51 protein-coding genes and 3 tRNA genes (1 of these 54 only partly in view) are annotated in these 55,158 nt (G+C 67.3%); 28 read left to right on the top strand and 26 right to left on the bottom strand.

Annotated features, from left to right (window positions below; genetic code table 11):
- A protein-coding gene (locus L6Q21_RS16395) for a DUF1674 domain-containing protein (protein ID WP_237831827.1) crosses the window boundary here: on the bottom strand, positions 1–137 show its 5' portion. Its footprint begins 25 nt before the window's first position; the window shows 137 of its 162 coding nt (coding positions 1–137); its start codon is at positions 135–137; its stop codon lies off the left edge, out of view.
- A 52-nt stretch (positions 138–189) separates the two neighbouring features.
- Here L6Q21_RS16395 and L6Q21_RS16390 point away from each other — a divergent pair, with 52 nt between their 5' ends.
- Genes L6Q21_RS16390 through L6Q21_RS16380 form a run of 3 tightly spaced genes read left to right on the top strand, consistent with a single transcriptional unit; the run spans position 190 to position 3,249 of the window.
- On the top strand, positions 190–1,029 hold the full coding sequence (locus tag L6Q21_RS16390) for an SDR family NAD(P)-dependent oxidoreductase (RefSeq protein ID WP_237831826.1): 840 nt from the start codon (positions 190–192) through the stop codon (positions 1,027–1,029).
- A gap of 32 nt (positions 1,030–1,061) precedes the next feature.
- Positions 1,062–1,988, top strand: coding sequence for a zinc metalloprotease HtpX (htpX, locus tag L6Q21_RS16385; RefSeq protein ID WP_237831825.1), 927 nt, complete (start codon positions 1,062–1,064; stop codon positions 1,986–1,988).
- Between the two features lie 25 nt (positions 1,989–2,013).
- The gene (locus L6Q21_RS16380) at positions 2,014–3,249 is read left to right on the top strand and encodes an RsmB/NOP family class I SAM-dependent RNA methyltransferase (protein WP_237831824.1); all 1,236 of its coding nucleotides are present in this window, start codon (positions 2,014–2,016) and stop codon (positions 3,247–3,249) included.
- A 12-nt stretch (positions 3,250–3,261) separates the two neighbouring features.
- On the opposite strand, the gene L6Q21_RS16375 is transcribed toward L6Q21_RS16380, so the two are convergent.
- Positions 3,262–3,807: a glycine zipper 2TM domain-containing protein gene (locus L6Q21_RS16375; RefSeq protein WP_237831823.1), complete on the bottom strand. Its 546-nt coding sequence runs from the start codon at positions 3,805–3,807 to the stop codon at positions 3,262–3,264.
- Between the two features lie 340 nt (positions 3,808–4,147).
- On the opposite strand from L6Q21_RS16375, the gene L6Q21_RS16370 reads away from it, so the two are divergent.
- Positions 4,148–5,176, top strand: a complete 1,029-nt coding sequence (locus L6Q21_RS16370; protein WP_237831822.1) for an esterase-like activity of phytase family protein — start codon at positions 4,148–4,150, stop codon at positions 5,174–5,176.
- A gap of 108 nt (positions 5,177–5,284) precedes the next feature.
- On the opposite strand, the gene rpmB is transcribed toward L6Q21_RS16370, so the two are convergent.
- Both rpmB and L6Q21_RS16360 read right to left on the bottom strand, forming a co-directional pair.
- Positions 5,285–5,581: a 50S ribosomal protein L28 gene (rpmB, locus tag L6Q21_RS16365; protein ID WP_237831821.1), complete on the bottom strand. Its 297-nt coding sequence runs from the start codon at positions 5,579–5,581 to the stop codon at positions 5,285–5,287.
- Positions 5,582–5,746: 165 nt separating this feature from the next.
- On the bottom strand, positions 5,747–6,373 hold the full coding sequence (locus tag L6Q21_RS16360; RefSeq protein ID WP_237831820.1) for an FMN-binding negative transcriptional regulator: 627 nt from the start codon (positions 6,371–6,373) through the stop codon (positions 5,747–5,749).
- A 142-nt stretch (positions 6,374–6,515) separates the two neighbouring features.
- Here L6Q21_RS16360 and L6Q21_RS16355 point away from each other — a divergent pair, with 142 nt between their 5' ends.
- Positions 6,516–6,800, top strand: a complete 285-nt coding sequence (locus L6Q21_RS16355) for a YciI family protein (RefSeq protein ID WP_237831819.1) — start codon at positions 6,516–6,518, stop codon at positions 6,798–6,800.
- Between the two features lie 10 nt (positions 6,801–6,810).
- Here the strand turns inward: L6Q21_RS16355 and L6Q21_RS16350 are convergent, their stop codons facing one another.
- Positions 6,811–8,001, bottom strand: a complete 1,191-nt coding sequence (locus tag L6Q21_RS16350; protein ID WP_237831818.1) for a serine hydrolase domain-containing protein — start codon at positions 7,999–8,001, stop codon at positions 6,811–6,813.
- A gap of 75 nt (positions 8,002–8,076) precedes the next feature.
- On the opposite strand from L6Q21_RS16350, the gene L6Q21_RS16345 reads away from it, so the two are divergent.
- The 4 genes from L6Q21_RS16345 (at position 8,077) to L6Q21_RS16330 (ending at position 12,298) form a co-directional block, all read left to right on the top strand.
- Positions 8,077–8,151, top strand: a tRNA-Val gene (locus L6Q21_RS16345).
- A 288-nt stretch (positions 8,152–8,439) separates the two neighbouring features.
- Positions 8,440–11,730: a TonB-dependent receptor gene (locus L6Q21_RS16340; protein ID WP_237831817.1), complete on the top strand. Its 3,291-nt coding sequence runs from the start codon at positions 8,440–8,442 to the stop codon at positions 11,728–11,730.
- A 95-nt stretch (positions 11,731–11,825) separates the two neighbouring features.
- Positions 11,826–11,910 (top strand) — tRNA-Leu (locus L6Q21_RS16335).
- Between the two features lie 196 nt (positions 11,911–12,106).
- The gene (locus L6Q21_RS16330; protein ID WP_237831816.1) at positions 12,107–12,298 is read left to right on the top strand and encodes a DUF2061 domain-containing protein; all 192 of its coding nucleotides are present in this window, start codon (positions 12,107–12,109) and stop codon (positions 12,296–12,298) included.
- 6 nt (positions 12,299–12,304) lie between these two features.
- Here the strand turns inward: L6Q21_RS16330 and L6Q21_RS16325 are convergent, their stop codons facing one another.
- The 4 genes from L6Q21_RS16325 to L6Q21_RS16310 form a co-directional block, all read right to left on the bottom strand.
- Positions 12,305–12,838, bottom strand: coding sequence for a DUF2939 domain-containing protein (locus L6Q21_RS16325; RefSeq protein WP_237831815.1), 534 nt, complete (start codon positions 12,836–12,838; stop codon positions 12,305–12,307).
- Between the two features lie 116 nt (positions 12,839–12,954).
- Positions 12,955–13,380: an OsmC family protein gene (locus tag L6Q21_RS16320; RefSeq protein WP_237831814.1), complete on the bottom strand. Its 426-nt coding sequence runs from the start codon at positions 13,378–13,380 to the stop codon at positions 12,955–12,957.
- Positions 13,381–13,382: 2 nt separating this feature from the next.
- Complete coding sequence (locus tag L6Q21_RS16315; RefSeq protein WP_237831813.1) at positions 13,383–14,780, bottom strand: alanine/glycine:cation symporter family protein; 1,398 nt, start codon at positions 14,778–14,780, stop codon at positions 13,383–13,385.
- Positions 14,777–16,228: an alpha/beta hydrolase gene (locus L6Q21_RS16310; RefSeq protein ID WP_237831812.1), complete on the bottom strand. Its 1,452-nt coding sequence runs from the start codon at positions 16,226–16,228 to the stop codon at positions 14,777–14,779. Before L6Q21_RS16310 ends, L6Q21_RS16315 begins: the two co-directional genes overlap by 4 nt.
- 332 nt (positions 16,229–16,560) lie before the next feature.
- Here L6Q21_RS16310 and L6Q21_RS16305 point away from each other — a divergent pair, with 332 nt between their 5' ends.
- Entirely contained in the window at positions 16,561–18,099 is a 1,539-nt protein-coding gene (locus L6Q21_RS16305; protein ID WP_237831811.1) for a tetratricopeptide repeat protein, read from the top strand.
- Here L6Q21_RS16305 and L6Q21_RS16300 read toward each other — a convergent pair.
- Positions 18,087–18,950 (bottom strand): acyl-CoA thioesterase, encoded by an 864-nt coding sequence (locus L6Q21_RS16300; protein WP_237831810.1) that lies wholly within the window; start codon positions 18,948–18,950, stop codon positions 18,087–18,089. The genes L6Q21_RS16305 and L6Q21_RS16300 overlap by 13 nt on opposite strands.
- A gap of 112 nt (positions 18,951–19,062) precedes the next feature.
- Here L6Q21_RS16300 and L6Q21_RS16295 point away from each other — a divergent pair, with 112 nt between their 5' ends.
- Positions 19,063–19,617, top strand: a complete 555-nt coding sequence (locus L6Q21_RS16295; protein ID WP_237831809.1) for an NADPH-dependent FMN reductase — start codon at positions 19,063–19,065, stop codon at positions 19,615–19,617.
- Positions 19,618–19,619: 2 nt separating this feature from the next.
- On the opposite strand, the gene L6Q21_RS16290 is transcribed toward L6Q21_RS16295, so the two are convergent.
- From L6Q21_RS16290 to L6Q21_RS16275, 4 genes are all read right to left on the bottom strand, one after another.
- Positions 19,620–20,909 carry an adenylosuccinate synthase gene (locus L6Q21_RS16290; protein ID WP_237831808.1) on the bottom strand — a complete coding sequence of 430 codons (1,290 nt, stop codon included), beginning with the start codon at positions 20,907–20,909 and terminating at the stop codon, positions 19,620–19,622.
- A gap of 92 nt (positions 20,910–21,001) precedes the next feature.
- Positions 21,002–22,102, bottom strand: coding sequence for an ATP phosphoribosyltransferase regulatory subunit (locus L6Q21_RS16285; protein ID WP_237831807.1), 1,101 nt, complete (start codon positions 22,100–22,102; stop codon positions 21,002–21,004).
- On the bottom strand, positions 22,099–23,679 hold the full coding sequence (serA, locus tag L6Q21_RS16280; RefSeq protein ID WP_237831806.1) for a phosphoglycerate dehydrogenase: 1,581 nt from the start codon (positions 23,677–23,679) through the stop codon (positions 22,099–22,101). Before serA ends, L6Q21_RS16285 begins: the two co-directional genes overlap by 4 nt.
- Before the next feature lie 3 nt (positions 23,680–23,682).
- Complete coding sequence (locus L6Q21_RS16275) at positions 23,683–24,834, bottom strand: phosphoserine transaminase (protein WP_237831805.1); 1,152 nt, start codon at positions 24,832–24,834, stop codon at positions 23,683–23,685.
- A 337-nt stretch (positions 24,835–25,171) separates the two neighbouring features.
- Between L6Q21_RS16275 and L6Q21_RS16270 the strand changes: the two genes are divergently transcribed.
- Both L6Q21_RS16270 and L6Q21_RS16265 read left to right on the top strand, forming a co-directional pair.
- Positions 25,172–26,113 (top strand): PEPxxWA-CTERM sorting domain-containing protein, encoded by a 942-nt coding sequence (locus tag L6Q21_RS16270; protein WP_237831804.1) that lies wholly within the window; start codon positions 25,172–25,174, stop codon positions 26,111–26,113.
- Between the two features lie 120 nt (positions 26,114–26,233).
- Positions 26,234–27,106, top strand: coding sequence for an LOG family protein (locus tag L6Q21_RS16265; RefSeq protein WP_237831803.1), 873 nt, complete (start codon positions 26,234–26,236; stop codon positions 27,104–27,106).
- 60 nt (positions 27,107–27,166) lie between these two features.
- Here the strand turns inward: L6Q21_RS16265 and L6Q21_RS16260 are convergent, their stop codons facing one another.
- Positions 27,167–28,609 carry a S41 family peptidase gene (locus L6Q21_RS16260; RefSeq protein ID WP_237831802.1) on the bottom strand — a complete coding sequence of 481 codons (1,443 nt, stop codon included), beginning with the start codon at positions 28,607–28,609 and terminating at the stop codon, positions 27,167–27,169.
- Positions 28,610–28,725: 116 nt separating this feature from the next.
- Positions 28,726–29,394 (bottom strand): c-type cytochrome, encoded by a 669-nt coding sequence (locus L6Q21_RS16255; protein ID WP_237831801.1) that lies wholly within the window; start codon positions 29,392–29,394, stop codon positions 28,726–28,728.
- Positions 29,395–29,655: 261 nt separating this feature from the next.
- Here L6Q21_RS16255 and L6Q21_RS16250 point away from each other — a divergent pair, with 261 nt between their 5' ends.
- Complete coding sequence (locus L6Q21_RS16250; RefSeq protein WP_237831800.1) at positions 29,656–30,564, top strand: prephenate dehydratase; 909 nt, start codon at positions 29,656–29,658, stop codon at positions 30,562–30,564.
- Between the two features lie 90 nt (positions 30,565–30,654).
- Complete coding sequence (locus L6Q21_RS16245; protein ID WP_237831799.1) at positions 30,655–33,135, top strand: putative bifunctional diguanylate cyclase/phosphodiesterase; 2,481 nt, start codon at positions 30,655–30,657, stop codon at positions 33,133–33,135.
- Here the strand turns inward: L6Q21_RS16245 and nudC are convergent.
- On the bottom strand, positions 33,020–33,907 hold the full coding sequence (nudC, locus tag L6Q21_RS16240) for an NAD(+) diphosphatase (RefSeq protein WP_237831798.1): 888 nt from the start codon (positions 33,905–33,907) through the stop codon (positions 33,020–33,022). The two genes, L6Q21_RS16245 and nudC, sit on opposite strands and share 116 nt — an antisense overlap.
- The gene (locus tag L6Q21_RS16235) at positions 33,904–34,956 is read right to left on the bottom strand and encodes an A/G-specific adenine glycosylase (RefSeq protein WP_237831797.1); all 1,053 of its coding nucleotides are present in this window, start codon (positions 34,954–34,956) and stop codon (positions 33,904–33,906) included. Before L6Q21_RS16235 ends, nudC begins: the two co-directional genes overlap by 4 nt.
- A 27-nt stretch (positions 34,957–34,983) precedes the next feature.
- On the opposite strand from L6Q21_RS16235, the gene L6Q21_RS16230 reads away from it, so the two are divergent.
- Entirely contained in the window at positions 34,984–35,511 is a 528-nt protein-coding gene (locus tag L6Q21_RS16230) for a DUF721 domain-containing protein (protein ID WP_237831796.1), read from the top strand.
- 36 nt (positions 35,512–35,547) lie between these two features.
- On the opposite strand, the gene L6Q21_RS16225 is transcribed toward L6Q21_RS16230, so the two are convergent.
- Entirely contained in the window at positions 35,548–35,724 is a 177-nt protein-coding gene (locus L6Q21_RS16225; protein WP_237831795.1) for a YegP family protein, read from the bottom strand.
- Positions 35,725–35,894: 170 nt separating this feature from the next.
- On the opposite strand from L6Q21_RS16225, the gene L6Q21_RS16220 reads away from it, so the two are divergent.
- The 6 genes from L6Q21_RS16220 to L6Q21_RS16195 are packed head-to-tail and all read left to right on the top strand — an operon-like array spanning position 35,895 to position 39,042.
- Positions 35,895–36,221: a DUF1476 domain-containing protein gene (locus tag L6Q21_RS16220; RefSeq protein WP_237831794.1), complete on the top strand. Its 327-nt coding sequence runs from the start codon at positions 35,895–35,897 to the stop codon at positions 36,219–36,221.
- A 1-nt stretch (position 36,222) separates the two neighbouring features.
- Positions 36,223–36,477 (top strand): BolA/IbaG family iron-sulfur metabolism protein, encoded by a 255-nt coding sequence (locus L6Q21_RS16215; protein WP_237831793.1) that lies wholly within the window; start codon positions 36,223–36,225, stop codon positions 36,475–36,477.
- Complete coding sequence (gene grxD, locus L6Q21_RS16210; protein WP_237831792.1) at positions 36,474–36,803, top strand: Grx4 family monothiol glutaredoxin; 330 nt, start codon at positions 36,474–36,476, stop codon at positions 36,801–36,803. Before L6Q21_RS16215 ends, grxD begins: the two co-directional genes overlap by 4 nt.
- Positions 36,804–36,813: 10 nt before the next feature.
- Positions 36,814–37,599 (top strand): glycerophosphoryl diester phosphodiesterase membrane domain-containing protein, encoded by a 786-nt coding sequence (locus L6Q21_RS16205; RefSeq protein WP_237831791.1) that lies wholly within the window; start codon positions 36,814–36,816, stop codon positions 37,597–37,599.
- A complete protein-coding gene (locus L6Q21_RS16200) occupies positions 37,596–38,105 on the top strand; it encodes a dihydrofolate reductase (protein WP_237831790.1) in 510 nt (169 codons plus the stop codon). The genes L6Q21_RS16205 and L6Q21_RS16200 overlap by 4 nt, the downstream gene beginning before the upstream one ends.
- A 10-nt stretch (positions 38,106–38,115) precedes the next feature.
- Entirely contained in the window at positions 38,116–39,042 is a 927-nt protein-coding gene (locus tag L6Q21_RS16195; RefSeq protein ID WP_237831789.1) for a bifunctional riboflavin kinase/FAD synthetase, read from the top strand.
- Between the two features lie 45 nt (positions 39,043–39,087).
- On the opposite strand, the gene L6Q21_RS16190 is transcribed toward L6Q21_RS16195, so the two are convergent.
- On the bottom strand, positions 39,088–39,321 hold the full coding sequence (locus L6Q21_RS16190) for a (2Fe-2S)-binding protein (RefSeq protein WP_336246251.1): 234 nt from the start codon (positions 39,319–39,321) through the stop codon (positions 39,088–39,090).
- A gap of 287 nt (positions 39,322–39,608) precedes the next feature.
- On the opposite strand from L6Q21_RS16190, the gene wecB reads away from it, so the two are divergent.
- A complete protein-coding gene (gene wecB / locus L6Q21_RS16185; protein WP_336246250.1) occupies positions 39,609–40,778 on the top strand; it encodes a non-hydrolyzing UDP-N-acetylglucosamine 2-epimerase in 1,170 nt (389 codons plus the stop codon).
- A 3-nt stretch (positions 40,779–40,781) separates the two neighbouring features.
- On the opposite strand, the gene aroA is transcribed toward wecB, so the two are convergent.
- Positions 40,782–42,119, bottom strand: a complete 1,338-nt coding sequence (aroA, locus tag L6Q21_RS16180; protein WP_237831787.1) for a 3-phosphoshikimate 1-carboxyvinyltransferase — start codon at positions 42,117–42,119, stop codon at positions 40,782–40,784.
- 113 nt (positions 42,120–42,232) lie between these two features.
- Between aroA and L6Q21_RS16175 the strand changes: the two genes are divergently transcribed.
- From L6Q21_RS16175 to L6Q21_RS16165, 3 genes are all read left to right on the top strand, one after another.
- Entirely contained in the window at positions 42,233–42,559 is a 327-nt protein-coding gene (locus tag L6Q21_RS16175; RefSeq protein ID WP_237831786.1) for a TIGR02300 family protein, read from the top strand.
- Positions 42,560–42,710: 151 nt separating this feature from the next.
- Positions 42,711–42,786: transfer RNA gene (locus L6Q21_RS16170), tRNA-Ala, on the top strand.
- Between the two features lie 216 nt (positions 42,787–43,002).
- Positions 43,003–45,930 (top strand): TonB-dependent receptor plug domain-containing protein, encoded by a 2,928-nt coding sequence (locus L6Q21_RS16165; protein ID WP_237831785.1) that lies wholly within the window; start codon positions 43,003–43,005, stop codon positions 45,928–45,930.
- A 39-nt stretch (positions 45,931–45,969) separates the two neighbouring features.
- On the opposite strand, the gene L6Q21_RS16160 is transcribed toward L6Q21_RS16165, so the two are convergent.
- The 5 genes from L6Q21_RS16160 to fahA all read right to left on the bottom strand — a co-directional run bounded on the left by L6Q21_RS16160 (position 45,970) and on the right by fahA (position 49,701).
- Positions 45,970–46,290 (bottom strand): hypothetical protein, encoded by a 321-nt coding sequence (locus L6Q21_RS16160; protein ID WP_237831784.1) that lies wholly within the window; start codon positions 46,288–46,290, stop codon positions 45,970–45,972.
- A 1-nt stretch (position 46,291) separates the two neighbouring features.
- The gene (locus tag L6Q21_RS16155) at positions 46,292–46,744 is read right to left on the bottom strand and encodes a DUF6325 family protein (protein WP_237831783.1); all 453 of its coding nucleotides are present in this window, start codon (positions 46,742–46,744) and stop codon (positions 46,292–46,294) included.
- A 58-nt stretch (positions 46,745–46,802) separates the two neighbouring features.
- Positions 46,803–47,624: a universal stress protein gene (locus L6Q21_RS16150; RefSeq protein WP_237831782.1), complete on the bottom strand. Its 822-nt coding sequence runs from the start codon at positions 47,622–47,624 to the stop codon at positions 46,803–46,805.
- Positions 47,625–47,685: 61 nt separating this feature from the next.
- On the bottom strand, positions 47,686–48,327 hold the full coding sequence (locus L6Q21_RS16145) for a carbonic anhydrase family protein (RefSeq protein ID WP_237831781.1): 642 nt from the start codon (positions 48,325–48,327) through the stop codon (positions 47,686–47,688).
- Between the two features lie 81 nt (positions 48,328–48,408).
- A complete protein-coding gene (fahA, locus tag L6Q21_RS16140) occupies positions 48,409–49,701 on the bottom strand; it encodes a fumarylacetoacetase (protein ID WP_237831833.1) in 1,293 nt (430 codons plus the stop codon).
- Positions 49,702–49,972: 271 nt separating this feature from the next.
- Here fahA and L6Q21_RS16135 point away from each other — a divergent pair, with 271 nt between their 5' ends.
- Both L6Q21_RS16135 and L6Q21_RS16130 read left to right on the top strand, forming a co-directional pair.
- On the top strand, positions 49,973–53,599 hold the full coding sequence (locus L6Q21_RS16135; protein ID WP_237831780.1) for a S8 family serine peptidase: 3,627 nt from the start codon (positions 49,973–49,975) through the stop codon (positions 53,597–53,599).
- Positions 53,599–55,059 carry a ComEC/Rec2 family competence protein gene (locus tag L6Q21_RS16130; protein ID WP_237831779.1) on the top strand — a complete coding sequence of 487 codons (1,461 nt, stop codon included), beginning with the start codon at positions 53,599–53,601 and terminating at the stop codon, positions 55,057–55,059. The genes L6Q21_RS16135 and L6Q21_RS16130 overlap by 1 nt, the downstream gene beginning before the upstream one ends.
- Positions 55,060–55,158: the final 99 nt, after the last annotated feature.

Below are 55,158 nucleotides of genomic sequence, written 5' to 3'. Positions count from 1 at the left end.
TTTTCCCAATCGCCGTAGCGGGTCGGCTCCGGGCCGTCGCGTCCGCCGATTTCGGGCGGCAGCGGCTTCGGCTTGCCGGGCGTTGCTTGCGGCACATCCTGTGCCTCTTGCTTTTGGGGGGTGTCTTTATCGCGCATGGCACAGCCCTTAGCATGCGTTCGGACAGGATAAGAAGGGGTGGGACGCGGCATGAGCGAACTGCAGGGAAAAGTGATCGCGGTGACGGGGGCCGGCAGCGGCATCGGCCGGGCGCTGGCGCTGGGACTGGCGCGGCGCGGCGCGACCGTGGCGCTGGCCGACCGGGACGAGGCGGGGCTCGCCGAAACCGTGCGGCTGCTCGGCAATTACCCTTGCAGCTACAGGGTGTTCGACGTGACCGATCATGCCGCGCTGAAAGCCTGGATCGACGCCGTGCCGGCGGAGTTCGGCGGGCTGGACGGGATCGTCAACAACGCCGGGCTGTCGGTCGTCGCCCCGTTCGCCGATTGCCCGCGTGGCGATTTCGACCGGGTGATGGCGGTGAACTTCGACGCGGTGGTGGAAGGCTGCCGGCAGGCGCTGCCGCATGTGAAGGCGCGCGCCGCCGCGCAAGGGGCGGGGTGGATCGTCAATATCTCCAGCGTGTTCGGGCTGATGGGCTACCCCACGCAAAGCGCCTACAACGCCTCCAAATACGCCGTGCGCGGCTTCACCGAGGCGCTGCATCTGGAATTGCTTGAGACCGACCCCAATGTGCGGGTGATCCGCGTGCATCCGGGTGGAATCAAGACGAATGTTGCCCGCAACGCCAAGGTGGTCGCGCATATGCCGGGCACGCCCGCCGATCTGGACAGCGCCGCCGCGTTCGAGAAAGCCGCCCGCACCACGCCCGAGGACGCCGCCGAGACCATCCTGCGCGGCATGGAGGCGGGCCGGCACCGGGTGCTGATCGGGCCGGACGCCCGCTTCGTCGACTGGGTGGTGCGGATTTTCCCGGTAAGCTACTGGAAGCGCATCGGCCATTTTCTGGGGGCCGGCGAAGGCCGTTGATTTTCCGCCAGCTTCCCCCAAATAGCTGAGCCATGAATCATATTCGCACTTTCATGCTGATGGCGGCGATGGCCGCCCTCTTCATGGGCATCGGCTGGCTGATCGGTGGCCAGTCCGGCATGACGGTCGCCTTCCTGATGGCGGCGGGCATGAACCTGTTCGCCTATTGGAACAGCGACAAGATGGTGCTGAAGATGCACCAGGCGCAGGAAGTGGGGCCGGGCCACCCGCTGTTCGAGATCGTGAAGCCGCTGGCGGAACGCGCCGAACTGCCGATGCCGCGAGTCTATATCGTCGAGCAGCCGCAGCCCAATGCCTTCGCGACCGGGCGCAACCCGGAAAACGCCGCCGTCGCCGCGACCAGCGGGCTGATGCGCATGCTGGACCGCGACGAGGTGGCGGCGGTGATGGCGCACGAACTGGCGCATGTGAAGAACCGCGACACGCTGGTGATGACCATCACCGCGACTCTGGCCGGCGCCATTTCCATGCTAGGGAATTTCGCCTTCTTCTTCGGCGGCAGCCGCGGCAACGGCCAGTCCAACATGCTGGTGGCGCTGGTGGCGATGATCGTCGCCCCGATCGCCGCGGCCCTGGTGCAGATGGCGATCAGCCGCACGCGCGAATATGGCGCCGACGCCATCGGGGCGGACATCAGCGGCCAGCCGCTGAAGCTCGCTTCGGCGCTGGCGAAGCTGCAAGGCGCGGCGGAGCGGATTCCGAACCCCGTCGCCGAAGCCAATCCGGCGGCGGCCGCGCTCTATATCATCGAGCCGGGGCTGGGCGGGGTGCGCGACAATCTGTTCAGCACCCATCCGGCGCCGGAAAACCGCATCGCCGCGCTGGAGGAAATGGCCGGCAGCCTGCTGCCGCCCGTGGCCGTCGCGCCGGCGCTGGAGCGCAGGCCGAGCGCCCTCAACCCGAACGCCCAACAAAGGCGCCGCAATCCCTGGGGCTGACAGCCGGGCAGCGCGCCCGGAGGATGTGCCGGGGCTGGCGCCCCGGCGCGCGGCCGTGCATCTGCTGCATGCCGTGACCGTGCTTGGCCGCCCGCTGGACGGGCAGCTCGACCGGCATCTGGCCGGGCTTTCGCCCAGCGACCGGGCATTGGCGCGGGCGCTGACGGGCGGAGTGCTGCGGCATATGCCGGGCCTCGATTCGCTGATCGATTCCGCCTGCGCGAAGCCGCTGCCGGCGGATGCGCGGGCGCGGCAGGTGCTGCGCGTGGCGCTGGCCGGCCGGCTGCTGCTGGATACCCCGCCGCACGCCGCCATCGCCACGGCCTTGCCGCTGGTGGAAGGCGGGCCGCGCCGGCTGGTGCATGGCGTGCTCTCCACCTTGTTCCGGGAAGGGGCGGAATTGCCGCCGCCGTCGCTGCCGCCCATCTGGGCGGAGCGTTGGGGCAACGCCTGGGGCGAAGCCGAGGTGGCCGCCGCCGCGCATCGCCTCGCCGGCGTGCCGCCCACCGATCTGGCGCTGAAGGATGCCGGCCGCACAGCCGAGTGGGCGGAAAAGCTGGGCGCCGTCAGCCTGATGCCGGGGCATCTGCGCCTGCCGGGCTCGCAGGCGGTGGAAGCGCTTCCCGGTTTCGACACCGGCGACTGGTGGGTGCAGGACATCGCCGCCGGCTTGCCGGCGCGGCTGCTGGGGCCGGTCGGGGGGCTGGAGGTTCTGGACCTTTGCGCCGCGCCCGGCGGCAAGACGCTGCAACTGGCGGCGGCCGGCGCGCGTGTCACCGCTCTGGACCTGTCCGCCTCCAGGCTGAAGCGGCTTCGCGCCAATCTGCAACGCACTGGCCTCGACGCGCAGGTGGTGGAAGCCGATGCGCTGATATGGGAACCGGGACGGCGGTTCGACGCCATCCTGCTGGACGCGCCCTGCTCGGCGACGGGCACATTCCGCCGCCATCCGGATCTTCTCTATCTGAAGGCCGACCTCGATCTCGGCCGGCTGGTGGCGCTGCAGTCCGCGTTGATGCGGCAAGCCGCCCGCTGGCTGAAGCCGGGCGGGCGGCTGGTCTACGCCGTCTGCTCGTTGGAGCCTGCGGAGGGCGAGGGGGCGTCGCCCCCCGCAGGGCTCCAGGCCGACCCTGTCGGCCTTTCCGAGCTTCCACCGGGCCTGTCGCCCGCTGGAAACACCGTCCGCACATTGCCTTCGCTTTGGGGGGAAGCCGGCGGGGCGGACGGGTTCTTCATCGCCCGTTACCGGGCTGGTGCCTGAGCGCCGCCGCGCTTAGCGGCAGCGGACATTTCCTTTCGCCAGCTCGTTGCCCAGCACCGCGCCCAGCGTTCCGCCGATCACGCTGCCCAGCCGCTTGTCGCCTTCGCGGGCGATCACATTGCCGAGCGTTCCGCCGGCAAGCGCGCCGACGATGAGGCCGGTGGTTCCATCCTGGCGGCGGCAATGCACCTGCCCGTTGGAGCCCCACCAATAGGGCTGCTGATAACTGGCGCCACGCCAGTTCTGATTGCCATAATAGGTGGAACCATTGTTCCAGCCGTTCTGCGTGTAGCGATTGCCGTTCCAGCCATTGCGATTGTCCCGGCGGCTGTCGGCGCGGACTCCGTCGCGATAGCCCTGCGCATAGGCGCGCCGATCGTCCCGGCGAGCGTCCTGGCGGACACCCTGCCGATAGCCCTGAGCATAGGCCCTCGATTCGCCGCGGCTGTCGCGCCATTCCTGACGGCCACGGTCGCGGCGATGATCGTCGGCAAAGGCAGGGCCGGCAAGCGAAAGCGCGGCGAGACCGGCAGCGATGGAAGTGATGGCCCTTTGCATTGTGGAACCCTTTCCTGATTGTGGGAAAAGATTGCGATAAGGCCACTTGCACTAGTCTGAAGCGGCCGTTCATCGGCAAGACAGGCTTCGCCGCGGCGGCTAGCTTGGGGCCTCATATTCCCCTTCNGGGTCCAGCTTCTTGGCTCAAGCCGGCCGGAAAGCTGGACCCCGGGTCAAGCCCGGGGTGACGGAAAGTATATCAATTCCTTGTATGGGCTCTCGACCTGGAGCATGTCCCGTCCAAATGGAATCGTTGGAACGGGAACCTGTTCGGAAAACAAGGAGTTAGAGCGGCCGTTTTGATTCAATCAAAACGGGATTCGTTCCAAGGAGGCGCATCATGCGGATATGGATCACAAACGGGCTTGCCTCGGCCGCTCTGGCGGCCGGAGCGCTTCTGGGGGTTTATGCGGCGGGGCCTGCGCTCGGTTCCGGCCCGGTGCGGGAGATTGCCGTCGCCGCGAAACCCGTCCCCCTCAGCACCGCCGATGCCGCCGCCGACCGTGTGGGACGGCTGCGGTTCCTGGGGGCGCTGGTGCTGGAGTCGCCCGACAAGCGTTTTGGCGGCCTTTCCGACCTGTTGTGGGAGCCCCGGTGCCAGCGGTTCCTCTCCGTGTCGGACACCGGAAACTGGGCGATATTGGAACCGGAAGAGCAGGGCGAGCGCCTGACCGGGCTGAAAGCCGCCTGGCTTGCGCCGCTTCTGGACGAGAAGGGCGCGCCGCCCGCCAGCAAGACGGCGGCGGATGCCGAATCGCTCGCCCGAACGGCGGATGGCGACATCTGGGTGTTTTACGAGCAACACCACCGCGCCGAGCGTTACCATGGGGTGAGCGCCTGCGAACCCGCCTCTCTGGCGCTGCCGGCGAAGGAGCGGCGCCTGTTCCCGGGCACCGAAGGCTGGCCGGCGAATGGCGGGATGGAGGCGACGGCGGCCCGCGGGCAGTCCTTCATCATCCTCGCCGAATCGGTGCCGGCGGCGGACGGCGGGCGGCAGGGTCTGGAAGCGGGGGACGGGCCGGTGCCCCGCCTTTTCCGCTGGACCCCGCCCGAGGGGCATGAGCCGACCGGCATGGACCTGTTCGAAGGCGCGGACGGCAAGACGCACATGCTGGTGGTGCATCGCCGATTCTCGCCCTTCACCGGCGTTTCGGCGGCCATTTCGGAAGCGGTGATCGACGAGCCGATTGCCAGCCATGTGGCGGGGCAGGAGATCGCCCGGCTGGCGCCGCCGCTGACGGTCGACAATATGGAGGGGATCGCCATTCGCTCCGAGGGCGGGCGGCGCTATGTCTATTTGCTGTCGGACGACAATTTCAACCGGCTGCAGCGCACGATCCTGATGAAGTTCGAGCTGCTGCCGGAATAGCCGATATGCCAGAAAGGCCGCTTCGAGCGGATCGAAGCGGCCTTTCTTTCAATCGGGCAGGCTTTCAATCAGGCAGGCCGACCCGCCCCGCAGGGGCGGGAAGGGGTTTCAGGCCGCGGCGGCTTCCGAAACCTTCTTCGCCACATCGCGCTTCAGGCGACGGGCACGCAGGCTGAGGTCGGAATCGCTGGACTTCAGCAGCCAGTTGTCGAGACCGCCCACATGCTCGACCGAGCGCAGGCCATGGGTGGAGACCTTCAGGCGCACCGATCGGCCAAGCGCCTCCGACATCAGCGTGACCGCCTGCAGGTTGGGCAGGAAGGTGCGCTTCGTCTTGTTGTTGGCGTGGCTGACATTGTGGCCGATCTGCCGACCCTTGCCCGTGAGCTCGCAAACGCGCGACATGTGGGTGTTCCTTGAATCTAACTCGTGTCGTGAAACCCGGCGGCTGGGCCGAGCGAAAATCGAAGCGCGGCCCATAGCTCCCGCCACCCCATGCGTCAAGTTTTATCCCCATCCGATCGCTGCAACCGGAGGCTGCCGCAGAGCCTGTCCGCACAGCCCGTCCACTCAGTCCAGAGCGACCCGGCCGGCGAGTTTCCGGTCGGTCGCGAGTTCGCTTCGCGCCAGCCCTTCGGCCACGCCATGTCTGTCGCGGGCGGAGCGGTCCTGGCTCATCTTGCGGGCGCATTCGATGCGGGTGATCGGTATCCGGACGCCGACAATCCCGCGCAGCAGCTTTGCGATATAGTCTCCGGGCGCATCGGCAAGCGTCCATGGCCGCTCGCGCGCCTGCTCATGCAGGTCGGAAAGCCGCTCCACAACGGCCAGCAGCGAGGCTTCATCCTCGAAAAACCGAGCCGGGCCATGCGCGTGCACGACTTCGTAATTCCAGGTGGGAACGGCCTTCCCATGCTCGAGCTTGGAGGGATACCAGGAGGGGGAGACATAGGCTTGCGCTCCGGTGAAGATCACCAGCGCCTCGCCAGCCGGCGCCTGCTTCCATTGCGGATTGGCCCGGGCGAGATGGCCGTAAAGCGTGCCTTTCTCCCCTTTCTTCTCGTCCAGGAACAAGGGCAGAGGCGTGGCTGCAAGGCCTTGCGCTGTCGCGGTCACCAGCGTGGGCAGGCGCGCCTCGCGCATGATCCGGTAAGCGACGGCCGGATCCCGTTCCTGAAAACCGGGTGGAATATGCATCGGGCCTCGATAACATGGCCCGTCGCCATCGGCCAGAAACCAGCCGCTCGCGCCATGTTCAGGCGGAGTAATGGGAAAAGGCGTTCATATTTCTTGCCCGAACGGCTGGACCCGTCTTTCCAGCCATGCCAATAAACCGCCCGTGCCCGTCTACGCGATCCATTGTATCGACAAACCCATGCAGCAGCCGCTGCGCGCCGCCACGCGCGCTGAGCATCTGGCCTATCTGGAAAGCGCGATGGAGCAGGTGGTGGTGGCCGGGCCGCTGCTGGACGACGAGGGGACTCCGATCGGCTCCATGCTGCTGATGGAATTCCCGGACCGCCGCGCCGCCGTCGCCTTCGCGGCCGACGACCCCTACGCTAGGGCCGGCCTGTTCGCGAGCGTCGCGGTGACCGCCTGGCGCCAGGTTTTCCCCAAGGCCTGACGGCCCCACTTCACTCGACCGCCGAATAGACAAGCGTGCGAAGCTGGCGGCGGACCGGCCAGGTGGAGGACGGAATGAGCTGCGTCAGGAACAGCACCGTCATTTCCTCCGCCGGGTCGACCCAGAAGAAGGTGGAAGCGGCGCCGCCCCAGAAATAATCGCCATTGTTGCCGGCGACCATCGTCTTGTGGATGCCGGTGGTCGTCGCGAATCCCAGGCCGAAGCCCACGCCTTCATAGGCGGCTTCCGAAAAGGCGGAGCGGGAAAGCTGCGGCAGATCCTTGCCGCCGGGCAGGTGATTCGCCGTCATCAGCTCCAGCGTCTTGCGGCCGACGAGGCGCGGCTTGCCGGTGCGCAGCGCTTCCGCGAACTTCAGATAGTCGTCAGCGGTCGAAACCAGCCCGCCGCCCCCGGAAATGAAGTTGGGCGCCTCCAGGAAGGACGAGGTCTCGGCCTGATCCTGCACGTCGAGCCCGCCCTTGGGGTTCGGCTGGTAGCAGGTGGCCAGCCGGTGGGACTGGCCCTCGCGGACGTGGAAGCCGGTGTCCACCATGCCCAGCGGGCGGAAGATGCGCCGCTCCAGAAACTGCTCGAAGGGTTCGCCGGCGATCACCTGCACCAGCCAGCCGACGACGTCCGTCGCCACGGAATAGTTCCACCAGTCTCCGGGAGAGAATTCCAGCGGCACGTCCGCCAGCAGGTCGATCATCCGCTCCAGCGTCATATCGCCCTTTTCGATCTCGCCGATCCCGAGCTGGCGATAGGCGGCGTCGACATTGCCGTTGAGCTGGAAGCCATAGGTCAGCCCGGCGGTGTGGCGCAGGAGATCGATCACCAGCATCGGCCGGGCGGGCGCGCCGGTCTTCCAGCCGGTCTTCAGCGTGCCGCCTTCATAGACCTGGAGATGCTTCCACGAGGGGATATAGCGATGCACCGGGTCGTCGAGCTGCAGCTTTCCTTCCTCCACCAGCATCATCAGCGCGATGGAGGTGATGGGCTTGGTCATGGAATAGATGCGGAAGATCGTGTCGTCGGCCAGCGGGCGGCCGCTGGCGATGTCGGCATGGCCCTGGACGTTCGAATAGACGGTTTCGCCCCGATGCAGGACGCGCACCAGCGTTCCGGGCAGGCGGGCAGGCTCCAGATAGCTGGATTTCAGAAAACCTTCGATGGCCGTCAGGCGCTCATGGTTCAGCGGCATATCTCTCCCTTTGCATCGAGCCGGAACTGGCGTAGCAGCGCAAACGCGCCAGAAAAAGGCGGAACGACCGAATGTGGGTGGTTAGCTCAGCGGTAGAGCATCTCGTTTACACCGAGAGGGCCGGGGGTTCGAAACCCTCACCACCCACCACGCGGTTCAGGCTTCCACGCCTTGGGGCAGGGCAGCGTCTGCTGCGAAATCGCGGCCTTCAAATAGTTGTAAGAAACTGTTGCTGCACTGCAACGGACACAGGAATCCGCGTGCGGAATGTCAGGCTTCATCGGTTCGACGCAGCGATGCAACAAAAATGTCATGGTGTCGGACCAATGGCGCTCCCGATCGCTCGTTACGGTTTTTTCGTGGCTGGCGAGTCGCCGTTTCCCGGCCGGGAGATCGGGCGACCCAACATCCGTCCCAATACGCAGGGGTTCAAAATCTATGGCACTCAGGCTCACTTCCATGCTGCTGGCGGGTCTCCGCCTTGGCGCGTCGGCTTCCGTCCTCGCGCTGGCGGCCACATCGGTGCACGCCCAGGAAGTAACTGGCACCATTCGCGGCGAAGTGCAGGACGACGCCGGCAACCCGCTTGCCGGCGCGACGGTCACCATCACCCACGCGCCGTCGGGCACCCGCTCGGTGCAGACGACGAACGCCACCGGCACCTTCTCCGCTCCGAACCTTCGGGTCGGCGGTCCTTATGATCTGACAGTTTCCGCCGACGGTTTCGATGAAGCCAAGGCCACCATTTCTAGCCTTGCGGCCGGCCAGCCGCAGCGCATCGCCGTCACTCTGGTTCCGGCGGGGCAGACGATCGAAGTGACCGCCTCGCGCCGTTCGAACGTCACGCTCGCCAGCGGCCCGGCGACGATCCTGTCGGCCAACGACATCGCTGGCGTGGCTTCGATCAACCGCGACGTTCGCCAGCTCGCGGCTCGCGACCCGATGGTGTCGCTGGACCCGACGAACGGCACGGGCGCCATTTCGATCGCCGGTCAGAACAACCGATTCAACCGCATCACCGTGGACGGCATCGCCTTTGGCGACCCCTTCGGCCTTGAGGCCGGCGGTCTCGCCTCGTCGCGCGGTCCGGTTCCGCTGGACGCGATCGGCGAATTCTCGGTGGAAGTCGCTCCGGCCGATATCCAGCAGGGCAATTTCCAGGGGGGCGCCGTCAACAGCGTTCTCAAGTCCGGCGGCAACGAGTATAATTTCACCGGCTTCTATTCCTACACGTCGGACAAGCTGGGCGGCACCCGCACCCGCGACATCCGCGTCGATCGCGACTACAAGTCGACGGTGTGGGGCGTGCAGGCGACCGGTCCGATCATCAAGGACAAGCTCTTCTTCGCCGTCACCTATGAGCAGATGCAGAACAAGACGCCGTCCGATGTCGGCCCGGCTGGCGAGAATTTCGCCAACACACTCGCGGCCGTCACCCGCGCGGATGTGACGAAGGTTCAGGAAATCGCGAACCGCGTCTACAATTACGATGCGATGGATGTCGCGGAATCGGTGGACGAGAACGACAAGAAGCTGGCGGTCAAGCTCGACTGGAACATCACCGACAACCACCGGGCAGCCTTCACCTACATCTATTCCAAGGGCGATCTGCTTGCGGGCCAGACCAGTGCGAACCAGGTCGGGGCGAGCAACCCGACGCTGTCGCTGCAATCGAACAACTATTCGCAAGGCTCGATCAACCATTATTGGGTCGGCCAACTCAACTCGGACTGGTCGTCCAACTTCTCGACCCAGGTTCGCGTGAGCTACAATGATTACAAGCGCCTGCAATCGCCCTATAATGGCCGGGATTTCGGCCAGTTCCAGGTTTGCTTGACCGATACACCGACGGTTGGAACTACGTCACCCAACTGCGCTGGCGGCGTTGGCCGTATCCAATTCGGTCCCGACGTCTCGCGGCAGGCTAACGAACTGACGGTGAAGACGCTCGGAACCGAACTGCAGGCACGCTACCGGCAGGATCGCCATGATGTGAAATTGATCGTGGAGCGCCGCCAGCAGGACTATAACAATCTCTTCGCGCAAAACGTCTCCGGCAACTGGCGCTTCGATTCTCTCGCGGACCTGGAAGCCCAGCGTGCGAACAGCCTCTTCATTGCCACTCCGGTGAGCGGCGATATCAACGATGTGGCTGCGATCTTCAAGGCCACCACCTGGACGTTCGGCGCGCAGGATGTGTGGGACGCGACCTCCGATCTATCGCTGCAGTTCGGCCTTCGCTACGACCTTTACGAAATGGGCGACCGGCCGGCTTTCAACCAGGCCTTCACCGATCGCTACGGTTTCACCAACACGTCGACGCTGAATGGCCGCGGCGTGTTCCAGCCGCGCTTCGGCGCCAACTGGCGGCCGACCGATCGCCTGACCGCAAGGCTGTCTGCCGGCCTGTTCGCCGGCGGCAGCCCGAACGTCTGGCTTTCGAACAGCTTCTCGAACCCCGGCCCCTTGCTGGCGAGCAGCACCATCCAGCGGACGGCCAATGGCACGTTCTCCATCAGCGACATTCGTGGCCTGACGCCGGAAGAAGTGCAGGCGCTTGGTGCGGCGACGCTGAACGGTGTGACCGGCGGCACGGGCATTCCCAATGCCCTGCTGGAAAAGCTCCGCACCGCCGGCCCGGCTCTCGCCGCCACCAACGCCATCGACCCGAGTCTGCGCCTGCCGTCGCAATGGCGCGTCGCCGGCTCGGTCAACTATGAGGCGAACCTCGGCGCTCTGGGTGATGACTGGAACTTCGGTGCCGATGTCGTCTGGTCGCGCGTCAAGGACGCCTGGACCTGGACCGACCTGCGCTCGACCCCGAACGGCAAGTTCCTGCCCGACGGTCGCCCGCAGTATATGGCCGGAGTCACCGGCAGCAACAACCAGGACTTGCTGATCTACAACACCGACAAGGGTTATAGCTGGAACATCGTCGGTCATTTCAACAAGCGGTTCGACTTCGGTCTTGACGTGAACGGCGCCTATACTTGGCAGCGCGTGCGGGATGTCAGCTCCGCCACTTCGTCCACGGCAGGCTCGAACTTCGGCAACGCTGCGGCGATCGATCCGAACCACTCCGCCTATGGCATCTCCAACTACCAGCGTGACAACGCCTGGCGGCTTGGCGTCGGCTATCAGAAGGAGCTGTTCGGCGACAATGTCAGCCGGATCGACCTGTTCTTCAACTCGACCTCGGGTCAGCGTTACAGCTACACCTTCCAGGACTCGACCTCGGGGCGCTCGGCGGTGTTCGGCACCACGGGCACCAACAACCGCTATCTGGTCTATGTGCCGGACGTGTCGTCCGCCACGGCCGATCCGCTCGTGCAATATGCGACGACGGCCGACTATGAGAAGATGCGCGACCTGGTGCTGAACGGGGATCTGAAGGGGTATCAGGGCAAGATCGCGCCGAAGAACATCGGCCGCTCGCCGCGCTGGAACAAGCTGGACCTGCACATCAGCCAGGAAATCCCGTTCGTCTTCAGCGGCAAGGTGGAAGTGTTCGCGGACTTCGAAAACGTCCTGAACATGCTGAACAAGGATTGGGGTTCGCTGCGCCAGGTCAGCTTCCCCTATTATGCAACCGTCGCCAACGTGGCCCTGAACGCGGACGGCAGCAAATATATCTACTCCAACGTTCGCAACCCTTCGCTCACCAACTCGTCCACGATCTCGATCTGGCAGGTTCGGCTTGGGGCGCGTCTGAGCTTCCGCGGCCTCTGAGAGGTCCGCTGATCTCAAAAAAAGGGGGCGGTGCAATATTGCGCCGCCCCTTTTCTTTTGCTGGGCGAACGGCTAGCGCAATCCGCCTGCGACAGGCCCCTGTGGCGGAATTGGTAGACGCGTCCGACTCAAAATCGGATGCCGCAAGGCTTGCCGGTTCGAGTCCGGCCGGGGGTACCAGACGGCAGCGGTGTGTAAGGCTTGCCTATCGTGGCGGGCCTCTAGCGGTCGGCCAAAGCTGGCAAAGCCGAATTCAGGTTCCGCCCGCGCCGCATATTGATTTCCCAACTGATAATCAGTTGCAAAAATGGTTGGCAGAACCCAGATTCGCCGGGCAATAGGCGCCCAGTCGCGTCTAGCTTCGAAGGACCAGGGTATGCGCCGTATAGCGAAAACCGCCAGCTATTGGTGCGTGCATATCACCGTGGCAGTTCTGCTCGCCTATTTGCTGACGGGCAGCCTGTCCGTGGCCATGGCCATCGGCTTTCTGGAACCCACCGTTCAGGCCGTCGTCTTCTATATCCACGAATGGCTTTGGGAACGGAAGTCGGGCCGGATATCCACCTGAAGCCTGTCAGGCGCCGGCTGCCGGCGGCCGGGCATGCGGCAGGTCCACGCCGTCCAGCTTCCAGCCAAGGCCGTCGCGGCGGAACAGCAGGGCCGGATGTCCCTCGCCTTCGGCCAATTGCAGGCGAAAGCGCTCGAGGCCCTCGCGTTCGATTTCCAGTTGCGGGGCCGCCAGCAGGGCCAGGCTTTCCAGGCCCACGGGCGCGGACCATTCGCCGGCGGCCTGCAAGGATGCCAGCGCAAGCCCCATGGCTTCCGGCGACAGCGCGCTTTCCACCATCTGGTCGACAAAGCCCATCGCCAGCCCGATCCCCAGCGCTTGCAGCGAATTCGGCGGTGCGGCTTCGGCCTCGGCGGCGAGGCGTGCCCGAATGGCGGATTTCAGCGAAGCGCGGAGTTGCGGGAAATCGACATGGGCGGCAAAACGCTCGACATCCCCTGAAAGGGCGGCCCGCTGCATGGCGTGCACGGTGTAATAGGGCGACGCCGCATACCATCCGCCACCTGCCAGCAGGGGAAGGCAGAGGAAAGACGCAAGCATGAGATTCGCCCGCCGAGGCAAGCGGCTGGATCGCTGCATGAAGGAATGTCCCTGGCGATGGTTCGCGGATGGCGCATTCCTGGAACAATCCGGCGGAACCGCGGATGAACGGCTTTCTATTCTTCCGCCGTTCGGATCAGCGGCGTTCCCTCCAGCGTGCGCTGCACCGGACATTTGGCGGCAATCTCGATAAGCTTCCTGTGCTGTTCCGCCGTCAGGTCCGGGCCTTGCAGCCTGATCCGCTTGGTGAACACGTCCTGCCGCGCATTGCTGGCGCCTTCGCCGCCCTTCTGGTGCGTCAGCGTCACTTCCACATGCTCCAGAGGCCATTTCTGCTGCTCGGCATACCAGCGGATGGTCATGGCGGTGCATTCGCCCAGCGCCGCCGTCAGCAGGTCATAGGGGGCTGGCCCCAGATCCTTGCCACCGGCGTAATCCTGCGGCTCGTCCCCCAGCAGGTCATGGCCGGATACCTGGATGGCCACGGAATAGCGGCTGTCGCCATTTTCGCGCACATGGGCGGTGGTCAGCTTCTCGGCCATTTTCAGTTCCCCAATTGCCGTTCATGGAAATAGCGCTGCATTTCGGCCCGCAAGGGTTTTGCCAGCAGATAGAGGCCGATGATGTTCGGAACCGCCATCAGGAAATAGACCGAGTCCACGAAGTCCACGATCTTGCCCATTTCCAGGATCACCCCCAGCGGCAGGATGCAGCAGAAGGCGGCCTTCACCGCCAGTTCCCGCTTGCGCCCATGGCCGAACAGATATTGGCAGGCTTCCGCCGCATAGAAGCCGTTGGCGATGACGGTGGCATAGGCGAACAGGAACACCGCCACCGCCAGCAGCATGGGAAACCAGCTGGAAATGGTGGCGAAGGCGGCGGTGGCGATCTCCACCCCCTGCAGGCCGCCGTTGGTCGCCGGATCCCAGGTGCCGGCCACCACGAAGGCGATTCCGGTGATGGTGCACATCACCACCGTGTCCATGAACGGCTCGATCAGCGCCACCAGCCCTTCGGAGGCCGGCTGCCGCGTCTTCGCCTGCGCATGGGCGGCGACCGCGGTGCCGAGGCCCGCCTCGCAGCTGTAGATGGCGCGGCGCATGCCGGTGACGAAGGCGCCCAGCATGCCGCCGAAGGCGCTTTCGGCGGTGAACGCTTCCGAGACGATGAGGCCGATGGCGCCCGGAATCCGCTCGAAACCGGCGAAGAGGATGGTGAGGCAGCCGGCCATGAAGATGAGGCTCATCGCCGGCACCAGCACCGATGTGGCGCGGCCGATCCAGCGGATCGAGCCCAGCAGCACCAGCGCCACCATGAAGGCGAAGAACAGGCCGAAGCCGAGGCGGCTTTCCACCCCGAACTGCTGGGCGACCGGCGGGAAGGCCTGGTTCACCTGGAACAGCGACAGCGAGCCGCCGATCATCAGGAAGGCATGGAACAGCCCCAGCCCGCGCCCCAGCTTCGGCAGGCCGATGGAGGCGAGGCCGCGCTCCAGCGTCACCCAGGCGCCGCCGCGCACCCGCCCATATGACAGCTCCTCGCGGAACATCAGGCCCAGCGTCACCTCGGCGCATTTCAGGCCCATGGCGAAGAGGCCGATCACGAACATCCAGAAGATCGCGCCCGGGCCGCCCACCGTCAGCGCCACGCCGATGCCGGCGATGTTGCCAAGGCCGATTGTGCCCGAAAGCGCCGTGGTCAGCGCCGCGAATTGCGAAACCTCGCCCGGGGCGCTCGGGTCCCAGTAGCGGCCGCGCAGGATCCGCCAGGCTTCGGAAAAGCCGCGCACCTGCGGGATGCCCAGCCAGAAGGTCATGAAGACCATGGCGACCGCCAGCCACAGCACCACCAGCTGCACCTCCACGCCGCCGATGGGCACGGTGGCGAAGACGAAGCCGGAAAGCCGGTCGATCCCCGCTTCGATCAGGGCGATGGCGCTCATGCCGCGGGCTGCATCCGGGTGTCGATCTGTTCCAGCATCCAGGGGAAGAAGGGGTTGGAGCTGACCCGCGCCAGCGCCGCCGGAGAAATGCTGAGCACGCCATTCTCGCCGCGCGTGGCGAGCGCGCCCAGGGACACGCCCTGCACATCGGCCGGGTCCGGGTTGGCGCCGTAGAGCCCGTCCGACAGCGGGAAGGGCAGGGCGACATGGCCGAGCGAGAAGAAGTCCCGGCGGTAGGGCGTCGCAAGCGGCGCGTCGGTCGAGCCGGTGGCGCCGGGCTCGAAGCTGCGCACCACCGTTTCCGCGTTGCCCGGCGCGGCGTTGGCGATCACCCGGATGCGGTAAGGCTGCGGCGATCGCGGCAGCAGGCCCTCAAGAGCCCGATCCGCCGAAGCGCGGACGAGGGGGCCGACATAGGCGGCGCGGTTCACGTCGAACAGCACCAGTTCCGAGCCGTTGGCCGGCAGATGCTCGAACAGCCCGGAAACCACCGCCTGCGAGCTGACGGTGGAATCGACGGCGGACTGGAAAGCCAGCACTGGGGGCATTTTCTGCACCCGGCCGCTTTGCTTCGCACTTTCGAACTTCTGCGCGAGCACATTCGTCAGCCGATGCGCTTCTGCTCCGGCCTTGACCGGGAAGCTGTTGTATTTGAAGGGGTTGTATTCCGGTATCACATCCAGCCAGGCGGCGTTCACGAAGGCGGGGAAGATCGCCGGCAGGCCGGCAAGGCCGGTGAAGCGGGCGAAGCGCGTGAGGCCGATCATCGGCGATACGAGGACGATCTGCTGCGGCTGCCCCAGAGCCGGATTCTCCAGCGCGTCGAGCGCATGGCCGACGGCGAGCGCCCCGCCGTTCGAATAGCCGACGAGGTGGATCGGCTTGCCCGGCGCCGCGCGCATCGCCTCGCGCACGCCGAGCCTCGTCGCCGCTTCCCATTGCTCGACATTGGCCTTGGTGAGCCCGGCGGGCACGGTGCCATGGCCCGGCAGGCGCACGCCCACCACCGCCCAGCCGCGCGCCTGATAATGCAGGCCGACATGGCGCAGGCTGTAAGGCCCGTCCGTCAACCCGTGCAGCAGCACGGCGACGCCGGCGGGCTCGCCGGCGGGGCGCAGTTCGAAGCTGCGGTTCCAGTCGGTCGGCAGCTTCGGGGCGTGCATCGGCGCGTTGGCCCAATAGCGGTTCTGCGCAAGCTGCTGCGCCTTCGGAAGCTTGTCCACCACTTCCGATTTCACCTGCGCGAACACCCGTTGCTCGCGCGCCAGCCAGCCCTTCCAGTCCATATTGTCGATTTCGCCCGGCGACGGTTCATCGGGGGCTTCGGTATGCCACAATTGCAGCGGCGGCCCGCGCATCGCCTGGATCGCCCGGACAATGAACACGGCGGCCAGCAGCGCAAGAGCTGCCAGCGCCAGGAATCTGATGAGGCTGAAAATGGCTGTCATGTGCCTTTGCTAGCGGCAAACCCGCTTCGCGCAAGAGCGCTTTCGCTAAGCCGGCTTCAGTTGGATACAACGCAATCCGTCACCCCGGGCTTGACCCGGGGTCCAGCTTTTTTCACGGGCGAGGCGCTGGACCAAGAAAGCTGGACCCCGGGTCAAGCCCGGGGTGACGAGAGGCGGCGACAGATTCTGGCCGGTCGATGCTGGCCGGGTGAGGCGGTTCGCACTTCTTCACAATTGCAAGGGCGGTGCGCGCTTTCCCGGACTGGCTGGCTTGGTTAACTGTAGCGGAAATTCTGGAAGGGACTCGAGGCTGCACCATGCTGCACTGGCGAATGGCATGGTTGTGGCTTCTGGTGCTGGCCCTGCCGGCCCCTGTGCTGGCTGGGTGGAAGGTGGCGGAAACGGCGCATTTCCGTGTCTATTCCGAGGGGCCGCAAAAGCGGCTGGTGGAGCAGGCCGCGCTGCTGGAGGATTTTCATCGCCTGCTGCAGGACAGGACCGGTCGCCATCCGGCGGCCGGAGCGCCGCGTCTGGACGTTTTCCTGGTGAAGAATCTGCAGGAGGCCACCCCCTGGCGGAAGCTCGGCGGCAATGTCGCGGGCTTCTATCGCGCCGATCGCGGACGGATTTCCGTGATCGCGGTCGATCCCGGCGAGGGCAATGACGATCTCGCCGACACGGCGCTCGGCGGGCAGCAGATACTGCTGCATGAATATGGCCATCATTTCCTGCTCGGCACGGCCGGGGTCGCCTATCCGCCCTGGTATGTGGAAGGATTCGCCGAATATTTCTCCACCGCGCGTTTCCGGCGGGATTCCATCGAGATCGGGCGGATCAGCGGCAATCGCGGCGTCTGGCTGGCCGGGGCGGAGTGGCTGCCCATGGAAAAGCTGCTGGCGCGCACCCCGGCGCTGGAGCGCCACTCCGAAAGCGCCATGTTCTATGCCCAGAGCTGGCTTCTCACCCATTATCTGTTCCGCACGCCGGGCATGCGCGACCGGCTGGTCGCCTATCTGACGGCGACGGCGGCCGGAGCCGATCCGGTGGAAGCCTTCCGCAGCCATATCGACCCGGATCTGCAGGGGTTCCAGCAAAAGCTCCGCCGCTATCTGGACGAGACGAGCTTCAGCCGCCTGCCGCGCACTGCGGGCACGCCGGCCTCCGTTGCCGTCAAGCCCTTGCCGGCGTCGGCCGGCAGCCTGCTGATGCGGCTGGTGTCGATGGAGCATGGGCTGCCGGAAAGCCGCACCGAGGCGGCGCGCGAGGATGTGCGGGCGCGCGCGGCGGCAGCCGGGCCGGATGCGCTGGCCAGCCGCGCGCTGGCCCTCGTCGAGTTGCAGAACGGCAATCGGGCCGAGGCGCGGACGCTCCTCGACCGGCTGCTCGTGGCGGAGCCGGACGACCCGGACCTTCTGCGCTGGCGGGCGATGGCGGCGGAAGATCTTGCGGAATCGCAGAGATTTCTGGACCGCGCCTTCGATGCCGCCCCGAATGACTGGCGGACGCTGCACGCCTATGCGCGCCTTTACCAGCCGGCGCGCCGGCCGCTGCCGACCCATGCGCTGGACCTGCTGCTGCGCGCCCATGACCTGGCGCCGCAGGTGACAGAGGTGGTGCTGGATACCGCCGTGGCCCTCGCCCGCGCCAATCGCCTGCCCGAGGCTGCGAACATATTGGAGCCGCTCGCCTGGTCGCCGCATGGCGGCCCGGCCGCCGAACTCGCGGAAAGGCTGCTGATGAAAGCCCGCGCGGGTGACCGGGCCGGACTGCTGGCGGAAATCGCCGAGCAGCAGGAACGCATGCAGGCGCGGATGTCCAGCCTGCGCGGCGCGGCGCTGAGTGGCGCGTCCGGGCGGCGTCAGTCGCGGTAGCGGATCAGCCCTTCCTGGACGACGGTCGCCACCAGCTGGCCGCGTTGCGAGAAGATTTTTCCGATATTGAGCCCGCGACCGCCGGAGGCCGCCGGGCTATGCTGGTCGTAGAGATGCCATTCGGATGGATCGGTGTCCTGGTGGAACCAGATGGCATGGTCGAGGCTGGCGCTTTGCAGCTTCGGGTCGGTCCAGGAAACGCCGTGCGGCAGCAGGCAGGTGTCGAGCAGCGTCATGTCGGTCGCATAGGCGAAGATGGCCGCGCGCAGGCGATGGTCGTCGGGCACCTCGCCATCGGCCCGGAACCAGTTTTGCGTGGCCGGCGGCAGCACGCGCGGATTCATCGGGTTGATGGGGTGCAGCGGCCGGAACTCGAACGGCCGGTCGCGCGTGGCGAGGATCGAGCGCCAGGGTTCGGGAATCTTCTCGTCGGCTTTTTCCGTCCACTCCCGGTCGCTCAGCAGACCCTCCGGGCCGACGCTGGCGGGCATCGGGTCATGGTGCTGGAAGCCCGGCTCGCGGATCTGGAAGCTCGCCGCCAGCGAGAAGATGGCGCGGCCGTGCTGGATCGCGGTGACCCGGCGCGTGGTGAAGCTGGCGCCGTCCCGCTCGCGCTCCACCTTGTAGAGGATGGGGATTCGGGGTTCGCCGGGGCGGATGAAATAGCTGTGCAGCGAATGCGCCGGCCGATCCTCGGGCACGGTGCGCTGGGCCGCCGCCAGCGCCTGCGCCACCACCTGCCCGCCATAGACCCGCGACCAGCCGGCGTCGGTGTTGGCGCCGCGATAGAGATCGACTTCGATTTCCTCGACATCGAGGAGGCGGAAGAGGCGGGCGAGGGCGGTTGGCATGGCCCAATCGGTAAGGGCGCGGCTGGCGCCATGCAACCCGTTGCATGTTGCAGGGCAGCATGGGCGGTGGCATGTTCCAGGCGGAAGCAGATTCTAACGCCGGGGTGGAAAGATGGTCGAGATTCTGGGCATTTCGGGAAGCCTGCGCAAAGAGTCGCTGAACACGCGCCTGCTGCATCTGGCGGCGGAACTGATGCCGGAAGGAAGCCGGCTGACTACGGCCACCCTGCACGGCATCCCGCTGTACGATGGCGATGTGGAAGAGGCCGACGGCATCCCGGCCGCTGTCGAGGCGTTGAAGGATGCGATCCGCAAGGCCGATGGCGTGCTGCTGGTGACGCCCGAATATAACAACGGCATCCCCGGTGTGTTCAAGAACGCCGTGGACTGGGTCAGCCGCCCGCCGAAGGACAGCGCGGGCGTTTTCCGCGGCCGCCCCTTCGCGGTGATCGGCGCCTCGCCCGGCGGTTTCGGCACGCTGCTGTCGCAGAACGCCTGGCTGCCGGTGCTGCGCACGCTGGAAACGCGCTTCTGGTCCGAAGGGCGGTTCCTGCTGTCGCGCGCGCATCTGGCCTTCACCCCCGAAGGCGGGCTGGCCGACGGGAAGCAGCAGGAGATGCTGCGCGGGTTTCTCGCCGGCTTCGCGAAGTTCGCCGGAAAGGGCTGATATCAGTCGCGGAAGGGGTCGCGCACCAGGATGGTGTCGTCCCGCTCGGGCGAGGTGCTGACCAGCGCCACAGGGCAGTCGATCAGCTCCTCGATGCGGCGGATATATTTGATTGCCGCCGCCGGCAGGTCCGCCCAGCTTCTGGCGCCCTGCGTGCTTTCGCTCCAGCCTTCGAAGCGTTCGTAGACGGGGCGGATGGCGGCCTGCTGCCGGGCCGAGGCCGGGAAATGGTCGAGCGCTTTCCCGTCCAGCTCATAGCCGGTGCAGACCAGAAGCTCGTCGAAGCCGTCCAGCACGTCGAGCTTGGTCAGCGCGATTCCGTCCACGCCGGAAAGGGCGATCGACTGCTTCACCAGCGTCGCGTCGAACCAGCCGCAGCGGCGCTTGCGCCCGGTGACCGTGCCGAATTCCCGGCCGCGCTCGCCCAGCCGCTGGCCGATCTCGTCGTCGAGTTCGGTCGGGAAGGGGCCGGAGCCGACGCGGGTGGTGTAGGCCTTCACGATCCCCAGCACATAGTTGATGGCGCCCGGCCCCATGCCCGAACCGGCCGACGCCTGCCCCGCCACCACATTGGACGAGGTGACGAAGGGGTAGGTGCCATGGTCGACATCCAGCAGCACGCCCTGCGCCCCTTCGAACAGGATGCGCGCGCGCTGCCGGCGCTTGGTGGCGAGCGTCTGCCAGACGGGGGCGACGAAGGGCAGAACGGAAGGGGCGATTTCGGCGAGGTCGCGCAGAAGCCGGTCGCGGTCGATCGGCTCCACGCCGAAACCGGCGCGCAGCGCGTTGTGGTGGGCCAGCAGCCGGTCGATCTGCGGCGCGGCGCCTTCCAGATCGGCGAGATCGCAGACGCGCAGCGCCCGGCGGCCCACCTTGTCTTCATAGGCCGGGCCGATTCCGCGCCGGGTGGTGCCGATCTTGCCGGCGCCGCTCGCATCCTCGCGCAGCGCGTCTAGATCGCCGTGGAAGGGCAGGATCAGCGGCGCATTCTCGGCCACCTGCAGCACTTCCGGCATCAGCTTCACCCCCTGGCCCGACAGGCGCTCGACCTCGTCGCGGAAGTGCCAGGGGTCGAAGACGACTCCGTTACCGATCACCGAAAGTGTGCCGCGCACGACGCCGGAGGGCAGGAGGGACAGCTTGTAGACCTGATTGCCCACCACCAGCGTGTGGCCGGCGTTGTGGCCGCCCTGGAAGCGCACCACCACATCCGCGCGCGCCGACAGCCAGTCGACGATCTTGCCCTTGCCCTCATCGCCCCACTGGGCGCCGATCACGACGACGTTTGCCACATTCCATCCTTCGAGAGCCGCGATTCGCGCGCCGTCTTCCGCCCGAGCGGGCGTCGAACAGCTGCCGGTTCGCCTGAAGTCCCTTTTTCCTGTCAGTCCTTAGCGACAGCCTGCTCGCCATTCCAGACATGCGTGCAGCCGACGGCCGAATCCGTATCCGAAAGCGCCTCGACCGTCGCCCAACCCTCGGCCCGCAGCCGGTGGGCGGTTTCAGCGGATGTGTCGAGCGGCAGGAACAGCCGCTGCCGCGCGGAAGCGCCGAGCCCGGCGTCCACCAGCGTGTCCACATAGAGGGAAACGCCGGCCGCCGGCTCGCGCCGGCCATCCGGGTGGCGGACGGCATAGGCGCCGCCCCGGCCGATTTCCCCGCGCAGGGGCACGCCATTGGCTTCCCCGAACAGCGAGAAGCCCATCCAGCTATAGTAATCGAAGCCGTGGCGCTCGGTCGGGTCGATCGTGACGCGCACGGCGGGCAACAGCGCGATCAGCGCCTGCAGCCGGGCGGCCAGTTCCGGCGCGAGCGCCGCCAGCCGGGGCAAGGCGGTTTCCGCCGGCCCGGCGAGATCGAGAAGGGCGCGGTAAGGCTGCCGCCCGTTGCCGGAAAGCGCCCCCCAGTCCTTGCCATCGAGCGCCGCCAGCAGCCCGTCCGGATCCTCGACCGGCCAGCGGCCGGCGGCGAGCGCCGGCACCAGCTCGGGGGTGGTGAGGTCCACCGAAAGCCCGGTCACCCCGGCCCGGCCCAAGGCTTCCAGTGCCGTCGCGATCAGTTCGGCGAGCGCGGATTCGCCGTCGGTTCCGATCAGTTCGGCGCCGGCCTGCGTCAGCTCCCGCTCGGGGGACAATTGCCCAGCCCGGCCGCGCAACACCGGCCCTGCATAGGCCAGCCGCAAGGGCCTGGGGGCGGCTGCCAGCCTGGTGACGGCGATGCGGGCGATCTGCCCGGTGATGTCGGGCCGGATGGCCAGCGCTTCGCCGGTCGCCGGGTCGGAGGAGCGGAAAAGCGCGCCGCCCAGCGGCTTGCCCAGCCAGCGCGCCAGAGAGGCTTCATGTTCGACGAGCGGCGGCGCCACCCGTTCATAGCCGCGCGCGGCAAAGGCATCGACCACGGTCCGCACCAGCCCCGACGCGGCTTCCGCGGCCGGCGGCAGCCGGTCGCGGAAGCCCGAAGGCAGGAGGGAAGCGGTTCCGGTCAAGAGAATTTCAGCGACTTCACCGTCTTCACGCCCGGAAGACGGCAGATATCGCCAAGCGTCGCCTCATCGACCGCCGAGTCGACCGAAAGCAGCAGGATCGCCTCCGCTCCGGCGTCGCGGCGGCCGAGGTGGAAGGTGCCGATGTTGACGCCCGCCTCGCCCAGCCGCGTGCCCAGCCGGCCGATGAAGCCCGGCTTGTCCTCGTTGACGATGAACAGCATGGCGGGGGCGAAATCCGCCTCCACCTTGATTCCGAAGATCTCGACGAGGCGCGGCTGCGCCGCCCCGAACAGCGTGCCGGCAACCGAACGCTCGCCGGCGGCCGACTTCACCCGCACCCGCACCAGCGTCTGGTAATCGGTGTCGCGCTCGTGGCGGACTTCGGCGACTTCGATGTTGCGGTCGCGCGCCATGGTCGGCGCGTTCACCATGTTCACCGTGTCGGAGAAGGTGCGCATCAGCCCGGCCAGCACCGCGCCGGTGATCGGCTTGATGTTGAGCTGGGCGGCCGCGCCTTCCACCTCCACCGTCACCGACCGAAGCTCGTCGGATTCGAGCTGGCCGATCAGGTGGCCCAGATGCTCGGCCAGCGCCATATAGGGCTTCAGCTTCGGCGCGTCCTCGGCGGAGAGGCTCGGCATGTTGAGGGCGTTGGTGACTCCGCCGGTCAGCAGGAAGTCCGACATCTGCTCGGCCACCTGGATCGCCACATTCACCTGCGCCTCGTCGGTCGAGGCGCCGAGGTGCGGGGTGGAGATGAAGTTCGGCGTTCCGAACAGCGGGCTTTCCTTCGCCGGCTCCTCCACGAACACGTCGAGCGCGGCGCCGGCGATGTGCCCGGAATCGAGGCCCGCCTTCAGCGCCGCCTCGTCGATGAGGCCGCCGCGCGCGCAGTTGACGATCCGCACGCCCTTCTTCGTCCTGGCGAGATTCTCGGCCGAGAGGATGTTGCGGGTGCTGTCGGTCAGCGGCGTGTGCAGGGTGATGAAGTCGGCCTTGGCCAGAAGCTCGTCCAGCGTCACCTTTTCCACGCCGATGTCCTGCGCGCGCTCCGGCGTCAGGAACGGGTCGAAGGCGATCACCTTCATCTTCAGCCCCAGCCCGCGCTCGGCGACGATGGAGCCGATATTGCCGCAGCCGATGAGGCCGAGCACCTTGGAGGTGACTTCCACCCCCATGAAGCGGTTCTTTTCCCACTTGCCGGCCTGCGTCGAGGCGTCGGCCTCCGGCAACTGGCGGGCCAGCGCGAAGATCAGGGCGATGGCATGTTCGGCGGTGGTGATGCTGTTGCCGAACGGCGTGTTCATCACCACGATGCCGCGCGCGGTGGCGGCGGGCACGTCCACATTGTCGACGCCGATGCCGGCGCGGCCGATCACCTTCAGCTTCTTCGCGGCGTCGAGGATCGGCGCGGTCGCCTTGGTGGAGGAGCGGATGGCGAGCCCGTCATAGTCGCCGATGATGGCGGCCAGCTCTTCCTTCGTCAGGCCGGGCTTCTCGTCCACTTCGATCCCGCGGGCGCGGAAGATTTCGGCGGCCTTGGGGGACATCTTGTCGGAAATCAGAACCTTCGGCATGTCTCAAGCCTCCTTCGCGGTGGCATAGGCCCAGTCGAGCCAGGGGATCAGGGCTTCGATATCGGCGGTGTCGACGGTGGCGCCGCACCAGATTCGAAGCGACGGCGGCGCGTCGCGATAGCCATTGATGTCGAAGGCGACTCCCTCCTTTTCCAGCAGCGTGGCCATGGCCTTGGGCAGTTCCGGCGCGCCGTCGATCCGGATGCAGACCGAGGTGTTGGAGCGCGTCGCCGGATCGGCGGCGAGGTTGGTGGCCCAGGGGGTGCGGTCCACCCAGGCGTTGAGCGCGGCGGCGTTGGCGTCGGCGCGGGCGAACAGCCCTTGCAGGCCGCCGGCCGATTCCGCCCAGCGCAGCGCGTCGAGATAATCCTCGACCGCCAGCATGGAGGGGGTGTTGATCGTCTCGCCCTCGAAGATGCCCTCGATCAGCTTGCCGCCTTTCGTCAACCGGAAGATCTTCGGCAGCGGCCAGGCCGGCGTATAGCTTTCCAGCCGTTCGACCGCGCGCGGCGACAGGATCAGGATGCCATGCGCGCCCTCGCCGCCCAGCACCTTCTGCCAGGAGAAGGTGACGACATCGAGCTTCTCGAACGGCAGGGCCTGCGCGAAGGCGGCGCTGGTGGCGTCGCACAGCGTCAGGCCCTCGCGGTCGTCGGCGATCCAGTCGGCGTTCGGAACGCGCACGCCCGACGTGGTGCCGTTCCAGGTGAACAGCACGTCATGGGAGGGATCGACGGCGGCAAGGTCGGGCAGGTGGCCGTAATCGGCCTTGGAAACGGTGGGGTTCAGCTTCAGCTGCTTCACCGCGTCCGTCACCCAGCCGTCGCCGAAGCTTTCCCAGGCGAGCGCGGTGACCGGGCGGGCGCCCAGCAGGCTCCACATCGCCATTTCATAGGCGCCGGTGTCGGAAGCCGGCACGATTCCGATCCGGTGGCTGGCGGGCACGCCGAGGATGGCGCGGGTGCGCTCGATCGCGTCCTTCAGGCGCGACTTGCCGATCTTGGCGCGGTGGGAGCGGCCGAGGCTGTCGGTGGGGAGGGTGGAAAGATCGTATCCGGGGCGCTTGGCGCAGGGGCCGGACGAGAAATGCGCACGTGTGGGGCGCAGTTGCGGCTTTTCGTGCGCGTCGCGCACGGGGGCAGGCTTCACAGTCATATTCTCTCCTCTCAGAGAGCTCGCGCCGCGTTGGGACGGCGTGGCCCGCCGCCGCTCATAAAGCGGAATCATCTCGGGTCAAGGGAAAGCCTCGGAGGAAAGAGGCGGGAATGCGGCCGGTGCAGAGGCCCCTCCGCCGGCCGTCCGCCTGCGCTGACCAGATCGGATCGGGCGGATCAGTCGGAGAATTTTACATTTCGGATTGGCGGAGACCGGAAGCCAGGTTGCCAACCGGCTGAAAAATTATGGTTAAAGATTTTACATGATTGTGGCACGTTTATTGCTGAATATCTTCTCGTGTATTTCGTGTTGTTGCTTAACAGGGAAAGGGATTGACATGAAATTTAAGCTTCTCGCTGGCGCTCTACTTGCGCTGGGCGCTCTGCCTGCGGCTGCAGCGCAATATTCCGTGCTGTGGTGGGATTCGACTCCGGACTATGGCGGCCAGGCGCCCGACGCGCTGCGGCAGAAAATACCCGATTATCTGACCGCTTTCGACGGCGGCAGCCTGTTCCAGGCCACATATGTCTCAAGCCTCACCGGCGGCTCCCTTGCCACCCATCTGGCGAGCAACAGCTATGACGTGATCGTGTTGGACGCGACCAACTCCGCGCAGATATTCAACGCCGCCGATCTCCAGGCCGTCAAGGATTTCTACGCCGCCGGCAAGAACAACCTGCTCTATGACGGCAATCTCTATATCCGCAGCATCAACTTCTCTCCCGAGACCATCTTCCCCGGCACCAACAACTCCAGCGGCAACCTCACGGTCAATCAGGTCTATGCTCTGGCCAGCCGTGGCGGCGGCATCTTTCTCGGCACCGACCATGCCGGCTTCCAATATGATGTGAACTATATCAGCAACGGCCTGCTCGCCGGAGCCGTCTTCTCCGGAATCACCAGCCCGTCGACCGACGGCGAGTTCACCGGGACCGAACTGCTGAACGCCAAGGCGGGTGTGGCGCCGGCCGACATTCTTGCCCACTGGGCATCGGTTCCCTCGCAGGCGATCGCGCCGACCGGCACCTTCACCGATTTCCTCGGCAATGATGTGACTCTCTACAGCCAGGTCAACGTGGCGGATTATGTCGGTGGTCCGCGCCTTTCCTACATCTCCACCAGCTTCGCGCCTTCCGGCGGCCCGGTGGACATCGAGGATCCGGATGTCCCCGGCCAGCCCGGCGGCGTGGTGCCCGAGCCCGCCACCTGGGCGATGATGATCGCCGGCTTCGGCCTGGTCGGCGGCGCCATGCGCCGTCGCCGCACCGCCATCGCCTGAGCGATCGCGCTTTGAAAGCGGGGCCGCCGGCGCGAGGCCGGCGGCCCCGACTGTTTTTCCGTCTCCGTCCGTCTCCGCCAAGGTGGCATTTCCCTGCCCATGCGCCTAAATCGATGGACAATGGACGAGCAGATCACCACCCACCGGCCTTTCGAGCCGGCCGCCCGCGAAGCGGATTTCGCGGCCAACCCCACCCCAACGGCGCAGACGGAACATTCCGCCTATCGCCTGGCGTTCCAGGACAATGACTTCCTGCTGCGCGAGGAATTGCGCCCGGTGCGCTTTCAACTGGAGCTGATGAAGCCGGAAGTGCTTCTGGCGGAAGCGGGAATCGCCTCCACCTTCGTCTTCTACGGCTCCGCCCGAATCCCCGGGCCGGAAGAGATCGACGAGTTGCGCGCCAGCGCCGACACGCCCGAACGCAAGGCCGTGGTCGAGCGGCTGGTCGCCAAGTCCCGCTATTACGACGAGGCGCGCAAGCTCGCCTTCCTGGCGTCCTGCCGCGACTGCGACATCGGCGGCCCGCGCGACTATGTCGTCTGCTCGGGCGGCGGGCCTTCCATCATGGAGGCGGCGAATCGCGGCGCGCACGATGCCCGTGCGCCCTCGGTCGGCCTCAACATCATCCTGCCGCACGAACAGTTGCCCAACGCCTATGTGACGCCGGGGCTCAGCTTCCAGTTCCACTATTTCGCCTTGCGCAAGATGCACTTCCTGATGCGGGCGCGGGCGGTGGCGGTGTTCCCCGGCGGCTTCGGCACGTTCGACGAGCTGTTCGAGCTGCTGACGCTGGTGCAGACCGGCAAGATGGCGCCGATTCCCATCCTGCTGTTCGGGCAGGAATTCTGGGAGAAGGTGGTGAACTTCCAGGCGCTTGCCGACGAAGGGGTGATTTCGCCCCGGGATCTGAAGCTCATCCACTATACCGAAACGGCGGACGAAGCCTGGGACCATGTCTGTCGCCACGCGGAGGAAACGGCAAAGGCCGCCTGAACCATCCGGGGCAGGCCCCGTTCAGACGGGCGGATTCGAACGGCGAACGCAACGGCCGCCCTAGAAAGTCCCCGGGGCTTCGCGCTGCGCGGTCGTCGGCCGCTTCGGCACCAGAAGCGCGCGTTGCGCGGTGTCGGCCGACATGGCGCGCGAACCTGCGGCGACAGGCGTGCAACTGCGGCCCATCAGGAAGTCGATCGCGGTTCTGGTGGAGGCCTCCTGCGCGCTGCCCATGGCGTGGGAGAGATCATCCTCCGCCCGGCAGCTGGCGCCCGTTCGTCCGGCGAGCCCGTCGAAATAGTCTCCCCGCCGATCGGCATTCTGGATCTGGAGGGCAATGATCCTCAGCCGGTCGTCGCAGGCTGCGCGGTCTCTCGCGATCTGGCCGACCGGCTTGCCATAGGTGTTGGAACCGATGATAGCGCTGTTTTCCCTGAGCCAGGGAGTCATGGCGTTGATGACCATTTCGCTGGCCGAAGCGCTGTCCCCGGTCACGATGAAGGCGAGCTTCGCCGGCGAGATCGATTCGGGCTGGAGCTGGAAGCGCCGCGTCTCGTCATATTGCGATTTGGAGGGGCGGAATGCCGTGTAGGACTGCACATCCGTGCCGTTGCGGCCGCCGCCCAGCAGATCGCCCAGCAACTCGGCGGTGCGGATAAGGCCGCCGCCATTGTAGCGCAGGTCGATGATGACATGGTCGATTCCTTCGGCGCGGAAGCGGCGGAAGGCATTGCGAAGGGCAGGGTCGGCGGTGGAAATGAAGGTTCTGAGGTTCAGATAGCCGATCTTGCGGCCGTCTTCTTCCAGAACGCGCACGCCATTGTCCTGCGGCACGGGCGGCAGATCGAACTCCCGCTTGGTGACCATGGGCGTCGCCGTGTCGCCATTGGTGACATGGCGGATGGCGCGCGCGAGCCCGGCATCGGAGGCGCCCAGCGCCTGCCAGATTCCGGCTTCGCCATCCGAGTCGATCAGGCTCACCACCGTGCGCAGGTCGCTGCCACTGGAGCCGATGGCCAGGATCTCGCTTCCGCGCCGGAAGCCGGCGAGGGCCGCCGGCGTGTTTTCATAAACCTCGGTCACGAACAGCCGGCGGGCGACGGTGTCGATTTGCAGGCGAAAGCCGAAGGCCGCCGTCGAGCCGGATTGATAATAGGCCTCTTCCTCGCGGATCGAGGTCACATAGGTGAAATAGCGATCGCGCCCCTGCGCACGGGCCATTGCCGTCAAGGAATCCACATATTCCCAGAGGCTGGAATAGCCTGAGGGGTTGGGGGAGGCCGGCAGGGTTTCAGGGAAGAGATACCATTCGTTCATCTGCGCCGTCGCCCAGTTCTTCCGCTCGCTCAAGGAGCAGCCCGCTACAGGCGTGGGCGCAGGTGTCGGCGCGGGAGTCGGCGTCACCCCCGTGTCGCCCGGGCCGGATGCCGGGCCACCATCGGACGAGCAGGCGGCGAGAAGGGCGGATACCGCAGCGGCGGCAAGCAGACGCGAACAGAACATGCCGGCAAGATTAGCAAAGCCGTTTGACCGGAAAAGGAAAATCGCACGCGGCTGGGACCAGCCGCGTGCGATTTTCATCCTCCCCTCGCACATGGCGGTGGGGGGATGTCGGAACGTCAGGCCTTGACGGGTGTATCCGCCGCCGGGGCCGCTTCAGCGGCAGTCGCGCCGCCCTCGGTTGGGGGGGCGTCTGCGGGCGCGGCATCGGGCGTGGCGCCGGCGTCCGCCGCCGGGGCTTCGGCGGGTACCGCCGGCAGCGGCAGGGGGTTGTCGCTCTTGGAATTCAGGAAGGCGATCAGGTTCGCCCGGTCTTCCGGCTTGCCGATTCCGGCGAAGCTCATCTTGTTGCCGGGGATGTATTTCTTCGGATTGGCCACCCAGTGCGACAAAGCGTCCCAGTCCCAGCTTTTCTCGGCGGTCGCCTTCATCGCTTCGGAATAGCCGAAGGATCCGATGTGCGCATGCTTGGCGCCGACGATTCCATAGAGGTTCGGGCCGATGCCGGTGGCGCCGCCCTTTTCGATGGTGTGGCACGAGGCGCACTTCTTGAACTGCGCTTCGCCCCTGGCGATGTCGGCCGAGGCGAGATAGGCGGCGATCGGCTTTTCGGCGACCGCGCCGCCGCCGGCGGATCCGCCTTCTTCCTCAACGCCTTCCACGATGAAGGCTGGCGTTTCCGGCTTGTGCGCCTGGAACATCGCGCCCGTCAGGATCGACAGGCCCAGAACCGTGGCGGCCGCTGTCAGAACCCAGCCGGCGATCTTGTTCCACTCGTAGCTGTCCACCTGTGATGCACTCCAAATGTGCCGGCTGTTGCGCCAGCGCCAGGCCTTCCCCACCGGGTAAGGGCCCGGGCTGCGCGGGGCCCGCCGCGCTTGGTTCCGCGCCTCATAGAAAGCGGCGTCCGGCTTGGCAATGGTCTCGGGGCGGGCGACGGCCGGCCACTCGCAAATTGCGCCAGCGCCGGCGGCCGGTTCCGCACGCCGGTCTCGCGTGCCGATTCCGCGCGATTGACTGGACCCGGCCGCCAAGGCATCGCCCGGCGCATGCAAAGCTATCCGCCCCTCGCTCAAGCCCTTGTCGACCAGATGCGCGCCGCCGCCGAGGCGGAGCCGGCGCGCGCCATCGCCTTTCAGGGCGCGCCCGGGGCCTATTCGCACCAGGCGGTGCGCGAAACCGTGCCGGACGGCCTGCCTTATCCCTGCTTCAGCTTCGAGGATGCGATCGCCGCCGTTTCGGAAGGGCGGGCGCGCCTGGGGGTGATTCCGGTCGAGAACAATCTGCATGGCCGGGTCGCGGACGTGCATTTCCTGTTGCCGGAATCGGGGCTTTCGATCGTCGGCGAACATTATGTGAAGGTGGAGCATTGCCTGCTGGGGCCCCCGGGGGCGATGCTTGCCGGTGTCCGGCAGGTCACTTCCCACCCGCAGGCGCTGGGCCAGTGCCGCAAGCGCACGCGGGAGCTGGGGCTGGTGTCCACCAGCTATGCGGATACCGCCGCGGCGGCGGCGGCCGTGGCCGGCGAAGGCGACATCCGGGTGGCGGCGATCGCCTCGCGTCTGGCGGGGGAGCTTTACGGCAACAGCCTGCTGCTGGACGGACTTCAGGACGCCGACCATAATCGCACGCGCTTCCTGATATTGTCCCGCACCCCGCGCGCCGTCCGGGCGGAGGATGCGCCGGTGAAGACGACGCTTTCCTTCGAAGTGAAGAACGTGCCGGCCGCGCTGTTCAAGGCGCTGGGCGGTTTCGCCACCAACGGCATCAACCTCACGCGGCTGGAAAGCCATTTGCGCGGGGGGGCTTTCGTCGCCGCCGAGTTCCTGATCGACATAGAGGGTCACCCGGAAAGCCCGGCGGTGGCGCGGGCGCTGGAGGAACTGGCGTTTCATTCGAAATGGGTGCGGCTGCTGGGAAGCTACGCCATGGTGCCGCCCGAAGTCGCGGCGCCTTAAACTTCCTGAAGCCCGGCCGTTCTCCCCTGGGATGACGGCCACGCGCAATCGCTTCCATCGCATGTGCCGGTGCCCGGCCGGGATACCGCCATGTCGATGATGTTCAAGCCGCCCGATCAGTCGGTGCGGCTGCAGGCGGTGGACCTTATCGGCGTAGGGCCGGAAGGCGACCCGTTCTGGCAACGGGTGCGCCGGGCGCAACTCTCCTTCTTCGATCGCTATCTGCCGTTCAACATCGCCATCGCGGTGGTGAACGGCGCCTTGTTGCTGGGAATCTTCGGCGGCCGGCTTCCCGGCTTCGCGCTCGTCTGGCTGGTGGTGGCGCATGCGCTGGCTCTGGCGCTCGGTTCGGGCCGGCGCCGGGCGCGCCGCCTGCAGCGCGCCGCGCCGGTCGGCCGGGCCGCGGTTTTCCGATCCCTCCTGAACCTCGCGCTGGTCGGATCGAGCTGGGCGCTCGTCTTCCATCAGGCGCTGGGGCAGGCGGCGCCGGGGGAAGCGATACTGGTGGTGGCGATGGCGATGGCCGGCATGGGCTGCATGTCTTTCTCCACCATCGTCTGGCCGCTCGGCTCGATCGCCATGTGGGGGCTGGTGGCGATCGCCACCATGGCCGGGCTGTTCCGGCATCACGGGGCGGAGGCCTGGCCGGTAACGGTGGTGATGCTGAGCTTCATCCTGTTCATGGCGCGCGGCACGCTGGTGACGACGCAGGGCACGCTGGTGCGAATCCGTCTGAAGGAGCGGGTGCGCGAGCAGGAGGAGGTGGTGCGCCTGCTGCTGAACGAATTCGAGGCCAATGGCTCGGAATGGCTGTTCGAGTTCGACCCCGGCGGGCGGCTGACCTTCGCCTCCAGCCGCTTCGCCGAAGCCTTGCGGCGGCCCGTGGACGAGGTCGTGGGCCAGCACTGGTCCCGCTTCCTGTCGGACCGGGATTCGGCGCGCGAGCTGTTCGAAGCCGTCCGCCGCGGCCACCCGTTCCGCGACATATTGCTGCGGGTGGAGGTGGAGGGCGAAGTCCGCTGGTGGTCGCTTTCGGGCACGCCGAAGTTCGACCGCGACGGCTGCCCGACCGGCTATCGCGGCGTAGGCTCCGACGTGACGGACCGCCAGCGCGCCGCCGAGCGGATCGCCGAACTGGCAACCTTCGATTCGCTGACCGGGCTGGTCAACCGGCGGATCGTCCACCAGGCGCTGGCCGACGCGCTGGCGGTGGGCCCAGCCGCCGAAGGGCAGGGGGTGGCGCTGCTGTTCGTCGATCTGGACCGGTTCAAGGCGGTGAACGACAGCCTTGGCCATGGCGCCGGCGATCGGCTGCTGGCGGAAGTGGGCGCGCGCCTGCGCGAGCAGGTGGCGCTTGGCGCCGGCCCGCGCGCGCTGGTCGGGCGGCTGGGCGGGGACGAGTTCGCCGTGCTGCTGCGCTCGGCCAGCCTTCAGGATGCGGTGGCGCTGGGCGAAACGCTGATCGAGCGGCTGAGCCAGCCCTATCAGATCGCCGGCAAGCCGGCGGTGATCGGCGCCAGCATCGGCCTTGCCATCGGCCCTGAGGATGGCAGCACCGTGGAGGCGCTGATGCGCGCCGCCGATCTCGCGCTTTACGATGTGAAGGCGAAGGGGCGCGGCAGCGTTCGCGCCTACAATCGCGCCATCCACAAGCGGGCGGAAGACCGGCATTCGCTGGAGCTGGACCTGCGCCACGCGCTGTCGGGCGGGCAGTTCCGTCTGGCCTTCCAGCCGGTGGTGGACGCGCTGGACGAACGGGTGGTGGGCTTCGAGGCGCTGCTGCGCTGGCGCCATCCGCAGCAGGGGGAGATATCCCCGGCGCTGTTCATCCCGATCGCCGAGGATTCCGGCCAGATCGCCCGAATCGGCGCCTGGGTGCTGAACGAAGCCTGCCGGGTCGCTTCCGCATGGCCGCGCAATGTGCGCGTCGCCGTCAACATATCGCCCCTGCAGTTCGACGATCCGGGGCTGGTGGAGATGGTGCGCGCCACGCTCAGGCGCTGGAACATCGCGCCCGAACGGCTGGAACTGGAACTGACCGAAAGCCTGTTCCTGGACGAGCGGGCGCAGACGGCGGCGATGCTGGCGGAATTGCAGGAGATGGGCGTCGGCTTCGCGCTGGACGATTTCGGCACCGGCTATTCCTCGCTCGGCTATCTGCAGAAGATCGCCTTCCGCCGGATCAAGATCGACCGCAGCTTCGTGCGCGCCAGCGCCACCGATGGTGGCGAATCGACCGCGATTATCCAGGCCATCGTCGCGCTGGCGGAGCGGCTGGGCATGGAGACCACCGCCGAGGGCGCCGAAACCCGCGCCGAGTTCGAAGCCATGCGCCGGCTCGGCTGCGCGCATGTGCAGGGATTCTATTTCGGAAAGCCGATGCCGGCCGAGGACGCCGCCCGCCTGCTGGACCGGGCGCGCCCGCTTCTGGAACTGGTGGAGCCGCTGGACCCGTTCAGCCCGCGCACCCTTCCGCCCAGTTCGACAGCAGCCAATGGGCGATCGCCAGCGGCGGCGGCGCCTTCCACTCCGCCTCTCCTCGAAGCGCCGCGCGCACCTCCTCCCGGCTGACCCAGCGGGCGTCGGCGATCTCGGTCGGGTCGAGGCTGAGGTCGAAGCCCTCGGCCGTGGCGAAGGCGCCCATCATCAGGCTGGACGGGAAGGGCCAGGGCTGGCTTGCCCCGAAACGCACATTGGAAACGCGGATTCCCGCCTCCTCGTGAAGCTCGCGCGCGACCGCTTCCTCCAGCGACTCGCCCGGCTCCACGAAGCCGGCCAGCGCCGAGAAGAAATTCGGCGGGAAATTCGCCCCGCGCCCCACCAGCACCTTCTCTTCCCTTTCGGCGAGCATGATGACGACCGGGTCGACTCGCGGGAAATGCTCGGCGCCGCAGGATTCGCACAGCCGGCTGTAGCCGGCCTTCTCGATCCGGGTTCGCGAGCCGCAGGCGGCGCAGAAGCCATGCCGCCGGTGCCAGTCCAGCACGGAACGCGCCTGGGCGACGATCGCCGCCCGCCCCTCGGCGAGGCTGGCCCCCGCCGTCCGCGCATCGACGGCGCGCGCCGGCAGGTCGTCGTCGGCCTTGCCGTCCACCGCGAAGCGCGGCTCGCCGTCCGCCGTGAGCCCCAGGAAGATGCTGGTGCCCGAAGGCGCCTCGCTCCGGCGTGCCCAGAACAGCTCGTCACCGGCCTCGTTCAGCAGCGGCTTCATATCCTCCAGGATCAGGAAGCGGGCGGCGGGGTGCATCCGCGCCGCCTGAATGGCCGCCGCGTCGCGCCGGAGATGGTCGGCCTTGTCGAGCGGCGAGCCGGTGAAGCCCATGGGAATTGCGGTGTTGGTCATGTCGGGCTGGGTTCCAGTTCCAGGGCAAGCGTCACGGCGCGTGCGTATAGCGTCGGCAAGCCTGCGCCAGCTAGCGCTTCGCGCGGGGTCCAGAAGAGCGGCTCCTCGCCAAGCCTGTTCCAGCGCACCGGCGCCGGGGCGACGGCGACCGACAGCCGAAGCTCGAAATGGGTGAAGATGTGGCGGACATGGCCTGGCAGCGTCCGCCAGTCGGCGTCGAAAGGATAGGCGGCCTGTTCCGCTTCCGACCAGCCGGTGCCCGGAAGCGCCAGCATGCCGCCCAGCATTCCGCGCGGCGGCCGGCGCACCAGCGCCACGTTGCCATCCCGCTCGATCCACCAGGCGAGGCCCTGCTTTACCGGCCGGGCCTTCTTCGCGGCCTTTTGCGGATAATCCTCGGGCGAGCCGCTGGCATGGCCGACGCAAAAGGCTTGCAGCGGGCAGAGCAGGCAGCGCGGCGCTTTCGGCGTGCAGATGCTGGCGCCGAGGTCCATCAGCGCCTGCGCGAAATCGCCCGGCCGCCCGGCTGGCACATGCGGGGAGAGGGCGGCGGCGATCTGCGCCCGGCCGCCGGGCAAAGGCTCGCGAATCGCGAAACAGCGCGCTGCCACCCGCTCGACATTGGCGTCGATCACGGTTGCCCGTTCGCCAAACGCGATCGCTGCGATCGCCGCCGCCGTATAGGGGCCGACTCCGGGCAGCGCTCTCAGTTCCGCTTCGGTTTCGGGAAAGCCGCCGCGCGCCGCCACCTCGCGCGCGGCGGCGATCAGGTTGCGCGCGCGGGCGTAATAGCCGAGCCCGGCCCATTCCCGCATCACCTGCGCCTCGTCGGCGCCGGCCAGCGCCTGCACCGTCGGCCAAAGTTCCAGAAAGCGCCGCCAATAGCGTTCGACGGCCGCGACCGTCGTCTGCTGCGCCATGATCTCCGACAGCCAGATGGCGTAAGGATCGGGCCGCCCGGGCGATCCCGGCGGCAGGCGCCAGGGCAGGGCGCGGGCATGCCGGTCGTACCAGTTCAGCAATTGCGTGGAAAATCGGTCGACGGCCATGGCCGCTCTCTGGCACAGGCTGACGCCATGGCGAAGCCTCCGAAACAGCCTGCCCCTGCGCCTCCCCGCCGCAACGGCGTGCGCGAGGTGGGGGCGCTGCTGCCGGAGGTGGGGGGCGTCGCCTTCCGCCGCTTCGGTTTCACCCATGGCGCGCTGCTGGCCCGCTGGCGCGATGTGGTGGGGCCGGTCTACGCCCGGTGGTCGGTGCCGGAAACGCTGCGCTTCCCGCGCGGGCAGACGGTGGGCGGCACGCTGACCGTGCGGGTGGAGGGGCCTTTCGCCCTGCAGGTGCAGCATGTCGCCCCGCAACTGATCGAGCGGGTGAATCGAATCCTCGGCCACAATGCGGTGGCGAAGCTGAAGCTGGTGCAGGGCGAAGTGCCGCGGCCGCCGGCCAGCCCGGCTCCGCCGCCCGCCGAGCGGCCGGCGGAGTCGAATCTTTCTCCGTTGGGAGAGAATGCCCTGTCAGGCGTGAAGGACGATGGCCTGCGCTCCGCCCTTCAGGCCCTTGCCGACGAACTGGCGCGCAGCGGCAACCCGCCCCGTATCGGCTGAAGGCCGATCAAACATCTCCTATCGGCTGAAGGCCGATCAGACTTCCTCTACCGGCGAATCCTTGCTGGCCTTGACGATCTCGATTCCGTGAAGAGCGGAAGCCTTCGACGAATAGCCCTCCGACGAGGCGGCGATGATATTGCCGTTGGAATGCTTCAGCCGCCAGCGATGCTCGCCGGCCTTGTCCTTGTAGAGTTCGAACTTCGTCGCCATGCGGTCTTTTCCCCTGTGTTGGCGGGTTGAGAAGCCGGGATATGCGAATCCGGCCGCCGCCAGTCTTGCGATTGCGGCGGCCGGGATCAAGCTTTGGTTGAAACCCCTTCGCGGGCAGCCTATCTCGCCCATGAAAGCTGGCGCACAAGGGCGCGGCGCGGAAGGTGCCAATGAGCAAGATGTTCGAAGACCGGGAAAAGGCCCATGAAGCGAAATTCGCGCACGATGCGGACAAGGAGTTTCGAGTCACCGCGCGGCGCAACCGGCTGATCGGCCAATGGGCCGCCGCCCGCCTCGGCCTCACCGAAGCCGAGTCCGAAGCTTATGCGAAGGCGGTCGTGCAGGCCGACTTCGAGGAAACCGGCGACGAGGATGTGATCCGCAAGCTGATCGGCGACCTCCTCAAGGGCGGCGTCGAAACCAGCGACATCGAGATTCGCGAGATGCTCTCCCGCTTCGCGGCGGAAGCCCGCGCGCAGATCGAGCAGGCCGGCTGAAATGCCGATGCCCGGCCATGAGATCGAAGCGGCGATCCTGACCGCCATTCCCGATGCGGATGTGACGCTCACCGATCTGGCCGGTGACGACGATCATTGGGCGGCGCATGTGGTCTCCGCAAGCTTCGCCGGCCTCAGCCGCGTGAAGCAGCACCAGCTTGTCTACGCAGCGCTCGGCGGCCGCATGGGCGGCCAGTTGCACGCGCTGCAATTGACCACTTCGGTGCCGGCCCCCGCGCCGGCAGGAGAAATATGATGGACCCGGTTCAGCAACGCATCGACGGCATCGTCAGGGGCCATGACGTGGTCCTGTTCATGAAGGGCACGCCGCTCTTTCCGCAATGCGGCTTTTCCAGCCGGGCGGTCGCCATCCTCGAGCATCTGGACGTGCCCTTCCACTCGGTCGACGTGCTGCAGGATCAGGACGTGCGCCAGGGAATCAAGGGCTATTCCGACTGGCCGACCATCCCGCAGCTCTATGTGAAGGGCGAGTTCGTCGGCGGCTCGGACATCATGATGGAAATGTTCGAGGCGGGCGAGCTGCAGGCGCTGATCGCCGACAGCGGCATCCAGGCCGGCTGATTCCACACCCATGGCAGACGCCGGGCCGGGCTCCTCCGATAATCCGCTGAGCTTCGGCCCGCTCTGGGCCGATACGCTCGATCTCGTGCGCCGCCATGGGGAGATTTTGTGGCCGCTGGCCGCCGCTTTCCTGTTCCTGCCGCAGATCCTGATCGCGGTGGTGACGCCCGAGCAGGGGCCGAACGCCAGACCCGATATGGGGCCCGATATGGCGCTTGCCATGCTGATGCTGGCGGCGGGGCTGGCCGGCTTGCTGGCGACGCTGGTCGGGCAGGTGTCGGTGGCTTTCCTCGCCGTCCATGACGGCACCGCCGGCCTGACGCTGGGGCAGGTGATCGCGCGCTCCGCAAGGCTGCTGCTGCCGGCGATGGCGGTGGTGCTGATGCAGGGCATCGCCATTTTCGTCGGGCTGCTGCTGCTGATCGTCCCCGGCCTGTGGCTGCTGGCGCGGTTTTCGGTGGCGTTGCCGACGGTCTCCGTCGGGCCGCACGATCCGCTGGAGGCGCTGAAGGAAAGCTGGCGGCTGACGGAAGGTTATGCGCTGAAGATCCTCGGCGCCCTGCTGATCCTGACGCTGGGGATGTTCATCCTCTATTTCGGCATATTGGCGATCGGCGTGGCGGTGGGGGCGATCGGCACCATCGCCGGAGGCCAGCCGGAAACGGGGTGGAGCCTCGGGCGCTGGGCCTTCGAAGTGATCGGCGCGGCGGCGGTGGCGGCGATGGGGGTGATTTCCATCTGCTTCTATTCCAGCCTGCTGAAGACCCTGCGACGCCTGCCGCGCCACAGCGCATGAGCGAAGCGGCAGCGGTGGGGCTGGAAATCGTGCTGGTGGTGGCCGCCGCCGACAATGCGGTGATCGGCCGCAAGGGGCAGATGCCCTGGCACCTGCCGGCGGATCTCAGGCGTTTCAAGCGCCTAACCCTGGGCAAGCCGGTGGTGATGGGGCGCAAGACCTTCGAATCGATCGGCCGCCCCCTTCCCGGGCGGCGGAACATCGTGATCACCCGCTCGCCGGACTGGAGCGCGCAAGGCGTGACCGTGGTTCCGGGTTTACCGGAAGCGCTGGCCGAGGCCGGCGCGGAGGCCATGGTGATCGGCGGCGCCGAAATCTACGCGCTCGCCCGGCCGCTGGCGACGCGGATCGAACTTACCCGCATCCATTTGTCGCCCGAGGGGGCGGACGCCTTCTTCCCCGCGCCCGAGCCGGAGATCTGGCGGGAAGTCGCCCGCGAAGATCATCCGGCGGAAGGCTCCGCGCCCGCACACAGCTTCTTGAGCTTTGTGCGGAACAGCCGCTAACGGTGCTTCCATGATCGTGGTGGAAGGAGAGGGCGGGCGCGTTCCGGCGGAAATGCGGGGAGGCGCGGTCGCACTCGGCAATTTCGATGGCGTGCACGGGGGGCACCAGGCGGTGATCGGCGCGGCGATCGCCGCGGCCCGCGCCGCCGGCCGTCCGGCGCTGGTCGCCACTTTCGATCCGCACCCGTCGCGGTTCTTCCGGCCGGATACACCGCCCTTCGCGCTTACCAGCAAGGCGCAGAAGCTGGCGTTGCTGAATGGGCTTGGAGTGGATGCGGCCATCGTCATCCCGTTCAATGCCGCGCTCGCCGGCCTTTCCGCCGAGGCCTTCGCGCGGGAGTGGCTGTCCGAACGGCTGGGCGTCGCCCATGTCGTGACGGGCGAGGATTTCACCTTCGGCAAGGGCCGTTCCGGCTCGGCCGCGACGCTGCGGCAACTGGGGCAGGGGCTGGGCTTCACGGCGGCGGCGCTCAGCCCCGTCACCTCCGACGCGGAGGCCATTTCCTCCACCCGAATCCGCGAGGCGCTTGTGGCCGGCGACATGGCCGAGGCCGCCCGCCTGCTCACGCGCCCCTTCGCCATTCGCGCGCCTGTGGTGCATGGAGACAAACGCGGCCGCACCATCGGCGTTCCCACCGCGAACCAGTTGCTGGGAAGCTATCAAAGGCCGCGCTACGGCGTGTATGCCGTTCGCGTGAAACTGCCGGACGGCGGGACAGCGCGGGGCGTCGCCAATCTGGGCGTCCGGCCGATGTTCGATCCGCCGAAGGAATTGCTGGAAACCTGGATTCTCGACTGGTCCGGCGATCTCTATGGCGCGGAAATCGAAGTGGAACTGGTCGGCTGGCTTCGGCCGGAAATGCAGCTTGACGGGCTGGACGCGCTGAAAGCGCAGATCGCGATGGACGCCGAAGCGGCCAGAGCCCTTCTCGGCTGAGGCTTTCGAACGAGTGGGAAGATGGGGCGAAGATCGCCCCGCTCTTCAGGCGGGAACCCGCGCCGATTCTTCCTGCACCAGTTGCCGCGCATAGGTCAGGCACTGGCCGCATTGCGGGCGGCAGCCGAGGCGCTGATACGCCTCCCGCTCGCAGCGCACGCCGCCGCGCGCAATTTCCCGGACCTGGGCTTCGCGAAGGGCATTGCAGGAGCAGACGATCATGGCGTGCCGAATTTCCTTGCGCTTCAACCTGCGGAACGTGGCCGGATGCAGCAGCACGCACCGCAAATGAGTTGTTGCGACTGATATTCAATAGGGTGGGGCATTGCAAGCGATTCGCATCAGCCTGCCGCAGTCGAGTTATGGCTCGGTTAAATCGAACCCCTACACGCCGTCACCCGGGCTTTGTGAAACTGCTCATCACAAATTCGAACGGATTCATTGCCCGCAGTTAACCATCCTTGCCAATCGGCTGGCGGAAAGCGATGGCCCCTTCACCCCCCAGCTGTTATGCCCGATCCGGGGTCGGCATCAGAATTGCCTTTTGAAGGCAATCGGAAAAAAGGATGCCTTCGCCCATGGATGGCAGGTCGCCGTTGATGGCGGTTTGCGGAACGCGACCGGAAGTGGTCAAGCTGTCCCCGGTTATCAAGGCCCTGCGCGCCCGTGGCCATCGGGTGGTGCTGGTGGCGACCGGGCAGCACGCCGATCTCGCGCCCCGCATGTTATCGGAATTCGGCCTCGTGCCGGATGCGCAGCTTTCGTCCGGCCCGGCGGGGCTGAGGCCGGCGCAGGTTCTGGGCTCGCTTCTCACCCGCCTTCCGCCGCTCGTCGCGGCCTGGCGGCCGTCGCTGCTCCTGGTCCAGGGGGATACGATCAGCGCGCTTGCCGGCGCCCTTGCCGGCAATTACGCCCGCGTGCCGGTGGCGCATGTCGAAGCCGGGCTGCGCACCGGCGATCAGGACGAACCGCACCCCGAGGAGATGCAGCGCCAGCTGATCGCGCCGCTTGCCAGCCTGCATTTCGCCCCCAGCCGGCGGGCCGCGGAAGCGCTCGGCCGCGAAGGCGTCCCCGCGGAGCATGTGCATGTCGTCGGCAACAGCGGCATCGACGCGCTGTTCGCCACGCGGGACCGGCTGGCAGGCGACAGGCGGCTGCAGGCGCGCCTTGCCGCCCGCTACCCTTTCGCGGCGCAGCCGGGGCGGCCGCTGCTGCTGGCCACCGTGCACCGGCGGGAGAATCAGGGCCCGCGCCTGCTGGCGATCGCCGCCGCGCTCGCGCATCTGGCGGCTTTCGACGGCCTGCGCGTCGCCCTGCCGCTGCACCCGAACCCGGCGGTGCACAGGGTGCTGCGCCAGCAGCTCCAGGGCCTGGAAAACGCGCATCTGATGGAACCGCTGGAGCATGTGGCGATGGTCTGGATGATGCAGCGCGCGCATCTGCTGCTGACCGATTCCGGCGGCCTGCAGGAAGAAGCGCCGTCGCTCGGCCTCAGGACTCTGGTGCTGCGCGAGCGCACCGAACGCCCGGAGGCGATCGACGCCGGGGCCTCGGAACTGGTGCCGCTGCAATCCGGCCGGATAGTCGCCGCCGCGAAGCGCCTGCTGGCCATGGCGCCTTTGCAGCCGGTTCACCCCTTCGGCGACGGGCGGACGGGGGAGTCGATCGCGGCGGCGATCGAGCGATGGCTCGGCGTTCGCCAACCTCTGCCGGAAACGGTTGCCGCCCCGGCCTGAAGCTCAGGCCTCGCGCGCGCCGGCGGCCGTCATCAGCGGCAGGAAGTCGGGGAAGCTGGTGGCGATCGGCGCCCGGTCGTCCACGGTGACCGGCCGCTCGGCGGCGAGCGACAGGACCGCGAAGCTCATGGCGATTCGATGGTCCAGCCTCGTCTCGACCGTGGCGCCGCCGGGCACCTTCTCCCCGCCGCGCCCTTCGACGACCAGCCCGTCCGGCAGTTCCTCGACCGAAACGCCCGATGCCCGCAGCCCCTCGGCCATGGTGGCGATCCGGTCGCTTTCCTTCACCCGCAATTCCTCGATCCCGCGCATCACGGTGCGGCCTTCGGCCAGCGCCGCCGCCACGAACAGGATCGGATATTCGTCGATCATCGAAGGGGCGATTTCCGGCGGCACCTCGATTCCCTTCAGCGCGCTATGGCGCACGCGCAGATCCGCCACCGGCTCGCCGCCCACCAGCCGGGGGTTCAGCCGCTCGATATCGGCGCCCATCATTTCCAGCACGCGGACGATGCCGTCGCGCGTGGGGTTCAGGCCGACGCCCTCGATCAGCAGCTCCGAGCCGGGGACGATCAGCGCCGCCACCAGCGGGAAGGCGGCAGACGAGGGATCGCCCGGCACCACCAGCCGCTGCGGCTTCAGTTCGGCCCAGCCGGTCACGGCAATGCGCCGTCCGCCGTCCGCCATCGGCTCCACCGTCAGGTCGGCGCCGAAACCCTGCAACATGCGTTCGCTGTGGTCGCGCGTGGGGATGGGTTCCTCCACCACGGTTTCCGCCTGGACGTTCAGCCCGGCGAGAAGGATAGCCGACTTCACCTGCGCCGAGGCGACCGGCAGCCGGTAATGCAGCGGCAGCGGCGTTTGCGCCCCGCGCAGCATCAGCGGCAGCCGCCCACCGGGCGAGGCCTCGAAGGCAGCGCCCATCCGCGAGAGCGGCTCCATCACCCGGCCCATCGGCCGCTTGCCGAGCGAGGCGTCGCCGACGAAGGTGGCGGTGATCGGGTGGGTCGCCACCAGCCCCATCAGCAGCCGCGTGGAGGTGCCGCTGTTGCCCATCTCCAGCGCGCCCTCCGGTTGCAGCAGCCCGCCGACGCCGACTCCATGCACGCGCCAGGCGCCGGGGCCGAGCCGCTCGATATCGGCGCCCATCGCCCGCATGGCGGCGGCGGTCGCCAGCACATCCTCGCCCTCCAGCAAGCCTTCCACCCGGCTTTCGCCCACCGCCAGCGCCGACAGCATCAGCGCCCGGTGAGAGATGGATTTGTCGCCCGGCACCTGCATCCGGCCATTCAGCGGAGCGTCGGCGACAAGCGTGAGGGGATGGGGAGTTTCCGCGTGCATGGGCGCGGGCTTTGACAGCGGCACGCGCCTATGGCAAGGCGCGCGCCTTCTGGCGATGCCGTGCCGGCCCCTCGAAAGGCCGGGCAGGCCTGCTGCCCAATGGAGTTTTAATCGTGATCAAGGCCGAATGGGGCACCAAGCGCCAGTGCCCGAAGTGCGGAACCCGCTTCTACGACCTGCAGCATGACGATCCCGTCACCTGCATCAACTGCGGCAACGCCTGGGTGCCGGAGCCGATCCTGAAGTCGAAGCAGACGCTTCCGTTCGAAGCCGCCAAGGCGGAAGGCGCGGCCACCCAGGCCGAGCCGGCGCTGGAAACCGACGATCTGGACATCGACGACACCGACAGCGACGAGCCGTCGGACGATGCCGACGTCGACATCGGCGGCGACGACGACCTGTCGGAAGTGGTGGTGGAAGACCGCGAAGAGGATCGCTGAGCGAGAGTTTCGGGCTGGCGAAGAATCGCCGGCCCAAAAAAACGCCGGCCCAAAAAAACGCAAGCCGGGTGCGGAATTGGCTTGAACCCGGTTTCGCCTTGCGCTAATCGCGCCGCTCCCGCTCCCAGGCGGGTATGACGAAGATGGTTTCGGGGCCTTAGCTCAGCTGGGAGAGCGCTACAATGGCATTGTAGAGGTCAGCGGTTCGATCCCGCTAGGCTCCACCATCTTCTGCTTTTTCCTCAATACACTATCGAATGTCCTTCAGGGCCGATCCCGGCCTTGGGCGCGTGCTGTTCCGACTGGCGCTGCCGCAGTTTATGCGCCGTTCACGAAAGCCTCTTTCGCAACCGCTTTCATTGTGCTGTCATACAGCCACAATGTTCGGGTCAACCCGGGCAACGCATGGCCAACAATGGCCAGCGATGGAAAAGGGGTGTGTTATGAAGAGGCTCGTTGTGGCGTTGCTCGGCTGTACCGGCCTTGCAGCGCCTGTTTTCGCGCAGGCATCATCCGTCGACACAGCATCCGTCGGCACAGGGGCTTCGGCGGATAATGAACTGATCATCGTCACCGGATCGCGTATCAAGCGCTCCATCGCAGACAGTCCGGTGCCGCTGACCATCGTCACCACCGACGACCTGAGGCGGGAGGGGATCAACTCCCCCGAGCAGTTCATTTCCTTCCTGACCTCGAACGGCAACGGCCTCGACAATCTCTCTTCCAATGCCGATGTGGTGGCGGGCGCGGCGCGCGGAAACAATGGCGCTTCCGCCGCGAACCTGCGCGGGCAGGGCGCCTCCGCCACGCTTATCCTGCTGAACGGCCGCCGCGTTCCGGCGCACGGGCTGAACGGCGGCGTGGTGGACATCAACCAGATTCCGCTGAGCGTGGTCGAACGGGTGGAAGTGCTGAAGGACGGCGCCTCGGCCATATATGGCACCGATGCGGTCGGCGGCGTGATCAACTTCATCACCTACGAGAATTTCCAGGGCGCCAAAGCGTCGGCGAATATGGACGTGACCGAGGCCGGCGGCGGGAACCAGTGGCGCTTCTCGTTCATGGCCGGGCATGGAGACCTGGACAAGGACCGCTTCAACCTGATGTTCGGCGCTTCGATCACCGATCAGAAGATGCTGCGCGGCAACCAGCGCGACTTCGTGAACACCTTCCAGCCCGATCGCGGCCTGTCGGTGGACACGCGCGGCACGCCGTTCGCCACCATTTTCCCGTTGGGCGTCTCGCCCAACAGCCCCAACGGCACCATCATCAATTCCGCCGCCACCGCCCCCTATATTCCGGGCAGCGCCACGGTGCGGGCCGGCGGCGGGATCAACCCGCTGGACCTGTCCGGTGGGCAGGGGTGCGATTCCATCGACGGCATGGGGCCATATGACGAGCTTCTGTGGGATACGCCCACCGCGAAATTCGCCTGCGCCTGGGATACCGGCCGCGCCGCCGTGCTGCAGCAGCCGATCCGCACCATTTCCTATTTCGGAGCCGCCACGGGCCAGTTCGGTGACCATCGGATGAAGTTCGAGCTGACCGGCTCGCAGGCCGATTCCCGCAAGATCTTCTCGAACAACCAGCTCAGTTCCAGCGCTTCGGCGGCGGCGACGGCGCTCAACTATGTCTATGTCCGCAACGCGGCCAGCGCCGCCGTCTACGACCGGGTTTTCAACCAGCTCGTCTCCGCCTTTCCGGAACTGGAGCCGCAGCGCGGCCTGCCCATGGCGCTTCGCTGGCGCTGCATGGAATGCGGCCCGCGCGAGATCGAGACCAGCACCGACACGATGCGTCTGGCCTTCACCGCCGATGGCCCGATCGCCGGCGAATGGGAATATCACGCCGGCGTTTCCTACGGGAAAAGCGAGTCCAGCTCGACGCTCGGCTCCGGCTATTTCTACACCCGCACCGTCCGCGACGCGAATGGCAACATCCTCGCGAACGGCATGGTCGACGCGTTCATGACCGGCCACATCAACCCCTTCCTGTTGCCGGGCGAAAGCCAGACGGCCGAGGCGATGGCGCTTCTGGAAGCGATTTCGGCCAAAGGCGTGAAGCTTTATGGCGGCAAATACGGCCTCTGGCAGGTGGACGCCTCCGCCGCCGGGCCGCTGTTCGACATCTGGGGCGGCACGGTGCAGGCGGCGGTCGGCCTCGACTGGCGGCGGGAGCAGTACAGCTTCAACGGCGACGCGCGCGAGGCCGCCAATCGCCCGCATATCTTCAACGCCCCGTTCGACGATGCGAACATCCTGCAATCGCGCAACCGGGACGTGAAGGCGGCCTATGTCGAAGTGATGCTGCCGGTCTTCACCGGCTTCGAACTGACGGGCGCTTTCCGCATCGACGACTACACCGGCTTCGGCACCACCACCAATCCGAAGATCACCGCCCGTTACCGGCCGATCCCGGAAATCATGTTCCGCGGTTCCTACAACACCAGCTTCCGGGTGCCGACCTTCAACCAGCTATACAATGGCGTGCTGGAATCGCCTTATTCCGCGCGGGACATCTACGATCCCACCACCTGTCCGGGCGGGCGTGTCGACACCAGCATTCCGGGCTGCGAGGCCATCAACCCGACGGTGCTGACCGGAGGCCGCCCCAACCTCGGCCCGGAAACGGCCCGGCAATTCTCCGCCGGCGTGGTGTTCGAACCGCTTTCGAATGTGATGCTGTCGGCCGACTGGTGGTATATCCGCCGCGAAGGCAAGATCGACGTGCTGACGATCCAGGACATGGTCGCCAATTACGACATCTTCACCGATCGGTTCATCCGCGACGGCTCGGGGCAGATCGTCGTCATCGATCGCACCTGGGTGAACAGCGGCGAGACGATCACCTCCGGCATCGAATTCGCCGCCCGCGCCGGCACCCCGCTCTTCAGCGGCAACCTTGCCTTCGGCTTCGATGGCAGCCTGCTGCTGAAGAAACGGTCGCGTCTGGTTCCGGGCGCGCCGCAAGGCGAAAGCGAAGTCGGCCGCTTCACCTTCTCGGGCGATCTCGGCCTGAAGTGGAAGCATAATATCTTCCTCACCTACGCCCAGGACGGCTGGTCGGCCTCGCTGTCGCAGCTCTACCGCTCCGGCTACCGGAATCAGGAGCTTCCCGGGGTGACGCTGGGCCGGGTCAGCCCGTCGGACCTGCATGTGAACGTCCGCCCTTATGTGCTGCACAATCTCTCGGTCGGTTACGAGATCAACGAGCGTTTCCGTGTGACGGGGGGCATCAAGAACCTCTTCGACAAGGATCCGCCCTTCGCCATCAACTATGACAGCAACACCGGCTCGGGCAGCAGCTGGGAACCGCGCGTGGCCGATCCGCGCGGACGCTCCTACACGCTGAGCCTGGAACTTCAGATCTAGACGAGACGGGCGGGGAGCGGCGCTCCCCGCCCGCGACACTCAGGCGAGGCGTTCCTTCACCTTCTCGACGAATTCGGCATCCGTCAGGATGCCGGCGTCGTGCGCGGCGGAAAGCTTGCGCAGGGCGTCCAGCGGATCGGCCCCGGCTTCAGCGGGCGCAGCGTTCGCCGCGGCAGCGGGCGCGCCGACCGCCGCCAGCTTTTCCGCATGGGCGAGCTCGGCGGCGTGCATCTTCGATTGCTGCTTGGCGGCCGAGCTTCCGGCGACGGTGGTAGCCGTCTTGGTGATGACGGCGGTGCGGGCGGCGGTGCCGGCCGCACGGCCGATCAGGCTCGGGCGATCTCTACGCGATCCCAGCATTTCAGGCTCCTTCGGTCAGATCGGCAATGGCGGTCAGCGTGGCGCGGGCCTGGTCCACCAGGTCGCCCGGAATCCGCTCGGCCACCAGCAATTCCCCGCCGGCGCCGCGAACCGCGTCGGCGAACTGGGTGGACCAGACATGCTCCACCAGAAGCGCCGCCACCGTGCTCGAAGGCTCGAGATTGTCCGAGACTTCCAGCAGGTCGGCTTCCGACATCAGGCCGCGAATGTCGCCGGTCAGGGTCTTCAGCGCTTCGGCGACGTCGTCCGGCAGTTCCTGCATTTCCAGGATGGCGACTTCGCCGTCGGCGTCCTTCGTCACCACGGCCAGGTCGAGCAGGCGGACGAAGCCGCGCCCGATGAGGTCGGCGAGCGCCGGAGCGATCCGCCCGTCGAAACGATTGCCCTCGAACCCCAGCAGCAGGAATTCGACCGGCCCGAGCTTGTCCGTCATGCATGTCTCCTTTCCTGCCATCCTTGGCAGGGAATTGCGGCAATGGCGTTGCAGCCCCTCAGTGCGCCATCAACAAAGGCACGTCGCTCGCCGAAAGCAGCCGCCGGGTGACTCCGCCCAGCAGGAATTCCATGGCGCGGCTGCGGCCATAGCCGCCCATCACCAGCAGGCCCGAGCCAAGCTCGCGCGCGGTCGCCAGCAGCGTGTCGGAGGTGGAGCCGCCGCCTGCCGTGCGCTCATGCAGTTCCGCCTTGATCCCATGGCGGGAGAGATAGGAGGCGACGGCCAGGGGCGGGAAGTCGCCGGATCCGGTCGGGTCGATCGTCACGATATCCACCCGCGCCGCCTTCTTCAGCAGCGTGACGGAGCGCTTCACCGCATGCGCGGCTTCCTTCGTGGGCTTCCAGGCGACCAGCACCGGCTTTTCCAGTTCCACCCGCTTCGCCGTTTCCGGCACCGCCAGCACCGGGGCGTCGGCATGCGTCACCACGGCCGCCAGCGCCTGCGCGAGGTCCCGGTCGCTGCCGCTTGCGCCCGGCTGCGTCATCACGATCACGTCCGCCAGCAGCGAGCGGTCGACCAGCGTCTGCCCCGGCTCGCCCATCGCCTCGACAAAGCTGAAGGGCACGCCTTCGCCTTGCAGCCGCGCCGTCAGCTTCTGCCGCTCGGCTTCGGCGAGCCTGGCTTCATCCTCCATCAATTGCACCACCATGGCGGCGCTTCCGGCGAAACCGCCGGCATCGGCCCCCAGGAAGCCCGGAACGCGCCGCGTCTGCAGGCATTCCAGATGCCCGCCAGTGAAGCGGACAAGGTCCAGCGCGCCTTGAAGGCGGGATTCGAAATGGGCGTCTTCCGCCACATGCAGCAGGATGGATTTCATCTTCGGCCTCTCTTTCCGCTTTCCAATAGACCGCAAGCGTGCCTCGAAGCGTTGACGCCCGTCAAATCAGCGAAATGCGCCCGCTTTCCAGATCGTAGATCGCCGCCACCATCGCGATCGCCCCAGCCGCCTCCAATTCCCTCAGCGTCAGCGAGCGTTCGCGTATCTTCCACAGGGTGCGGCGCAGATGCGTATGGGCGACCGCGTCGACGAACGCCGGGTTGGCGGACGTGCGCTCGCCCGCATATTCCGTTTCCTCGATGGCGTTCTGGAAGCGGGCGAGCAATATGGTCATGTTGCCGGAGTGCACATTGTCGATGGCCGACAGGATCGCCCCGCAATTGCTGTGCCCCAGCACCATCACCAGCTTCGCGCCGGCGGCGGCCGTCGCATATTCCAGCGAGCCCAGCACATCGTCGTTCACGGCGTTTCCGGCGATCCGGCAGTTGAAGGCGTGGCCGATCCCCATGTCGCAGATGGCGGTCAGGGGCGCCCGGCTGTCCATGCAGGAGAGGAACACGGCTGCCGGGAACTGTTCCTCGGCCGTGCCCTGCTGTTCCGCCACCCAGTCGCGCCGCGTGCTCCGCCCGGAGGCGAAACGGGCGTTGCCTTCCAGAATCAGCTCGATCACCTGCTGCGGCGACAGGCTGTCGCGCAGCTCCCGCGTCAGGATCTGGGCTTCGGCGAGCGTCTGGTCCGGCACGGGCTGCTCCTGTCTCGATCCGCGACGGCCTTAGCATGGGCCGCCGCGCCGGAAACAGCCAATTGCCGACAATCCGGCCTGTCAGCCGATGATTTCCCCCACGCATTCGCCGAATCCGATTGCGGCGAAGCCCGGCGCTTGCGCGCGCGCGGAAATGCGCAGCCGGTCGCCATCCAGCAGGAAGCGCCGCTCCTCGCCGTTCGGCAGGGCGACCGGCTTCTGCCCGCCTTCCGTCAGCTCCAGCAGCGAGCCTTCGCTGCCCTGCGCCTCGCCCGAGATGGTGCCGGTTCCGAACAGGTCGCCGGGGCGCAGGTTGCAGCCGCCGACCGTGTGGTGCGCCACCATCTGCTGCACCGTCCAGTAAAGCGCCTCGGAACTGCCGCCCGACAGGCGCACTTCCGGCAGCCCCGCCTCGCGCATGGCGCGGGTTTGCAGCCAGACGCCCAGCGTCAGCCTCAGCCCGCCATGCCGCTCGTCCGCCTCGTCGCGCAGATAGGGCAGGGGCCGCGGCTCGCCCGCCGCGCGGGGGAAGGCGGGGCCGCGGAAGGGGGCCAGCGCTTCGGGCGTGACGATCCAGGCGCTGACGCTGGTGGCGAAGCTCTTGGCCAGGAACGGCCCCAGCGGCTGATATTCCCAGGCCTGCACGTCGCGGGCAGACCAGTCGTTCAGCAGGCAGAAGCCGGCGATCTGCTCATGCGCTTCGGCGATCGGCACCGGATGGCCAAGGTCGTTGCCCGGCCCGATCCAGACGCCGAGCTCCAGCTCCAGGTCCAGCCGCTCGCTCGGCCCGAAACGCGGGCCGTCGGTGCCCGGCAACTGCCCCTGCGGGCGGACGATGTTCGTGCCCGAAAGCACCACCGAGGAAGCCCGGCCATGATAGCCGATCGGCACATGCTTGTAATTTGGCGTCAGCGGATTGTCCGGCCGGAACAGCTTGCCGATCCGGGTCGCGTGGTGGATGCCGGCGTAGAAATCGGTGTAGTTCCCCACATCGCACGGCAGGTGCAGTTCGACTTCGGCGACGGGCAGCAGAAAGGCGGAAGCCGTTTCCGCCCTGGCGCTGTCCGTCAGCAGCGCGAACAGCGCGTGGCGAAGCGCGACGCGGGCATGCTCGCCCATCGCCAGCAGCTCGTTCAGCCGCTCTTCGGCGACATCTTCCAGCCATGGCAGGTCCGGGAACAGGCCGGCGCGGGCGGCGCCGGCCAGATCGAACACGAAGCCGCCGATGGCAACGCCCACGCGCGGGGCCGCGAAGCCGTTGGAAAACAGGCCGAACGGCAGATTCTGCACTGGAAACTCTGGATGCCCGTCCGCGCCTTCGACCCATGAACTGGCGTTGGGTTCATGTGTGTGATCGATCGTCCACCAGCCCATCCGCATCCTCGCCTTCCAAGCCATCCCGGATCATCTCCCGATCCTGTTGCAGGAGATCGGACGAATGGCCCCGGCGCGTCAACCGGAAGCGGCAAATCCGCCGACTCCCCCGAACGGGTGATTGGCATTCCGCCCCGGCTGCAAAAAGGTTAACGAGGGCATGGACGGCCGCACCAGCTGATTCGGCCGCCGGGTGGGGCGCAATCGAAGGCGAATGGTTTCACGCGCAGCGGCGCGGGCAATGTCTGGCGTCCGGAGAAGGGGCACCTCTATGGCGGGAAAAAGCGGCGATGCCTTCGGGCAGGATTACCGTATAGTCGGCACATTGGTGAAGCTTTCCGGGCAGGAATCCCGGGGCTTTGCCAGCGCGGCGCGCGACTTCGCCCGACAGGGCGAGGTGATCCTCGAAACCGAGGCCGGCCCCGATTCCATGGGCGTGGCGGATGCCGGCGCCACCTGGCTTCGCTTCGACCAGAGCGGGCAGGTCTGGGAACAGGTGCATGAGCTTGCCCGCCGTGGCGGCATGGGCTTCGGCGCCAATGCCGTACTCGCCGCCGAGCCGGACCGCCAGTGGACTCGATCGGCAGGCCCCGCCCCCGCTAGCGGAAGCGCGGCGTTTAACGCCTGGCACCTGCAACGCACCGGCCTCGACAAGGCGCGGGCGCAAGTGGCGGCCGACAGGCAGAAGGATGTGCTGGTGGCGCATCTGGACACCGGCTTCGACCCCGATCACCGGCAGAAACCCCGCAACATCGACCCGCTGCACCGGAGCTTCGTGAAGGGGGATTCGCCGCAGGACGGCGCCCGCACGCCCGGCGGCGGCCTGCCGGGGCTGGAACAGCCCGGCCATGGCACCGGCACGCTTTCGATCCTGGCGGGCCCGGATTTCGGCGGCTGCCCGGATGCGAGCCTGCTGCCGCTGCGAGTCGGCAAGGATGTGGTGCTGGTGACCACCGGAAGCGTCGTGGCCGGTTTCCGCGAGGCGATCAGGCGCGGCGCCGATGTGCTCTCCATGAGCATGGGCGGCCTTGCTTCCAAAGCGATGGCGGACGCGGTGAACGCCGCCTACGAACGCGGGCTGGTGATGGTGACGGCGGCGGGCAACACCTTTTTCGACAAGCCTTTTCCCACCATCGTCTGGCCGGCCCGCTTCCGCCGCGTGGTCGCGGCCTGCGGCATGATGCAGGATGGGCGGCCCTATGAATGGCCCAATTCCAAGCCCATGGCCGGCTGCCACGGCCCGGCGGCGAAGATGCTCTATGCGCTTTCCGCCTTCACGCCCGACATTCCCTGGGCGGAACTGGGAACGGGGGACAAGGTCGGCCGCGCCGGCGGCACCTCGTCGGCGACGCCGCAGATCGCCGCCGCCGTCGCGCTGTGGCTGGCGCAATGGAAGCCGGCGCTGAAGGACTATCTTCCCTGGCAGCGCGGGGAAGCCGCCCGGCAGGCGCTGTTCGCCAGCGCGAGGGAAGTGGATGGAGAAAAGGTGCACGCCAAGTTCGGCCATGGGCTGCTGGATGCGGCGAAACTGCTCGCCACCGCGCCGCTGCCGCAGGCGGAGCTGCGCAAGGCGCCGGTGGCGGACGCCAGCTTCCATTTCCTCAAGCTCGTCTCCGGCCGGGGCGTCGGCTTCGCCGATCGGGAACGCGACGCCCTGTTCGAACTGGAGCTGATCCAGCTTCTGGAAGCGCATCGCGAACTGGCCGGCGAAGACGGACAGGCAACGACGGACCTGCCGGAGCCGGAATCGCTCGATCCGGCGAACGCGGAGGATGTGGCGGCGGTCCGCCGCGTCCTCGAACGGGTGGAAGCCTCGGACCTTGCCTCCGCGCCGCTTCGGGCGACGCTGCGCGCCAGGCTGGCGGGCGAAGGGGCGGCCGGCCCCGCGTTCCGCACGCCGCCAGCGCCGGCGGGGCTGCCCAGGGGCCGCGCCCCGGCGCCGCCGGCCGACACCGCCCATGGCCCGGCCCGCCGGCGGCTGCGGATCTACGCCCGCGACCCGTCGCTCGCGGCCAGCCTCTCCACCAGCGCGCAACTGGTCTCGACCGTCGATGTCGTGAACGAGCGGGATCTGAAGCCCGGCCCGGTCGGCGAATATCTGGAAATCGTCGATGTCGATCCACCGACCGACCGGCTTTACCCGCCCGTCGACCTGAACGACGTGCAGATCGCGCTTTCGGACGGGCTTCGCCCTTCGGAGGGCAATCCGCAATTCCACCAGCAGATGGTCTATGCGGTCGGCATGCGGACGATCGAGGCGTTCGAGGAAGCGCTCGGCCGCCGCATGCTCTGGGCGAGCGGCCGCCAGCCCGGCGACACTTCGGCCGAGCGGCGGCGAATCCCCGCCTTCCGGCAGCGCCTGCGAATCTACCCGCACGCGCTGCGCGAGGCGAACGCCTTCTACAGCCCGCACAAGGTGGCGATACTCTTCGGCTATTCGCCGTCCAACGCCGATACCCGCTCGGCCGTGCCGCAGGGCACGATGGTGTTCAGTTGCCTCTCGGCCGACGTCATCGCCCATGAAATGACCCACGCGCTGCTGGACGGTATCAGCCCGGCGCTGCGCGACGCCAGCAACCCGGACGTGCTGGCCTTCCACGAAGGCTTCGCCGACATCGTCGCCCTGTTCGAGCAGTTCCGCCTGAGGGATATCGTCGCCAGCCAGGTGGCGGTCGGCGGGCGGGATTTCTCCATGGGGGGGATGCTCGGCACGCTGGCCCTGCAACTGGGGCAGGGGCGAGGCGGCGATGGGCCGCTGCGCGACTATCAGCCGAAGAAGGCGCGCGGAGAGAATAAGCCCGCCCTCCAGTATGACACAGACTTGCCGGTGCACGAGCTCGGCTCGGTGCTGGTCTTCGCCGTCTACGAGGCATTCCTTGCGGTCGCCGGCATGCGCACCGGCGAACTGACCCGGCTGGCGACCGGCGGCACGGGCCGCCTGCCGGACGGGGAACTGCACCCGGTGCTGGTGAAGGGCCTCACCAGCGAGATCTGCAAGGCGGCCTCGGAAGTGCAGCGGATCGTCATCCGCGCGCTCGACTATCTGCCGCCCAACGACATCAGCTATGGCGATTATCTGCGCGCCCTCGTCACCGCCGACGTCGACGCCTGGCCGGAGGATCTCGCCGGCTACCGCATCGCCATCATCGAAGCCTTTCGCCAGCTCGACATATATCCGCGCGGGCTTCGCACCCTGTCGGAGGAAACGCTGGTCTGGCGCCGGCCCGAGCCGGCGCTGCGCACCGCGCCCTGGCTGACGGAACTGGTGGAAAGCTTCGATCTGCGCCCCGGCACCGATTACAGCCGCGCCCGCATGCAGCAGCTCAGCCAGCGGCGGGCCGATCTTGCCACCTCGGCGTTGCACAAGGCGCTCGCCGCCGAGCTGGCGGCCGGCGAAACCCGGCTGCACGAGCTTTTGGGCCTGGAGCCCGGCCTGCCGCTCTATGGCCCGGATTTCGAGCCGTTCGCGCGGAAAACGCAGGCGACTCGCGTCTATGTGGACGATGTGCGGCCGAAAATGCGCGACCTCGGCCAGTCCGAACAGACGACGCAGCGTCTGGCCTTCGATGTCGTCATCCGCATCCGCCAGCGCCGGCCGGAGTGGGTGGACCCGGCCGACCCGTCCGCCGGGCGCTTCTGGTTCCGCGGCGGCACGACGCTGATCGTCGACCCCTTCGCCACCAGAAGCGACGAGATCGTGCCGGAAATCCGCTATTCGATCGTGAAGCCGATGCTCTCCGCCACCCGGCTGGAGCGGGAGCGCAACTGGCGGGCCGGGCGCGGCTCGGAAGGCGTGCGCGCCGCCTATTTCGGCCAGGCGGAAGGGCAGGCCGATGCGTTCGGCGCCGACGAGATATTCGCGATCGTCCACAGCCGGATCGAAGAAGGAGAGGCGTGATGGCCAGCACTTCGCCCGCAAGCGTCAAGGTCCGCCTCTATGCGCAGGGGATCGGCGACTGCATCCTGATCGACCTGCCGCGCGCCGACGGCGGCCGGCTGCACCTGCTGATCGACTGCGGCGCCCACCAGATGATGCCCGGCAGCAACAAGCGGATGGCGGAGGTGGTGCAGGACATCCACGAGCGCACGGACGGCGTGCTGGATGTGATCGCCGGCACGCATGAGCATTGGGACCATCTCTCCGCCTTCCTCACCGCGCGCGGGGCTTGGGCGAAGTTCACGGTCGGCGACGTCTGGCTGAGCTGGGCGGAAGACCCGGACGACGAAGTGGCGAAACAGCTCGACCGCTTCAAAGGCGATGGCGCGGCCATCGTCTCGGGCCTGCGCTCGAAGATGCCGCTCGCCTTCGGGGTGGGCGAGGGGCTGGTGGCCGGAGTCGATTCGCTGATGGGCTTCCTGTTCGGGGCCGCCGGAGAACGGGTGCGCAGCGCGCGCGAAGCCTTGCGCCTGCTCGCGCCCGATGGCCGGCCACGCTACCTGCTTCCCGGAACCGACGCGCCGGCGAAGGGCCTGCACGACGGCGTGCGGATCCGCGTTCTCGGCCCGCCGAGGGATGCGAAGACGCTGAGGATTCACGACAACCCGAGCAACGAATATCGCTTCGGCGCCGGCGCGCCAGCGGCTGGCCCCTTCGCTGCCGTTTCCGCCGCGCTCAGCGTGTCGGAAGGCCGGATTCCCAGCCAGCACGACCCTTATGCTCCCTTCGATGGAGACCAGGGCGCGCGGCTTTGCGATGTGCTGGAAGGCGATTGGTCCGGCCTGGACGAAGCAGGCCGGGCGCATTTCTGGCAGCATTATTTCGAAGATTCCGCTCCCCTCGGCAGCAGCCGCGACCTGCTGGCGGAACGCCGCCGGATCGACGGCGAATGGCTGGGATCGGCGCTGGACTTCGCGCTCCAGCTGGACCGCAACACCAACAACAGCAGCCTGGTGCTGGCCATCGAGCTGGAGGCAAGCGGCCATGTGCTGCTGTTCGCCGCCGACGCGCAGGGCGGGAACTGGAAAAGCTGGAAGGATGTGGAGTTCGAAGGCGGGCAAGGGAAGATCGCCGCCGATCTCGTCGCCCGCACGGCCTTCTACAAGGTCGGCCACCATGGCAGCGTCAACGCCACGGCGAAGGACGCGCTGGAATCCATGGACGCGGCCAATCTCATCGCCTTCGTGCCGGTGGATACCGATGTGGCGCTGAACCGCTGCCGCTGGAAGGACTTCCCGGCGGGCAAGCTGATGGCGGCGCTCGGCCGGCAGACGCAGGGACGGCTGATTGCTTCCGACAGCGACTGGGTGAAGGACCAGACGCTTCCCGATCCGATGGAGGGCTGGAAGACTCCGGCGCTGGTTTCCGCGACGCGCGGCATGGCAGGCTCGGTGCCCTGGGTGGAGCTGGAGTTCCGCTAGGTTGGGGGGGGAACTCATATTTCCCCCACCCCACCTTCGTCACCCCGGGCTTGACCCGGGGTCCAGCTTTCTTCCTCACCCGCAGCGCCAGCAGAAAAG

This window comes from Sandaracinobacteroides sayramensis, assembly GCF_022014495.1.
Classification (GTDB): domain Bacteria; phylum Pseudomonadota; class Alphaproteobacteria; order Sphingomonadales; family Sphingomonadaceae; genus Sandaracinobacteroides; species Sandaracinobacteroides sayramense.
This window is presented reverse-complemented; position numbering and strand designations above follow the sequence as displayed.

Bases quoted from the DNA above. Each gene is read 5' to 3' on its own strand.
- L6Q21_RS16390 (WP_237831826.1), top strand. From the start codon at position 190: ATGAGCGAACTGCAGGGAAAAGTGATCGCGGTGACGGGGGCCGGCAGC.
- htpX (WP_237831825.1), top strand. From the start codon at position 1,062: ATGAATCATATTCGCACTTTCATGCTGATGGCGGCGATGGCCGCCCTC.
- L6Q21_RS16375 (WP_237831823.1), bottom strand. From the start codon at position 3,807: ATGCAAAGGGCCATCACTTCCATCGCTGCCGGTCTCGCCGCGCTTTCG.
- L6Q21_RS16370 (WP_237831822.1), top strand. From the start codon at position 4,148: ATGCGGATATGGATCACAAACGGGCTTGCCTCGGCCGCTCTGGCGGCC.
- rpmB (WP_237831821.1), bottom strand. From the start codon at position 5,581: ATGTCGCGCGTTTGCGAGCTCACGGGCAAGGGTCGGCAGATCGGCCAC.
- L6Q21_RS16360 (WP_237831820.1), bottom strand. From the start codon at position 6,373: ATGCATATTCCACCCGGTTTTCAGGAACGGGATCCGGCCGTCGCTTAC.
- L6Q21_RS16350 (WP_237831818.1), bottom strand. From the start codon at position 8,001: ATGCCGCTGAACCATGAGCGCCTGACGGCCATCGAAGGTTTTCTGAAA.
- L6Q21_RS16340 (WP_237831817.1), top strand. From the start codon at position 8,440: ATGGCACTCAGGCTCACTTCCATGCTGCTGGCGGGTCTCCGCCTTGGC.
- L6Q21_RS16330 (WP_237831816.1), top strand. From the start codon at position 12,107: ATGCGCCGTATAGCGAAAACCGCCAGCTATTGGTGCGTGCATATCACC.
- L6Q21_RS16325 (WP_237831815.1), bottom strand. From the start codon at position 12,838: ATGCTTGCGTCTTTCCTCTGCCTTCCCCTGCTGGCAGGTGGCGGATGG.
- L6Q21_RS16320 (WP_237831814.1), bottom strand. From the start codon at position 13,380: ATGGCCGAGAAGCTGACCACCGCCCATGTGCGCGAAAATGGCGACAGC.
- L6Q21_RS16315 (WP_237831813.1), bottom strand. From the start codon at position 14,780: ATGAGCGCCATCGCCCTGATCGAAGCGGGGATCGACCGGCTTTCCGGC.
- L6Q21_RS16310 (WP_237831812.1), bottom strand. From the start codon at position 16,228: ATGACAGCCATTTTCAGCCTCATCAGATTCCTGGCGCTGGCAGCTCTT.
- L6Q21_RS16305 (WP_237831811.1), top strand. From the start codon at position 16,561: ATGGCATGGTTGTGGCTTCTGGTGCTGGCCCTGCCGGCCCCTGTGCTG.
- L6Q21_RS16300 (WP_237831810.1), bottom strand. From the start codon at position 18,950: ATGCCAACCGCCCTCGCCCGCCTCTTCCGCCTCCTCGATGTCGAGGAA.
- L6Q21_RS16295 (WP_237831809.1), top strand. From the start codon at position 19,063: ATGGTCGAGATTCTGGGCATTTCGGGAAGCCTGCGCAAAGAGTCGCTG.
- serA (WP_237831806.1), bottom strand. From the start codon at position 23,679: ATGCCGAAGGTTCTGATTTCCGACAAGATGTCCCCCAAGGCCGCCGAA.
- L6Q21_RS16275 (WP_237831805.1), bottom strand. From the start codon at position 24,834: ATGACTGTGAAGCCTGCCCCCGTGCGCGACGCGCACGAAAAGCCGCAA.
- L6Q21_RS16270 (WP_237831804.1), top strand. From the start codon at position 25,172: ATGAAATTTAAGCTTCTCGCTGGCGCTCTACTTGCGCTGGGCGCTCTG.
- L6Q21_RS16265 (WP_237831803.1), top strand. From the start codon at position 26,234: ATGGACGAGCAGATCACCACCCACCGGCCTTTCGAGCCGGCCGCCCGC.
- L6Q21_RS16260 (WP_237831802.1), bottom strand. From the start codon at position 28,609: ATGTTCTGTTCGCGTCTGCTTGCCGCCGCTGCGGTATCCGCCCTTCTC.
- L6Q21_RS16250 (WP_237831800.1), top strand. From the start codon at position 29,656: ATGCAAAGCTATCCGCCCCTCGCTCAAGCCCTTGTCGACCAGATGCGC.
- L6Q21_RS16245 (WP_237831799.1), top strand. From the start codon at position 30,655: ATGTCGATGATGTTCAAGCCGCCCGATCAGTCGGTGCGGCTGCAGGCG.
- nudC (WP_237831798.1), bottom strand. From the start codon at position 33,907: ATGACCAACACCGCAATTCCCATGGGCTTCACCGGCTCGCCGCTCGAC.
- L6Q21_RS16235 (WP_237831797.1), bottom strand. From the start codon at position 34,956: ATGGCCGTCGACCGATTTTCCACGCAATTGCTGAACTGGTACGACCGG.
- L6Q21_RS16230 (WP_237831796.1), top strand. From the start codon at position 34,984: ATGGCGAAGCCTCCGAAACAGCCTGCCCCTGCGCCTCCCCGCCGCAAC.
- L6Q21_RS16225 (WP_237831795.1), bottom strand. From the start codon at position 35,724: ATGGCGACGAAGTTCGAACTCTACAAGGACAAGGCCGGCGAGCATCGC.
- L6Q21_RS16220 (WP_237831794.1), top strand. From the start codon at position 35,895: ATGAGCAAGATGTTCGAAGACCGGGAAAAGGCCCATGAAGCGAAATTC.
- L6Q21_RS16215 (WP_237831793.1), top strand. From the start codon at position 36,223: ATGCCGATGCCCGGCCATGAGATCGAAGCGGCGATCCTGACCGCCATT.
- grxD (WP_237831792.1), top strand. From the start codon at position 36,474: ATGATGGACCCGGTTCAGCAACGCATCGACGGCATCGTCAGGGGCCAT.
- L6Q21_RS16205 (WP_237831791.1), top strand. From the start codon at position 36,814: ATGGCAGACGCCGGGCCGGGCTCCTCCGATAATCCGCTGAGCTTCGGC.
- L6Q21_RS16200 (WP_237831790.1), top strand. From the start codon at position 37,596: ATGAGCGAAGCGGCAGCGGTGGGGCTGGAAATCGTGCTGGTGGTGGCC.
- L6Q21_RS16195 (WP_237831789.1), top strand. From the start codon at position 38,116: ATGATCGTGGTGGAAGGAGAGGGCGGGCGCGTTCCGGCGGAAATGCGG.
- wecB (WP_336246250.1), top strand. From the start codon at position 39,609: ATGCCTTCGCCCATGGATGGCAGGTCGCCGTTGATGGCGGTTTGCGGA.
- aroA (WP_237831787.1), bottom strand. From the start codon at position 42,119: ATGCACGCGGAAACTCCCCATCCCCTCACGCTTGTCGCCGACGCTCCG.
- L6Q21_RS16165 (WP_237831785.1), top strand. From the start codon at position 43,003: ATGAAGAGGCTCGTTGTGGCGTTGCTCGGCTGTACCGGCCTTGCAGCG.
- L6Q21_RS16160 (WP_237831784.1), bottom strand. From the start codon at position 46,290: ATGCTGGGATCGCGTAGAGATCGCCCGAGCCTGATCGGCCGTGCGGCC.
- L6Q21_RS16155 (WP_237831783.1), bottom strand. From the start codon at position 46,744: ATGACGGACAAGCTCGGGCCGGTCGAATTCCTGCTGCTGGGGTTCGAG.
- L6Q21_RS16150 (WP_237831782.1), bottom strand. From the start codon at position 47,624: ATGAAATCCATCCTGCTGCATGTGGCGGAAGACGCCCATTTCGAATCC.
- fahA (WP_237831833.1), bottom strand. From the start codon at position 49,701: ATGGGCTGGTGGACGATCGATCACACACATGAACCCAACGCCAGTTCA.
- L6Q21_RS16135 (WP_237831780.1), top strand. From the start codon at position 49,973: ATGGCGGGAAAAAGCGGCGATGCCTTCGGGCAGGATTACCGTATAGTC.
- L6Q21_RS16130 (WP_237831779.1), top strand. From the start codon at position 53,599: ATGGCCAGCACTTCGCCCGCAAGCGTCAAGGTCCGCCTCTATGCGCAG.